This is a genomic window from Marinomonas transparens, from assembly GCF_016463975.1.
Taxonomy (GTDB): domain Bacteria; phylum Pseudomonadota; class Gammaproteobacteria; order Pseudomonadales; family Marinomonadaceae; genus Marinomonas; species Marinomonas transparens.
This window is the reverse complement of record NZ_JAEMNX010000003.1, coordinates 281756-337647: the sequence shown is the minus strand read 5'-3', so window position 1 is coordinate 337647 and position 55892 is coordinate 281756. Positions and strand designations below refer to the sequence as shown.

At 43.4% G+C, this 55892-nt stretch carries 58 protein-coding genes and 1 pseudogene (1 of these 59 cut by a window edge); 38 read left to right on the top strand and 21 right to left on the bottom strand.

The annotated features are described in order from the left end of the window. From I8J31_RS06345 to I8J31_RS06330, 4 genes are all read left to right on the top strand, one after another. On the top strand, nucleotides 1–324 hold a 324-nt coding region (locus I8J31_RS06345; protein WP_233402610.1), incomplete at its 5' end, for a hypothetical protein. Nucleotides 325–1041: 717 nt separating this feature from the next. Further along, nucleotides 1042–1416, top strand: coding sequence for a hypothetical protein (locus I8J31_RS06340; RefSeq protein ID WP_199467429.1), 375 nt, complete (start codon nucleotides 1042–1044; stop codon nucleotides 1414–1416). Between the two features lie 34 nt (nucleotides 1417–1450). Then, complete coding sequence (locus I8J31_RS06335; RefSeq protein WP_199467428.1) at nucleotides 1451–1792, top strand: LysE family translocator; 342 nt, start codon at nucleotides 1451–1453, stop codon at nucleotides 1790–1792. Between the two features lie 392 nt (nucleotides 1793–2184). Further along, nucleotides 2185–2829: an OmpW family outer membrane protein gene (locus I8J31_RS06330; protein ID WP_199467427.1), complete on the top strand. Its 645-nt coding sequence runs from the start codon at nucleotides 2185–2187 to the stop codon at nucleotides 2827–2829. A 208-nt stretch (nucleotides 2830–3037) separates the two neighbouring features. On the opposite strand, the gene I8J31_RS06325 is transcribed toward I8J31_RS06330, so the two are convergent. Next, complete coding sequence (locus I8J31_RS06325; protein ID WP_199467426.1) at nucleotides 3038–4519, bottom strand: metallophosphoesterase family protein; 1482 nt, start codon at nucleotides 4517–4519, stop codon at nucleotides 3038–3040. A gap of 358 nt (nucleotides 4520–4877) precedes the next feature. On the opposite strand from I8J31_RS06325, the gene I8J31_RS06320 reads away from it, so the two are divergent. Beyond that, nucleotides 4878–5849, top strand: coding sequence for a sensor domain-containing diguanylate cyclase (locus I8J31_RS06320; protein ID WP_199467425.1), 972 nt, complete (start codon nucleotides 4878–4880; stop codon nucleotides 5847–5849). Between the two features lie 9 nt (nucleotides 5850–5858). Here the strand turns inward: I8J31_RS06320 and I8J31_RS06315 are convergent, their stop codons facing one another. Genes I8J31_RS06315 through I8J31_RS06300 form a run of 4 tightly spaced genes read right to left on the bottom strand, consistent with a single transcriptional unit; the run spans nucleotide 5859 to nucleotide 9547 of the window. Then, entirely contained in the window at nucleotides 5859–6989 is a 1131-nt protein-coding gene (locus I8J31_RS06315) for an ABC transporter permease (protein ID WP_199467424.1), read from the bottom strand. Further along, nucleotides 6979–7929 carry an ABC transporter ATP-binding protein gene (locus I8J31_RS06310; protein ID WP_199467423.1) on the bottom strand — a complete coding sequence of 317 codons (951 nt, stop codon included), beginning with the start codon at nucleotides 7927–7929 and terminating at the stop codon, nucleotides 6979–6981. Before I8J31_RS06310 ends, I8J31_RS06315 begins: the two co-directional genes overlap by 11 nt. Continuing rightward, on the bottom strand, nucleotides 7926–8873 hold the full coding sequence (locus I8J31_RS06305; RefSeq protein WP_199467422.1) for an HlyD family secretion protein: 948 nt from the start codon (nucleotides 8871–8873) through the stop codon (nucleotides 7926–7928). The genes I8J31_RS06310 and I8J31_RS06305 overlap by 4 nt, the downstream gene beginning before the upstream one ends. Then, nucleotides 8870–9547, bottom strand: coding sequence for a TetR/AcrR family transcriptional regulator (locus I8J31_RS06300; RefSeq protein WP_199467421.1), 678 nt, complete (start codon nucleotides 9545–9547; stop codon nucleotides 8870–8872). The genes I8J31_RS06305 and I8J31_RS06300 overlap by 4 nt, the downstream gene beginning before the upstream one ends. 248 nt (nucleotides 9548–9795) lie before the next feature. On the opposite strand from I8J31_RS06300, the gene I8J31_RS06295 reads away from it, so the two are divergent. Then, on the top strand, nucleotides 9796–10629 hold the full coding sequence (locus tag I8J31_RS06295; RefSeq protein ID WP_199467420.1) for an SDR family oxidoreductase: 834 nt from the start codon (nucleotides 9796–9798) through the stop codon (nucleotides 10627–10629). A 13-nt stretch (nucleotides 10630–10642) separates the two neighbouring features. On the opposite strand, the gene I8J31_RS06290 is transcribed toward I8J31_RS06295, so the two are convergent. Both I8J31_RS06290 and I8J31_RS06285 read right to left on the bottom strand, forming a co-directional pair. Further along, nucleotides 10643–11647: an alpha/beta hydrolase gene (locus I8J31_RS06290; protein ID WP_199467419.1), complete on the bottom strand. Its 1005-nt coding sequence runs from the start codon at nucleotides 11645–11647 to the stop codon at nucleotides 10643–10645. A 20-nt stretch (nucleotides 11648–11667) separates the two neighbouring features. Further along, nucleotides 11668–11955, bottom strand: coding sequence for an HlyU family transcriptional regulator (locus tag I8J31_RS06285; RefSeq protein ID WP_199467418.1), 288 nt, complete (start codon nucleotides 11953–11955; stop codon nucleotides 11668–11670). Nucleotides 11956–12167: 212 nt separating this feature from the next. Between I8J31_RS06285 and I8J31_RS06280 the strand changes: the two genes are divergently transcribed. Then, nucleotides 12168–13145 (top strand): LacI family DNA-binding transcriptional regulator, encoded by a 978-nt coding sequence (locus I8J31_RS06280; RefSeq protein WP_199467417.1) that lies wholly within the window; start codon nucleotides 12168–12170, stop codon nucleotides 13143–13145. A gap of 164 nt (nucleotides 13146–13309) precedes the next feature. Next, nucleotides 13310–13537 (top strand): VF530 family protein, encoded by a 228-nt coding sequence (locus I8J31_RS06275; RefSeq protein ID WP_199467416.1) that lies wholly within the window; start codon nucleotides 13310–13312, stop codon nucleotides 13535–13537. A 15-nt stretch (nucleotides 13538–13552) separates the two neighbouring features. On the opposite strand, the gene I8J31_RS06270 is transcribed toward I8J31_RS06275, so the two are convergent. The 3 genes and pseudogenes from I8J31_RS06270 to I8J31_RS06265 form a co-directional block, all read right to left on the bottom strand. Next, complete coding sequence (locus I8J31_RS06270) at nucleotides 13553–14053, bottom strand: GGDEF domain-containing protein (protein ID WP_199467415.1); 501 nt, start codon at nucleotides 14051–14053, stop codon at nucleotides 13553–13555. Beyond that, nucleotides 14054–14554, bottom strand: a pseudogene (locus I8J31_RS21200) (hypothetical protein); the annotation flags it as partial. A gap of 306 nt (nucleotides 14555–14860) precedes the next feature. Continuing rightward, nucleotides 14861–15337 carry a LabA-like NYN domain-containing protein gene (locus tag I8J31_RS06265; protein ID WP_199467414.1) on the bottom strand — a complete coding sequence of 159 codons (477 nt, stop codon included), beginning with the start codon at nucleotides 15335–15337 and terminating at the stop codon, nucleotides 14861–14863. A gap of 125 nt (nucleotides 15338–15462) precedes the next feature. Between I8J31_RS06265 and I8J31_RS06260 the strand changes: the two genes are divergently transcribed. Continuing rightward, entirely contained in the window at nucleotides 15463–15831 is a 369-nt protein-coding gene (locus tag I8J31_RS06260; RefSeq protein ID WP_199467413.1) for a DUF4870 family protein, read from the top strand. A 15-nt stretch (nucleotides 15832–15846) separates the two neighbouring features. On the opposite strand, the gene I8J31_RS06255 is transcribed toward I8J31_RS06260, so the two are convergent. Next, entirely contained in the window at nucleotides 15847–16761 is a 915-nt protein-coding gene (locus tag I8J31_RS06255; protein ID WP_199467412.1) for an aq_1923 C-terminal domain, read from the bottom strand. Between the two features lie 188 nt (nucleotides 16762–16949). Here I8J31_RS06255 and I8J31_RS06250 point away from each other — a divergent pair, with 188 nt between their 5' ends. Further along, entirely contained in the window at nucleotides 16950–18233 is a 1284-nt protein-coding gene (locus I8J31_RS06250; protein ID WP_233402609.1) for a ribonuclease J, read from the top strand. 162 nt (nucleotides 18234–18395) lie between these two features. Continuing rightward, nucleotides 18396–18848 (top strand): DUF1842 domain-containing protein, encoded by a 453-nt coding sequence (locus I8J31_RS06245; RefSeq protein ID WP_199467411.1) that lies wholly within the window; start codon nucleotides 18396–18398, stop codon nucleotides 18846–18848. Here the strand turns inward: I8J31_RS06245 and epmB are convergent. Further along, nucleotides 18845–19864, bottom strand: coding sequence for an EF-P beta-lysylation protein EpmB (gene epmB, locus I8J31_RS06240; RefSeq protein ID WP_199467410.1), 1020 nt, complete (start codon nucleotides 19862–19864; stop codon nucleotides 18845–18847). The genes I8J31_RS06245 and epmB overlap by 4 nt on opposite strands. 202 nt (nucleotides 19865–20066) lie before the next feature. On the opposite strand from epmB, the gene efp reads away from it, so the two are divergent. Both efp and I8J31_RS06230 read left to right on the top strand, forming a co-directional pair. Further along, nucleotides 20067–20642, top strand: a complete 576-nt coding sequence (gene efp, locus I8J31_RS06235) for an elongation factor P (RefSeq protein ID WP_199467409.1) — start codon at nucleotides 20067–20069, stop codon at nucleotides 20640–20642. A 126-nt stretch (nucleotides 20643–20768) separates the two neighbouring features. Next, nucleotides 20769–21110 carry a DUF4405 domain-containing protein gene (locus I8J31_RS06230; RefSeq protein WP_199467408.1) on the top strand — a complete coding sequence of 114 codons (342 nt, stop codon included), beginning with the start codon at nucleotides 20769–20771 and terminating at the stop codon, nucleotides 21108–21110. Between the two features lie 80 nt (nucleotides 21111–21190). Here the strand turns inward: I8J31_RS06230 and I8J31_RS06225 are convergent, their stop codons facing one another. After that, nucleotides 21191–22090 (bottom strand): LysR family transcriptional regulator, encoded by a 900-nt coding sequence (locus I8J31_RS06225; protein WP_199467407.1) that lies wholly within the window; start codon nucleotides 22088–22090, stop codon nucleotides 21191–21193. 126 nt (nucleotides 22091–22216) lie between these two features. On the opposite strand from I8J31_RS06225, the gene I8J31_RS06220 reads away from it, so the two are divergent. Next, nucleotides 22217–22783, top strand: coding sequence for a hypothetical protein (locus tag I8J31_RS06220; protein WP_199467406.1), 567 nt, complete (start codon nucleotides 22217–22219; stop codon nucleotides 22781–22783). Nucleotides 22784–22786: 3 nt separating this feature from the next. Further along, the gene (locus I8J31_RS06215) at nucleotides 22787–23044 is read left to right on the top strand and encodes an Atu4866 domain-containing protein (protein ID WP_325101173.1); all 258 of its coding nucleotides are present in this window, start codon (nucleotides 22787–22789) and stop codon (nucleotides 23042–23044) included. Nucleotides 23045–23153: 109 nt separating this feature from the next. Here the strand turns inward: I8J31_RS06215 and I8J31_RS06210 are convergent, their stop codons facing one another. Beyond that, the gene (locus I8J31_RS06210; RefSeq protein WP_199467405.1) at nucleotides 23154–23597 is read right to left on the bottom strand and encodes a DoxX family protein; all 444 of its coding nucleotides are present in this window, start codon (nucleotides 23595–23597) and stop codon (nucleotides 23154–23156) included. A gap of 400 nt (nucleotides 23598–23997) precedes the next feature. On the opposite strand from I8J31_RS06210, the gene cutA reads away from it, so the two are divergent. The 4 genes from cutA to I8J31_RS06190 all read left to right on the top strand — a co-directional run bounded on the left by cutA (nucleotide 23998) and on the right by I8J31_RS06190 (nucleotide 26027). After that, nucleotides 23998–24327, top strand: a complete 330-nt coding sequence (gene cutA / locus I8J31_RS06205; protein WP_199467404.1) for a divalent cation tolerance protein CutA — start codon at nucleotides 23998–24000, stop codon at nucleotides 24325–24327. 49 nt (nucleotides 24328–24376) lie between these two features. Continuing rightward, nucleotides 24377–24667: a chorismate mutase gene (locus tag I8J31_RS06200; RefSeq protein WP_199467403.1), complete on the top strand. Its 291-nt coding sequence runs from the start codon at nucleotides 24377–24379 to the stop codon at nucleotides 24665–24667. 300 nt (nucleotides 24668–24967) lie between these two features. Continuing rightward, the gene (locus tag I8J31_RS06195; protein WP_325101172.1) at nucleotides 24968–25381 is read left to right on the top strand and encodes an EamA family transporter; all 414 of its coding nucleotides are present in this window, start codon (nucleotides 24968–24970) and stop codon (nucleotides 25379–25381) included. A 19-nt stretch (nucleotides 25382–25400) separates the two neighbouring features. Further along, on the top strand, nucleotides 25401–26027 hold the full coding sequence (locus I8J31_RS06190; RefSeq protein ID WP_199467402.1) for a LysE family translocator: 627 nt from the start codon (nucleotides 25401–25403) through the stop codon (nucleotides 26025–26027). A 42-nt stretch (nucleotides 26028–26069) separates the two neighbouring features. Here the strand turns inward: I8J31_RS06190 and I8J31_RS06185 are convergent, their stop codons facing one another. Then, nucleotides 26070–26912 carry a LysR family transcriptional regulator gene (locus I8J31_RS06185; protein ID WP_199467401.1) on the bottom strand — a complete coding sequence of 281 codons (843 nt, stop codon included), beginning with the start codon at nucleotides 26910–26912 and terminating at the stop codon, nucleotides 26070–26072. Nucleotides 26913–27001: 89 nt separating this feature from the next. Here I8J31_RS06185 and I8J31_RS06180 point away from each other — a divergent pair, with 89 nt between their 5' ends. The 6 genes from I8J31_RS06180 to I8J31_RS06155 all read left to right on the top strand — a co-directional run bounded on the left by I8J31_RS06180 (nucleotide 27002) and on the right by I8J31_RS06155 (nucleotide 33756). After that, a complete protein-coding gene (locus tag I8J31_RS06180) occupies nucleotides 27002–27226 on the top strand; it encodes a hypothetical protein (RefSeq protein ID WP_199467400.1) in 225 nt (74 codons plus the stop codon). Nucleotides 27227–27296: 70 nt separating this feature from the next. Next, the gene (epmA, locus tag I8J31_RS06175) at nucleotides 27297–28274 is read left to right on the top strand and encodes an EF-P lysine aminoacylase EpmA (RefSeq protein WP_199467399.1); all 978 of its coding nucleotides are present in this window, start codon (nucleotides 27297–27299) and stop codon (nucleotides 28272–28274) included. A gap of 103 nt (nucleotides 28275–28377) precedes the next feature. Continuing rightward, nucleotides 28378–30642 (top strand): ATP-binding protein, encoded by a 2265-nt coding sequence (locus I8J31_RS06170; protein WP_233402607.1) that lies wholly within the window; start codon nucleotides 28378–28380, stop codon nucleotides 30640–30642. Nucleotides 30643–30694: 52 nt separating this feature from the next. Next, complete coding sequence (locus I8J31_RS06165; protein WP_199467398.1) at nucleotides 30695–32053, top strand: sigma-54-dependent transcriptional regulator; 1359 nt, start codon at nucleotides 30695–30697, stop codon at nucleotides 32051–32053. 143 nt (nucleotides 32054–32196) lie between these two features. After that, nucleotides 32197–32961, top strand: a complete 765-nt coding sequence (locus tag I8J31_RS06160; RefSeq protein WP_199467397.1) for a sulfite exporter TauE/SafE family protein — start codon at nucleotides 32197–32199, stop codon at nucleotides 32959–32961. A gap of 33 nt (nucleotides 32962–32994) precedes the next feature. Continuing rightward, nucleotides 32995–33756, top strand: a complete 762-nt coding sequence (locus I8J31_RS06155) for a GGDEF domain-containing protein (RefSeq protein WP_199467396.1) — start codon at nucleotides 32995–32997, stop codon at nucleotides 33754–33756. 28 nt (nucleotides 33757–33784) lie between these two features. Here I8J31_RS06155 and ggt read toward each other — a convergent pair whose 3' ends face one another. The 4 genes from ggt to I8J31_RS06135 all read right to left on the bottom strand — a co-directional run bounded on the left by ggt (nucleotide 33785) and on the right by I8J31_RS06135 (nucleotide 38605). Continuing rightward, nucleotides 33785–35545 carry a gamma-glutamyltransferase gene (gene ggt / locus I8J31_RS06150; RefSeq protein WP_199467395.1) on the bottom strand — a complete coding sequence of 587 codons (1761 nt, stop codon included), beginning with the start codon at nucleotides 35543–35545 and terminating at the stop codon, nucleotides 33785–33787. A gap of 242 nt (nucleotides 35546–35787) precedes the next feature. Continuing rightward, nucleotides 35788–36636 carry an amidohydrolase family protein gene (locus I8J31_RS06145; protein ID WP_199467394.1) on the bottom strand — a complete coding sequence of 283 codons (849 nt, stop codon included), beginning with the start codon at nucleotides 36634–36636 and terminating at the stop codon, nucleotides 35788–35790. 10 nt (nucleotides 36637–36646) lie between these two features. After that, nucleotides 36647–37780, bottom strand: coding sequence for a mandelate racemase/muconate lactonizing enzyme family protein (locus tag I8J31_RS06140; protein WP_199467393.1), 1134 nt, complete (start codon nucleotides 37778–37780; stop codon nucleotides 36647–36649). 99 nt (nucleotides 37781–37879) lie between these two features. Beyond that, nucleotides 37880–38605, bottom strand: a complete 726-nt coding sequence (locus I8J31_RS06135) for a FadR/GntR family transcriptional regulator (protein WP_199467392.1) — start codon at nucleotides 38603–38605, stop codon at nucleotides 37880–37882. 275 nt (nucleotides 38606–38880) lie between these two features. On the opposite strand from I8J31_RS06135, the gene I8J31_RS06130 reads away from it, so the two are divergent. From I8J31_RS06130 to I8J31_RS06105, 6 genes are all read left to right on the top strand, one after another. Beyond that, on the top strand, nucleotides 38881–39882 hold the full coding sequence (locus I8J31_RS06130; RefSeq protein ID WP_199467391.1) for a TRAP transporter substrate-binding protein: 1002 nt from the start codon (nucleotides 38881–38883) through the stop codon (nucleotides 39880–39882). Between the two features lie 87 nt (nucleotides 39883–39969). Continuing rightward, the gene (locus I8J31_RS06125) at nucleotides 39970–40521 is read left to right on the top strand and encodes a TRAP transporter small permease (RefSeq protein ID WP_199467390.1); all 552 of its coding nucleotides are present in this window, start codon (nucleotides 39970–39972) and stop codon (nucleotides 40519–40521) included. Between the two features lies 1 nt (nucleotide 40522). Continuing rightward, nucleotides 40523–41806 (top strand): TRAP transporter large permease, encoded by a 1284-nt coding sequence (locus I8J31_RS06120; RefSeq protein ID WP_199467389.1) that lies wholly within the window; start codon nucleotides 40523–40525, stop codon nucleotides 41804–41806. Nucleotides 41807–41851: 45 nt separating this feature from the next. Next, nucleotides 41852–42649, top strand: a complete 798-nt coding sequence (locus I8J31_RS06115) for an NAD-dependent epimerase/dehydratase family protein (protein WP_199467388.1) — start codon at nucleotides 41852–41854, stop codon at nucleotides 42647–42649. 153 nt (nucleotides 42650–42802) lie between these two features. Continuing rightward, complete coding sequence (locus tag I8J31_RS06110; RefSeq protein WP_199467387.1) at nucleotides 42803–43714, top strand: 5-dehydro-4-deoxyglucarate dehydratase; 912 nt, start codon at nucleotides 42803–42805, stop codon at nucleotides 43712–43714. 112 nt (nucleotides 43715–43826) lie between these two features. Next, entirely contained in the window at nucleotides 43827–45401 is a 1575-nt protein-coding gene (locus I8J31_RS06105) for an aldehyde dehydrogenase (NADP(+)) (protein ID WP_199467386.1), read from the top strand. Between the two features lie 178 nt (nucleotides 45402–45579). Here the strand turns inward: I8J31_RS06105 and I8J31_RS06100 are convergent, their stop codons facing one another. Beyond that, a complete protein-coding gene (locus tag I8J31_RS06100) occupies nucleotides 45580–46728 on the bottom strand; it encodes an oligogalacturonate lyase family protein (protein WP_199467385.1) in 1149 nt (382 codons plus the stop codon). 249 nt (nucleotides 46729–46977) lie between these two features. On the opposite strand from I8J31_RS06100, the gene I8J31_RS06095 reads away from it, so the two are divergent. The 7 genes from I8J31_RS06095 to kdgR all read left to right on the top strand — a co-directional run bounded on the left by I8J31_RS06095 (nucleotide 46978) and on the right by kdgR (nucleotide 54200). Further along, nucleotides 46978–47859 carry a carbohydrate ABC transporter permease gene (locus I8J31_RS06095; protein ID WP_199467384.1) on the top strand — a complete coding sequence of 294 codons (882 nt, stop codon included), beginning with the start codon at nucleotides 46978–46980 and terminating at the stop codon, nucleotides 47857–47859. Between the two features lie 2 nt (nucleotides 47860–47861). Next, nucleotides 47862–48761 carry a carbohydrate ABC transporter permease gene (locus I8J31_RS06090; RefSeq protein WP_199467383.1) on the top strand — a complete coding sequence of 300 codons (900 nt, stop codon included), beginning with the start codon at nucleotides 47862–47864 and terminating at the stop codon, nucleotides 48759–48761. Between the two features lie 11 nt (nucleotides 48762–48772). Continuing rightward, nucleotides 48773–49906: an ABC transporter ATP-binding protein gene (locus tag I8J31_RS06085; RefSeq protein WP_199467382.1), complete on the top strand. Its 1134-nt coding sequence runs from the start codon at nucleotides 48773–48775 to the stop codon at nucleotides 49904–49906. A 36-nt stretch (nucleotides 49907–49942) separates the two neighbouring features. Beyond that, complete coding sequence (locus I8J31_RS06080) at nucleotides 49943–51229, top strand: ABC transporter substrate-binding protein (RefSeq protein WP_199467381.1); 1287 nt, start codon at nucleotides 49943–49945, stop codon at nucleotides 51227–51229. Nucleotides 51230–51539: 310 nt separating this feature from the next. Then, nucleotides 51540–52298, top strand: a complete 759-nt coding sequence (kduD, locus tag I8J31_RS06075; protein ID WP_199467380.1) for a 2-dehydro-3-deoxy-D-gluconate 5-dehydrogenase KduD — start codon at nucleotides 51540–51542, stop codon at nucleotides 52296–52298. Between the two features lie 62 nt (nucleotides 52299–52360). Next, nucleotides 52361–53293 carry a sugar kinase gene (locus tag I8J31_RS06070; RefSeq protein ID WP_199467379.1) on the top strand — a complete coding sequence of 311 codons (933 nt, stop codon included), beginning with the start codon at nucleotides 52361–52363 and terminating at the stop codon, nucleotides 53291–53293. Between the two features lie 118 nt (nucleotides 53294–53411). Beyond that, nucleotides 53412–54200 (top strand): DNA-binding transcriptional regulator KdgR, encoded by a 789-nt coding sequence (gene kdgR / locus I8J31_RS06065; RefSeq protein ID WP_199467378.1) that lies wholly within the window; start codon nucleotides 53412–53414, stop codon nucleotides 54198–54200. 209 nt (nucleotides 54201–54409) lie between these two features. Here kdgR and I8J31_RS06060 read toward each other — a convergent pair whose 3' ends face one another. Further along, on the bottom strand, nucleotides 54410–55892 hold the 3' portion of the coding sequence (locus I8J31_RS06060; RefSeq protein WP_199467377.1) for a TRAP transporter large permease. Its footprint extends 131 nt past the window's final position; 1483 of the gene's 1614 nt are visible here — the last part of the coding sequence; its start codon lies beyond the right edge, outside the window; its stop codon occupies nucleotides 54410–54412.

Genomic DNA, 55892 nt, shown 5'->3' with positions numbered 1-55892 from the left:
GCTTACATTACGATTCAAGACAGACCTTTTGTTCGGCGGGCGATGGGCCAAGTTATGAAAGCAACGACCACCACGCCTTTACCAATGGGTGCTCAGGTCAAGCAAGCCGACCTAGACCAGTATCAAGCATTGGGTAAGGCCACCCAGCCCATGGCGCCCGACGAAGACTTGCTGGTCTTGCCCATTCATGAAGTCAGCAAAACCATTGAAACCTTAGCCCTTTACCGAGACAAGGTGATCGAATTACATGGCTTGTCAGTCTGGATGGAGCAGCACATTAGCAACCTTCATGCTTACATCAACCACCAGTTTATGGATGGTTAAGTACTATTATTGATAGCAAGCAGTGCAAAAAAATAGCCTTCTGAATCAGAAGGCCATTTTGTTTTCTGGTAGGAGAAAAGGTACATTTAAAGCGAGTATTCCTTACCGCAATGGCTTACCTTGCTGTTACTTGAAACTCTCCGAGCAAGGCGTTCAGCTTGAGCGTGGACGTATTGTAAAGTGGGTGTCAGGGTTAATTTTTAGGGAGATTTTAGTTTTCTTATTAATTGACCTTGGTCTTTTCTAGTTAATTTTTATGAATACAAGAGTCACGATCTAATAGGCTGCCCACCTCTCAAAGTTAATCATATCAGGCAATCTGGTTAAGGATAATCTTCACCAGAGTGTCTAGGCATGCTCTGATCGTCGCTTTGTTATACCGTGACATGCGGATTGGCGAACGCTTTTGATAGCGTACAATTTATTCATAAATTAACTATTTTTGAGTCATGTGATGGTTGGGATTACGGCAACCGAGATGCTTGATAGTTTATAGCGGCTTATTGATAAAACGGCAGCCTTGCATCAAGCAGTCATGCTTACAGGTAAACGTAATTATGTTGTTTTAGTATCTGAATAAGGTGGGTCTGCTATTCAGGAAACACGGTTTTTGCTGTCAGTACCTACCATACGAAAGTCTATACTTGAAGGAATGGACACTTCTGTTGGTGAATGTGATGATGGTGCTAATCTATTTAAAGACAATGAGAGAGAATAATGGGAATCACGAATCAACAACCAGAAAAAGCACGAGGTTTTTTAATCGTTGCTTTTGCCATTTTAATATTTGTTACCATGCCTATCATGGCAATGACTTATTTCACGATACCGGAAGCCATTATTAAGATTTATCCTAAAGCATCGGTGGGTCTGCTCTATTTTCTCGGTGTGTTGAATGTGTTTAGTATGGTATTTACCTCTTTAGTTTGGGCATGGAAAAAGATAGGGGTTTATGGTTTTTTTGTCGTACTCGCTGTATCGCTCTTGATTAACTTATATATCGGTGTTGCTGCATCTGAGTTTTTAGTCAGTTTAACTGGTGGGGCAATTTTACTTTTTATTGTTCAAAATCGATGGGAACAGTTTGAATAGCAGGCGTTGCTTAACGTTTTGCTAAGGAGTATATATGGATAATTACTTATTGTATGTCGGTGTGGTTGTTGCCACCGTTCTCTTATCTGGTCAAGCGCTTCTGTTAACCATTAATAATGTCATCCAACATGGCTTGCTTAAAACGCTTTCAGGCATGTTTGGCATTGCCTTGGTGATTTCACTGGTTGCGGCTATTTCAGCAACCAGTTTAGGCATTATTTTATCCAGTTTGGCCATGGCATTTAATGCCATAAAAATTGCTGGCGCTGTTTATCTAATTAATCTAGGTATTAAAATGTGGTGTTGTAAGGCGTCCCATTATGTGAGTTCTAACAAGACCTTTGCACGACTGCTGTGCGCACCAATAGAGTGTTAAAATAGACTCAAACAGCTCATTTACAACCAATAAACTCCGCTTTTTCATCTATTTTTGCCTCGAAAACAAAATCTAAGCTCGCCCGTTCTTAGGGTAGTCAACCCAGCGGTTTGGTCGCGTCCAGTAAATAGGTTCTTCGTCGACGTAAAAGAGTGCAGTTTCTAAAAGTGTATTGTGTTAATAAATTGTGTTTTCTTGTCCCTGATGCTGCTTGTTTTTTTATATTTACTTTTTTCAGTTTATTGATTTGATGCGTTGCGCATACCAAGTTTTATTTGTTTTACATTGCTTACTTCTTTAAAATATAAAGATTATAAAGCATCGAAATATTGTAAATTTTTCTTTTCTTAAGGTTCAGCTATATTTATTTTTTAAAAAATAAGGACATTAATATGCTATCTAGATCTTCTTCTCTCTTAACTGTCGGTTTGCTAAGTTCAGCCATGTTTATGTCTGCTAATGCTATTGCACACAATGCTGATGACTTTTTCGTTCGTGGCGGTTTAGCTTATGTTGCTCCGAATGAAAGTAGCGATGTGGTTTTGGGAGATAGTGAATTAGAAATTAATAATGTATTAAAAATAGGCGCTACATTAACTTATATGAAGTCTGATAATGTGGGGTTTGAAGTGTTACTTGGTTTGCCTTTTACCCATGAGGTTAGCTTGAAAACGTCTGGGCATGTGGCTAACGTTTCTCACTTACCTCTTTCTGTTGTAGCTCAGTATTATTTTGCAGACAGTGACAGCGACATTAGACCCTATGTGGGTGGCGGCTTTAACTACACCACCTTCTTAGATGAAGAAGGGGTTGGTGCGTTAGCAAGCGCAGACGTGTCTGTTGATAATTCTTTTGGTTATGCGATACAGGCTGGTATCGATATTGACCTAAACGATAAATGGTTTGCTAATACTTCTATTTGGTATCTTGATATCGATACAGACGTTCATGTTAATAATTTCCCTGTGAATGTTCCGCCAATTAAAACAACCATCAACCCATTAGCATTTCTTGTGAGCGTTGGTTACACGTTTTAAAACGTAGCTTAGAAGCGCGTTATTCAATAATGTTTAAGGCTATAGAGTTTTATCGTCGCGGCTTATCAGGTCTTCTGATAAGTGACTGGCGATATTTATTCATCCCTCATTTCCCTAAGCTTTCGACTAAAACGCATTGTACTCAAGAGCACAATGCGTTTTTTTATGGAAAATAGCAGATCTTAAAATGCCGTTGTTCAGATCTGATCTATTTTGTTAGCAGGACTTGATAGGCTTGCTCGAAATCGCTCAAGGGCAAATAGCTGGCAGGATCTCGCTCTCTGATACGCCAAGCATTGACTGTCATTTGTAATTTCTGATCGACCTTTTTAAAGCCAATAGTCATAAAGTGCTCTCGGGTACGTTCCTTTGGATAAGCTGAAAATAGAAAGCCTTTTTTGGTGCTTATCGCAAAATTTTTGTCATAGGTTACTGCTTGTTGCTGCCAGCCTGTTGGTAAAAAATCGACAGCGGGGAATTGCTCAGGGCTGAATTCAGGGCCTGTTGTGGCTATGCCGTTTAAATAGGTCAAGTTCGACATCGGAGAGGAAATAATTTCAGTGAGAGTTGCCCCTTTTTCACCTATTGGGCAGGAAGCGATCCGCCCAAAGTGGACATCGCCAGACAAAACAACAATGTTTTGTCCACTACTGCCTAACGCCTCTAGCAAGCGTTTGTATTGCGCCTTATAACTGAGTAGGTTCCTTTCCGTTTTGTTGATGTTAACAATAAGCGGTTGGGGAATAACCAATACACCTGGGCTGGTTAGTGATTCCGCCCAATTAGTCAGTTGTTTAAAGGTCGCATGGGGCAAGAAGGTATTTTTAGAACGGTATGAGCGCAAGTCAGCAAGGCAAAAGGACAGATCATTTCCAATTGTAAAGGTTTCAACTCTTGGTGAGCGCTGTATGTTTTTAACCGCGTCTTTTGCCGCTTTCGTCCAAGTTTCTCGTACCCCTTTTAATTTTAGAGCGAGCAGTTGTGGAATGAGAGAATCATGAAATGGGTAGTCATTCCAGAATTCATGGTCATCTGGCAACATCCAGGTTGCCCCTCGATTTAGTATGCCACCCAATAATTGCCAGTTGGTTGCGTAGTCATCACCAATGCGTTGCCTGATTTCATCAGGGTCTCTTGAAAGGGAGTCGAAACCTATGTCCAAATACACCTGATCGCCTGTTAAGAAGGTGATGTCAGGTTTGACTTCATCATCACCTCTTTCATAGAGGGCTTGATAGGCTTCTGCTGCGCGTCCGCCGTCTCGGTGAGGGTAAAAGCAACTGGCTAAACCGATAGTAAAAGAGGATTCACTCGAAATGCTTTCAGGTAAGGTGTTGAAATAGGCATTTCTAAGATGGACCCAGCCAACGGGTAAGGTTTCTTCTTCGGGGGAGATATAGCGTTCAAAGCGAACTGTATAGGCGGTGTTTGGTTGTATGTCATCGAATGTTTGTAGTGAGACAAAGCGCTGTGTTGTATTGCGAAAAGGTCGTTTCCAATCGGATGTTGTAATGTCTTTTGTTTGTATTACTTCACCATTTACAAGCAAACAAACGCGAGCCATTTTGGGTTTGATAAGGGTAGTGTAGAGTGATCCGACCCATATTTCGACGCTTGTAGAGGTGACTCTGTGTACCGCAATCGCCCATTTACTGGTGTCTGTTTGGTACTCTTGGGTAGTATCTGCCATGGTGAAATCCTTGTCGTATTGAAAGTTGTAATAGGCTAAGCAAAATAATGGAAGCCAACTCTAATGACCAGACTATATTTTGTAAAGCTTGTAGAGGGTTAAATCTAGGAAGGAGTAAGCGGTCTTCTGTTAGTCCCCAAGCCAAGTAACTTGGTTTGCTGTCATTGAGTCGTCGCCATCGTAAATAGCTCTCATGATTCGTCCTTCCGTGGCGCCACAATGGGGTGTGATTTCGGCAGCCATGACCAGAATGGAAAATTGAAAGGGAGGGATAGTTTAGTATTCTTGTACATTTTTTAATCGTTGCTATAGTTAATTAATCTTCTCATTAGCTGATAGGTAGTCATAAGGAATTGATATGCTGACGCCCAAAATACCCAAGAATGAAGCCGAACGCTTACACGCTTTAAGAACACTTCAAATTCTTGATACCTCCCATGAGGAGCGGTTTGACCGTGTTACTCGCATGGCCAAGCGTATGTTTGGTGTTCCTATTTCTTTAGTGAGTATTGTGGATGAAAATCGACAGTGGTTTAAATCCAGTCAAGGCCTAGACGCGACAGAGACACCGCGGGAGGTGTCTTTTTGTGGTCATGCGATTAATCAAGATGGGTTGTTTATCGTGCCCAATGCACTGGAAGATGAACGTTTTTTTGATAATCCACTGGTCACTGGTAGTCCCAATGTTTGCTTCTATGCGGGCTACCCTCTAAAACTTCGACCCGGTATCAACCTAGGTACCCTGTGTCTGATTGATTCTAAACCCAAGATATTAGAAGAAGAGGATAAGCTTTTATTAGAAGACTTGGGCGCGATGATTGAGCAGGAAATTAAGGCGATACAATTGGCCACTTTGGATGAATTGACGATGATCTCTAACCGACGTGGTTTTTTTTCGTTGGCAGAGCATGCTCAACAGGTGTGTATTCGTAAAAACATGTCGATGACTTTTATTTTATTTGACCTAAATGACTTTAAACCAATTAACGATTTGCATGGCCACCATGAAGGCGATTTTGCATTAATTCAGTTTGCCGAGGTGATGCAAAATACATTTCGAGAAAGTGATGTGATTGGTCGCTTGGGTGGTGATGAATTTGTGGTGATGTTGTCGGATACTGATGCTGAAGAGGTGAAGGCGATTTTAAAACAGTTTGATGATGCCATTATTGAAATGAATCAGCGCATTGATAAACCCTATAAAGTTTTATGCAGTGCAGGTGTGGCGACTTTTTCAAGCGATATAAGCAAATCATTAGATGACATGATAGAAGCCGCTGATGTGGCCATGTACGAGCATAAGAGTGCGAACAAACTAAAAATAAGCTGAGTCTAGCCGCTATTCCAGTTTCTTTTTAAAGCGTAATGACGCAATGATTATTCCACCTACCGTAAACAAGCCTAACCATAACGCATCTTCACCTAGTAATAGAATACTGGCGTCTCTTAAGACAATCGCGCGAATCATACGCATAAAATGAGTGACGGGCAGTGCTTCCGCTATCCATTGGGCGGCGACTGGCATGGCGTCATAAGGGAACATAAAACCTGAAAGCAAAATAGACGGTAGCAGAATGAAGATGGTCATCTGCATTGCCTGTAGTTGGTTTTTGGCAATGGTGGAGAGCACCAGACCAAGGGTTAAGCTGGCAAAGATAAATAAAATGGAGCCACCTAGTAGTGATAGCAGATGGCCTCTAATAGGCACGGAAAAGACCCAGTGACCAACGCTTAAAATAATACTGACCTGTATAAGGCCGATTAAAACATAAGGCGTAATTTTGCCAATCATCAATTCTATCGAACGTACTGGTGTGGTGATTAAAAATTCCATATTGCCGTGTTCGTGCTCCCGAACGATAGCGGCAGAGGTGAAGAGAATCATTGTCATGGTAAGAATGACAGCGACTAATCCCGGTACGATGTTGACCACGGTTCTTTGCTCAGGGTTGAAGTATTGCACTACTTCAAAGCTAGGGGCGGTTCGTATTACCGCATGATTAGCCACTTCGTCTAAGGGCATATTTCGCAATGCTCGAATACTTGAGGCAATCACCGTATCGGAGCCATCGACTATCCATTGCCCCACCGGTCGAGTGAGCGGTGAGTTAGGTTGTTGATGGTCGTATAATGGATGGCTGAATAATCGACGAGTCAGATCAGCTGGTAAATAAAGTACGGCTTTAATTTCGCCTCGAGTAATGGCTACTTCGGCTTCTTTTATGGACCGATAACGAGCAGTGAAGTTGACAGATTGGGTGGCGGTAATCGCGTGTGCAATGGCTCGGCTTTCAGAGGTCTGACTGAGGTCGATCAAGCCAACGGGTATGTGTCGCGCCGTGGTGTTGATCGCGTAACCAAACAACATAAGTTGTACCAGGGGGATCATGATGATCAAGCCGAAGGTCATTCTATCTCTGGACAGTTGTTTTAATTCTTTGGTGAAAATAGCATAGATTCTAATCCACATGACGACCTCCGGTGCAGGCGACAAAGACGTCTTCAAGGCTAGGGCGAGCCAATAGGGCTTCCCGACCCTGACTGAGTTGTGAGATGAAATTAAGAGGGTCAGCTACTTGTTGCTTTACTAATACCCTAAGGTGGGAGCCAATTTGTGCGGCGGATAGGATGTCAGGATGCTGTATTAGGGTCTGTTTGAACTGCCTTAACTGATTACCACTGACTTCCACCACGGTGGCAGGCATGGCGTCCATTAAGGCTTGAGGTGAGCCGTCCGCGCGTTTATTTCCTTCTTCCATAATAGCGAGAGCATGGCAGCGTTCGGCTTCGTCCATGTAATGGGTGGACACCAAAATGGTGGTGCCAGCGTCGCAAAGGTCGAACAATCTTTCCCAGAATTCCCGACGGTTTTCAGGGTCAACAGCCGACGTGGGTTCATCGAGAAACAACAGTTCTGGGGAATGCAATGTGGCACAAGCCAAAGCGAGGCGTTGTTTTTGGCCGCCGCTCATGGAGCCAGCGAACTGTTTTGTCTGCTTCTCTAAGTCGTATAGGGCGAGTAGTTCTTCGATGCGATTTTTTTTCTTCCGCCCAGCGAAACCATAGATGGCACCAACAAAGTTGAGATTCTCCTGTACGGTTAGGTTGTCGTATAAAGAAAACTTCTGCGTCATATAACCAATGCGTTTTTTGAGGGATTCCTCATGCCCTAGCAGTGGCTGGCCTAAAATATTGACCTCACCTTCACTGGCTTCTAATAAACCAGTGAGTAGACGAATGCTGGTGGATTTACCACAGCCATTTGGCCCAAGAAAGCCATAGATACTGCCTTTAGGGATTTTTAAATCGAGCTTGTTGACTGCAATATTGTCACCAAAGCATTTGCTCAGCCCTTTTGCCTCGATGACGTATTCTGTCGGCTCTAGTTCTTGGTGAGCTGAGGCATTCATGGTAAACGCACCTCAACCGCTAAGCCAGTAGGCAGTTGTTCAGCTTTAAGCAGGTCAATGTCAGTCAGGTGCATAAGGCGTGCTCTGTCCCGCTCATTGAGGGCATAAAATGGAGTATAAGCAGGTTGTGAGCGGATATTGCGTATTCGTCCTTGGATGGGCGTTGCTATGCCATCGGCAAAGACGTCTATCATATCGCCTGCTTTGATTTTTGTTAACGCGCTGGCGGGCAAATAGACCCTTGCGTAAGGCTGGCTAGCAGACAGTAAACTAATTAATTGTGTGCCAGCGGCCACGCGATCTCCTTGGTGCCATGGGAGGGTATCTATGGTGCCATCTATAGGGGCTTTAATGCTTAGGTCTTCGCGGGCTCTTTCTTGCCATAACAAGGCGGCCTGTGCGGCTTGAACTTTCGCGTTAGCCTGTGCAATGTCCTCTTCACGGGCACCATTTTTTAGTTCTAGCCATTGGTCGTGTGTCTGTTGTGCTTTGGCCTTAGTACTGTCTCTGGCAGCTCTTGCTGTATCGAGATCCGCTTTACCTACCACCTTGCTTTTGTAGAGTTTACTGACTCGTTGATATTTAAGCTCCGCTTCTTTACTGGCCGCTTGAGTCGCTTTCAGGGCCGCTAATGCGGCGCTTAATTGCTCCGGTCTGGTACCTGCGGTAAGGACACTAAGGGCGGCGTTCGCTTGGGCAAGTTCTGCTTCACGCTGGGCAATAAGGGCATCAGCGCTGCGTGAATCCAATTGCAGTAGAATATCACCTTGGTAAACCTGCTGTCCTTCGCTTACGTTGACTAAAATAATTGGCTCTGAAGCGGGGGCCGACAAGCTGATTCTGTCGCGCTCGATATTGCCCATTGCGTGAGAGCCATCATCTGTTTGGCAGGCGGTTAACGATAATAACAAAAGGGACGAAAGTAAAATAGGCAGGGGTTTCATGATAGTTTGCCTTTATTTTTGTTAGAGACTGGTATAACCGGAGAGGTGAAAAGACCCTGTTCTAACAAGGTCTGATTATGATTGGCTAAGTCTAATAACCAGTCTTCTTTAAGTTTGACCCCGAGTTGATCTTGCAAATATTGGGGGGCTAGGACAGGAAAGATCATTAGGCTTATGAAGCTGAGACGTACCCATTCTGAGTTGAGGTTGGGGTTGATCTTGTGTTGTTGTTCAAACGCGTCGATCCATTTTTCAGAACGTTTGAGTAGGTTATCGATAACGCCGGTTAGGATGGAAAATACCTGTGGGTTGTCTGGTTGGTTGAGGACCTGTTGGATGAGCTTAGGCAGCATAGGGCTGGTGGCAATCATCCGGTAATAGGTTTGCATAAGAAGCAATGGGTTGGGTGGTGTGTTTGGGCTTAGGTCCATTTGCAGTTGTTTGAGCACTGGCGCTAAAGTTTCTTGTATTGCGGCTGAGAATAAGCCCGTTTTTGAGCCAAAGTAATAGCGAATCATCGCCGCATCGACTCCCGCCGCGAGAGCAACTTTTCGGGTTGATACCTTGTCAAAGCCATACTCTGAAAAGCAAAGAATGGCGGCTTCGATAAGGCTGGCGCGTACTGGCTCCTGCTTTGTCCCCGATTGTTTTGGGCGGCCTATTTTAATTGTCATTATTGGCTCCATACATTAATTCATCTAGTGATGAATATAGGCTATTTATGAACAAATCGTTATCAAAGTAATTCCTCAAAACATTGCTTATTGGGGAATTCTCTTGAGAAGTCTTCGTTTCGAGAGACTGTGTAGGTTAAGAGGGAGACCAAGTGTTTGAGTAGGTTTACTATCCAGTCGTTATTACATGGCTGCAATGCTTTTTGTTAGTATGCAAAGATCGACTATTTTTTATTAAGGGATTTTTCATGCAGTATTCCATTCTTATTACTGGGTGTTCTTCAGGTATCGGTTTAGAGGCCGCGAAAATGCTTCAGCAACGAAACTTTTTGGTGGTGGCGAGTTGTCGTCATCAGAAAGATGTTGAAAAACTAAAAGCGCAGGGCATTAAGCATGTGGTGCAGTTGGATCTGGCTGACTCGGCGTCAATTGCCAAAGGACTAGAAGATACCTTGGCCATTACTGATGGTCATTTATATGCTTTATTCAATAATGGCGCGTACGGACAGCCGGGAGCCGTGGAAGATTTGCCGGTTGATGCGCTAAGAGCGCAGTTTGAGAGTAATTTTTTTGGCACCCATGATCTGACGACGCGAGTGTTGAAGCTCATGCTGGAGCAAGGTTATGGTCGTATTGTGACGAATAGCTCTGTGCTAGGTTTGGTTGCCGCGCCGTTTCGTGGTGCCTATAACGCCAGTAAGTTTGCTGTGGAAGGGCTAATGGATACCTTGCGTTTGGAATTAGCGGATACCCCAATTCATATTAGCTTGATTGAGCCGGGGCCGATTGAAAGCCGGTTTAGGGCCAATGCTTTGGTTGCGTTAAAAGACAATATAGATACTAGGAACAGCCGTCATAAATTGGGCTACGAAGAAGCCATTGCACGACTCAGTAAAGAAGGCCCTGCCTCATCCCACACTTTACCGGCGAGTGCTGTTGTCAATAAATTGATACATGCGTTGGAGTCAACAGTCCCTAAGCCTAGATATTACGTGACAACCCCGACTTACGTTGCCGGTGTGTTAAAGCGTTTGCTACCGACACGTTTACTGGATTGGGTGATGGTTCGTCAAGGCGCTTAATGTATTTTATTCATTAAGCGGTTTTCTCTAACCAATCTTTTATAGCGGCAAGGTAGTTTTCTCTTATTGGCTGAGGTGAAAGGTAAAGGTCATGATAGCCTTTGGGAATGCTGGCTGTTGTTAGTTGGCTAAACGTCGCTTCAGCGGCTTCTTGCATGCTGTGGATGTCTAGCACGCCATCTCCTTGTCGCATCTCTTCGACCTGTTCTTTTCCTATAGTGCTGTTGTCCGAATGGCATAACAAGGTTGGCAAGGTAATGGTTTGCTTAGCCAGATAACGTTGTGCTGTGATGATTTGCTTTAGCCAATGAAAAGATAGGGGGAACCCCTCACTTGGCTTCCAATCTAGTCGATAATCCCATTCACCAGCAAAGCTGGTATGCAGGGTTTTTGCATATACTGTTGGCTTATTGGCTGGTAGTGAGCAAAAAGGACACAGAGAAACTAGGGTATGAATGGGCCAGCTTAAGCAACGGATGGCGTTGGGTGACAGTGGCAAAGCCAGAAAAGGGCTGTTAAGGATTAAGCGGCTGATTGTTGGAAATGCTTTGCCGTAATGCTGTTCTTTTTCGGTGATATTCTGTGTTTGTGCTAAGTAGGTAGAGGCGATTAAGCCACCAGTAGAGTGGGCAAGTATCACCACATCGTCAATACCGTCTTTTTTCATTGTTGCTAAGGCGATGTTTAAGTCTTGTCCATATTGAGCAATGGATTCACACCAATTAGGGCGCACTGAAGGCCGGATGGATCGACCATAACCTTGCAAGTCTATGGCATAAAAACGATAGCCTTGCTTGATAAAGAATTCAGCAAGGCCAGCTTGGAAAAAGTAGTCTGTGTAACCATGGATATACAAGATAGCTTGCTTTTTATCCGGGTTACCTTGGTGGTGAATAAGAGTGGTATCGGTAGGGTATTTGGGGCCGGCAAAGGTGAAGGTTCGGGAGCGGAAATCCACGCCCAATAGGTCTTCACTTTCAGTTACCTGTTGCCAGTGTTGTCCTATTGGTTTTCTCATGCTCTTACCCTTTTCTAATGTTAGCCAAAGATACGGTCGCCAAGTTGATCAATTGTGAGCTTCGTTTTTCGCATGGTGATTTCGATACATTCGTCGCGATTTGGCATTAAATCAGAGCGAATAAATTTGTGAGTCTGTTGTTCTTCGCCTTCCCCCTTGGTAATGGTGGCGGCAACTCGATATTGGCCACCGTCTTTCATTGGCGCAGGGGTGATATTAAAACCTTTGTATTCAACGACTTCTTCACTTGCTTCTGGTGTACTTTCGCCACCAGCAAATAGGCTCTTAAGGCCTGATAATATACCCATTAATCTATTCTCCAATGTTTAAGGCTGAGTTTTTCTTATTGTTCGTGATGCTATGTAATGGCCTCACGCTATTTTCGGACATTTGCGCAATTAGTCAAATGGTCTTATTGTTTCGTGCTGGGAATAACGATCAACTTAACCATCGAATTAAAAAACAGGGTTATAATGCTTGACCGTCATAAATTGAACAAGGCCTGTGTGTGAGTAAAAAAATGAGTACCATTACGCATGTAGCGGAGAGTGCTGGAGTGTCTAAAGCGACAGTATCTCGTGTGCTGAGTGGTACGACACCTGTAAAAGAGGCAACTCGCGCTCGAGTGTTAGCAGCGGTTGAAGCGCTTTCATTCAGTCCTAATCAGGCGGCTCGCTCGTTGGCTAGTAAGAAAACTTACACCATAGGTTTGGTGACATCTCATATTGATACGGCTTATTACGGTCCTGCGACCAGTGGGATAGAAAGCGCTCTACGAGGTGATGATCGACATGTCATTCTCGCCTGTGGCAATGGCTCTTTAAAAGGTGAGCGTGATGCTGTGGATTTTTTGGTTAAACGTCAAGTGGATGCGTTGGTGTTGCTTACGGAGTATTTATCGACAGAAGAAATCGCAAAGATAAACAGCCGTTGCCCTGTGTTTGCATTAAATCAGCACTTTCCTGATGATGAGGGGCATGTGATTTCCTTTGATGATTTTGCTGGTGGTGAAATGGCGACTCAACACCTTATTGATAAGGGCCATGCAAAAATCGCGATAGTGACTGGCCCCCTATGGAAACGCGATGCCTACCAGCGCCTCTTAGGTTGTCAAAAGGCTCTCAAAAAGTCTAAAACTCCCCTTATTTATCAGGGAGAAGGGGATTTTAATGTTGAGTCAGGTATGGCTCATATGACCGCTATTTTAGCGCTAGAACAGCGTCCTTCTGCTGTTTTTTGTAGTAATGATTTGATGGCTATGGGCGCATTACATATTTGTGTTCAGCAGGGCATAAAAGTCCCTGAAGAAATGGCCATTATTGGCTTCGATGATTTGTCCATGAGCCAGTATTACACTCCCTCTTTAAGCAGTATAAAACTCCCTCTTTATCAAATGGCGGAAGCCACCGCTAGGCTATTATTGAATGCTATTTATGGCACTCATTATCCTATTCAAAGTCACTTCTCCCCTGAGCTGATTGTTCGCCAATCGACGTGATATGACCACTGGTATTAAGTTGGTTTCTGTTCGGTTGTATCATGTATTTTAGGAGGTGAATATTAATGTTTCTTGTCCATTTTGGTCCACAAGACGGTAAGGGCTTGCTGTATACTGCTGGCTTTAAAAACGAATCTTCACATAATAAGTAGGAATGTCCAGGTATGAGCGGCACACAAGCCAATAACCCTTTACATGGTTTGAAATTGGAAAAAATCGTCACAGATTTAGTTGATCATTATGGTTGGGAGGAGTTGTCTTTTCGCATCAATATCAATTGCTTTAAAAGTGACCCATCCGTGAAATCGAGTCTGAAATTTTTGCGTAAAACGCCTTGGGCAAGGGATAAGGTGGAAGCCTTGTTTTTACAAACCTTTAATAGTGGATGTTAAATCGGATATTCGCTTTTATCCACTGCATACTTGGTTACGGCCAGCGTTTTTAGCTCGATAAAGGTTCTTATCTGCTAATCGTAAAAATTCATTGAAAGCTTGTCCATATTGGAACTTAGAAACGCCGATACTGACGGTGATATTAATGTCTGTTTCTTCATGAGCAAAGGTAGACTGTTCAACCGTTCTGCGAAGACTTTCTGCAAGAGATAGAGCCTCGTTATCAGGAGCTTCTTCTAATATAACTAAAAACTCTTCTCCGCCTAAGCGGTAGATGTCTTTAGAGTCCACGCGGGACTTTAGTAGTTCAGTCATTTCAATTAGGATTTTATCTCCTGTCTCATGACCAAACTGATCATTGATGCTTTTGAAGTGATCAATATCTATGACTAGGGTGTGAAGGTTTTCTTGATTGTCTTTAATTGACTCAAAGAAAAGCTTTAAAGCATGGCGATTCTGAATACCAGTTAGCGCATCACCTAGGGCCATTTTTTGTAATGCTAAGTGAACTGTCATTCTGTGCCTTTCGTAAAGGTGGCAAATCGTCCAAACACTAAAATAAGCAAGTGTGAAGTTGAGTACAGAGCGGTAGGGTATATTATGGTCGAGATCGCTTCGCAAAAATAAAATTCCAGCAAGAGGAAAGAAAGCGATCAGGCTAAAGGTTAGGCCTTTTTGAGTCCCTAACAGCATGTAATAAATAAGTGGTAGGGCAAAAGACCAATAGATGGGACCAGCTCTTAAGTCTGCGACGGAGATGACGCTTATTATTCCAATTGTAGTAATAAGGCTGAGGACGTAATGGTGCCATTCTTTTACTTCTTTTTTTAGTGAATGAAAGAAAACATAAGCACAAAAGATAGAGGCTAGAAATTGGTAGGTTCCAATAGCAGGCTGATTTAAAATAAAGAAGTTTAAGCTCGCGAAGAAAAGTTGGACAAGGAAAAGTATCAGGCTGAGCGACTTTGATAGAGTGCTTTTTATTTCCGATATCAGAGGTGTTTTCTGGGACTTCATTTGCTTCATCGCTTTAAATTAAGGTGATATATAACCCCAGCTGTTCTAGAGCAATAATTAGAACCGTATTGATTTGGTAATGTTATATTACTTTTTGTGTTTAATGCTAGGGAAGGCGAGAATAAGTCTACTATGCCCCGATAATTTCTCCTGCATTGCCCTAATTACCTACATTCCTTTAGAGTCGCACCCGATGTTACTCCTCGTGATTTACTCAATCACAGGGAGGGTTTGGATAAACCTAGAATAGAGCTTTTGATCCCATTCTTTGTCTTTATTTATTTTATAGAAATAAAAGAGATGGGGCTATTTTAGTAACAAGGTTTGGTCAATAGGAATGAACCTTGTTGCTGACTTGATTAAAGAGAGTGCGGTTAACGGCTCTGCACCATACACCTCGATTTGTGTTTGGTATTTTTCTCTTAATGTTTTTGCCAAGAGATCAAAATCACCGTCGCCAGACGCTAATACTAATACGTCACTGTCTTTTCCGTATTCGATGCCATCGATGGCAATGCCTACGTCCCAGTCGCCTTTTGCTGAACCGTCTGAACGCTGAATATAAGGTTTGAGTTTGACCTCAAATCCTATCGCCCTAAGAATATTTTGGAATTGACGTTGCTTTTCATCTCCTCTGTCTATGGCATAGGCGATGGCTTTGATGACGTTACGTCCTGCGGTAGCTTGGCGCCAAAAAGCGTTGTAATCAAAAGGCCGGCCAAAGGATTGGCGAGTGGTGTAATAGATGTTTTGTACATCGACTAAAAGCGTTACGTCTGTCATCTTTATCCTAGGAGTGGGTAAGTATGCTTACGGTACAAAGATTCATCTTGAAAAGAAACTAAATGGACAAATATAAAGCAGGTCATGTGAGGCCTTTGCAAGATATTACGAGGAATAAAATGGATATGTCAGGATTCGAACCAGATCGTCCTCCAAGGCCGTTAACCCCAAAAGAAGATAATGCAAAAAGTAATGTGGTGATCGCTTATATTTTTATGTTGTTAGGGATTTTTACTGGGGTGTTTTGGTTGATCGGTGCGATTTGGGCCATGGTTAAAGTTAGCGATGCGCGTGGTACTTTTTTTGAAGATCATTATAGCAATATCATTAGTACTTTTTGGTGGGGGATATTTCTAAGTGTTACTGGTTTCATTCTCACCTTGTTCTTTGTTGGCTATATCCTGCTATTTTTAGTGTGGATTTGGTCTATCTTCCGCATGGTGAAAGGCATTGCTAGAGCAACGTCGAATCAACCGTTTCGAGTGTTTTATTAGGGTGTAAAGAACACGCTAGGGTTTGATGGCCACATGCATATTCGTTTTATCTGCCAGCTGTTTGTCTTTGCTGAGCAGATAGAGTTCGCCGAGTGACAGGGGCGAATCAGGGTGGATAGATATTTCTAGATGTTGAGTATTTGATCGGTCGGTTGAGGTGAGGTAATCCGTCAGTGTCTTTGCTATCTCTACATTGCGCTGTGATGTGGCTTCTGCCAGTCCCCATGTATGGGTATCACTTTTTAAACGTTCAAACATGATTTTTTTTATGTTGTTTTCATTGCCATAGGTCGGCCATAGGTGTTGGATTAATCCAGCGTCTTGAAAGCTGAGCTTGATGTCATAAAAAGTGATGTCATCACCGTAAATGAGAAAGATAGCTTCGGGTTGACCAAAGGCCATGGAGGCCAGCATGTCTGTACGTATTTCTTGAATCAGCGCGGCATTGAGTTGAGTTTTCATTTGATTCGCCAAGCTGAATTGGCCAAGCCCTTTAATGTCTAGCGCCATGTTTGAAGTGACATGCTGATCTTGCTGTAAAGAAGTAAATCGTCCATTTCCCGCTAACTCGGTTAATCCTGCCATTTTCATTAAGTGTTGAGTGTCATTAGATAACTTCTTGATGGCGGTTTGGTTTAGTTGGAATGTCACGTCGAGTACTTGGTTATTGAAGAGTCCCTTATTAAGGGTAATGGAATCAAAGATGAGCCAAGGGTATGTTGGGTTGCCAAAACTCACTTGGTGAAAGCTGAGTGATAAGGTGAAAGGGTCAATGGAAACATCATGAAACCGAACAAAAGAGGCTAACCCTGTTTGATCAAGTTGAGCTTGTATTTGTTTGTTTAAAAAAGTCACTCCTAGAGTTTGTATTCCCACAACGCCCAGAGCGACAATGAAAAGGCCAACTAGACTGATTTTGATAACTTTCATCTTTAACTTATCTGACGAGTGAGCTGAGATCTTAACGGAAAGTGCGTACCATAGACAAAATTCTAGCGGCCTATTTTAGTTTTTGTACAGGCTAAGTCGTGATTCTCAAGGAGTACTTCATTTCATCTTTAATACCCTCATCACAAGATTTATGGTTCTTGCCCCTTGGCGGCACAGGTGAAATCGGCATGAACATGAATTTGTATGGTCATGACGGCCAATGGTTAATGGTCGATTGTGGCGTTTCTTTTAATGAGCCGCTCAAGCCTGATGATCTGCTTACCTCTGAAATTGTATGTGCCGATCCTACTTTTATTAGCGAGCAGAAAGAGCGTCTAGCTGGCATTGTCATTACTCATGCCCATGAAGATCATGTGGGGGCTTTACCGTTTTTATGGCGGCGTTTCAAATGCCCTGTTTATACCACGGCGTTCACGGCCGAAGTGCTACGCCGTAAGCTGGTGCAAGTGGGGTTAACGGATCAGGTGCCTATCATTGTGGTTGAAGAAAATGAAACCAAGAAAATAGGTGTTTTTAATGTGAAATGGTTGGCCTTGACTCATTCTGTTCCAGAACCCTTTGCCATGATCATAGACACGTCAGCAGGGCGTATTTTTCATACTGGTGATTGGAAGATTGATAAAGCGCCTATTACTGGGGAAGGCTTTTCTCCCCAGCGTTTTAAAGCCTTAGCGAAAGAAAATATTCTCGCCATGGTGTGTGATTCGACCAATGCTTTAAAAGAAGGCTATTCGGCGTCAGAAAGCGATTGTTATCAAGGTTTGTTAAGTACCATTGCCGTAGAAAAGAATCGTGTGGTAGTGGGCTGCTTTAGTAGCAATGTGGCGCGTTTAATTGCTTTGGGTCGAGTTGCCAAAGAAAGCGGACGCTATCTTGCACTGATTGGCCGGTCTCTTATTAATATGGTCAGCGCAGCGAGAGCGACAGGGCATTGGCCAGATGATTTGCCTCTTATCGATGCGGCGCATCTTGGTTATTTACCTAGGGAGGAGGTATTAGCCGTAGTGACAGGAAGCCAAGGAGAGCCACGGGCAACATTGAACCGATTGGCCGCAGATAATTGTTTTGACTTGAGTCTTGAGGCCGATGACTTAGTGATTTTCAGCGCTATGCGAATTCCGGGTAATGAATTAGCAATAGATAGATTGGTGACACAGTTTCGTGGTCGTAAAATACGCACCTTACAGTCCCATGAGTCCGACGTATCTATTCATGTCAGTGGACACCCTTGTCGAGGGGAGCTTGGTGATTTGTATCAATGGACGCAACCCGAAATTGCCGTGCCGGTTCATGGTGAGCCCAAGCATTTAGATGGCAATGCGAATGTCGCTGAGCAAAATCATGTGCCTTGTCAGCTGGTGGGCAGAAATGGTGACCTGTATCAGTTTTCCCCACAAATTCGAATATTACGACAGCAAGTGAAGGCGGGTCGTATTGCATTGTTGCGTTAGTGATAAGGTCTGATGTCTTTCAGGCATATGTCTGTAACGACATGTAATTCTATGTAGGGTTGTTATTCTTCTTGTAAATAATCTATGCTCTATGAGAACGGTTCCATTAAATGCCATTTGTGACTTGTAAGTGTTCGCCTAGATTGGCAAAAGGGAGGGGTTATGGATGTCGAAAGCCAGCGCACTGATATTTTTCATATTACTTATGAGAGTCAACGAGAAATTGCTGGTAAGCCAACACTGAAACTAAACCTATGGGTTGATACTGTGGATAAACAGGTTATGGGCGTTGGGCAGGTTTTTGAATCAGCAAGCTCTCCCGTTACTGTGCTTTCTGATGTGTCTGGCGGTTGGTTTCGCAGAGTTAATATGGCTTTTCCTCATATCTTGTTAGTGGCAGAAGGCCATGAGTCTTCCGCTTTACTTCCTAATGATGAGTCAGCCTCAGGGCTGAATTTGAGAATGAGAGTGTCCTTGGGTACTGATTGGCGATCAGGTGTAGTGCATTTTGAATATATGTCCAATCGTTATTGGCATACGGTTATCGGTGAAAGAATTACGGTTAATCTCGGTGCCCTGCATAAGCAGTTACAGGGGGCTACTCAGGCTCATTAGTTCTTTTCCATTATTGGTGCAAACAATGTTTTCGCCGCCTTGCCCGGGATTTCTTTCGCCAGTTTAGGCACCAAGTAGCCGGGCAATTGTGCGGCCACTTTACCCATTAAACGTTGAGCCTCTTCTACCGTAATGTCAAAGTGTGCCGCACCTTCTACTGGGTCTAAGGTAAACAGGTAGTAGGGTAAAATACCGGCTGAAAAAACCGCCTCACTGAGATTCACTTGTGCTTCAACCGAATCATTTACCCCTTTTAGTAACACCCCTTGATTTAGTAAGGTGGCACCAGCGTGTTTCAACTTAAGCGCAGCTTGGGTTAGCTCCATGTCTACTTCGTTGGCGTGATTGATATGCCACACCATGATGATGTCGAGACGACTTTGTGTGATCCAATCCAACATATCTGCACAAACTCGTTGGGGAATCACTACTGGCAGGCGGGAATGAATGCGTAGCCGCTTGATCTGCGGTAGGGCTTCTAGCTTACGAACCTTGTCGGCGAGTAGGGCGTCTTTCATCATTAAAGGGTCGCCACCGCTGAGAATCACCTCATTTACTTCCGGATGCTGTGCTAGGTAATCGATGACCGATTGCCATTCAGCTTGGGCTAATTGATTGTCCCCATAAGGGAAGTGACGGCGAAAACAATAACGGCAGTTAACGGCACAGCTGCCTGTTGTGATGACTAACAAGCGTCGTTTGTATTTATGGACGATGGCTTTTTGTGGATTATGATCCGCTTCTTCCAGAGGGTCTTTGTTGTAGCCCGCGATCAGCAGCATCTCTTCTGCACTGGGTAAGACCTGCAACAGTAATGGGTCATTGGCGTTGCCATATTCAATACGTGATAGATAAGGGCGCGGCACCATGAGTTTAAAAGCGCGCTGTGCTTCACTTCCTTGTAATGCCAGCTCTTGGGGTAAACCCAGTTGCTCAATCAACTCTGGTAGGTCGGTAATTGCCCGTGCAAGATGCTCAGACCAGCTTAAATCGTTCTTTGTTTGAATTGGGATCACGTCAAATATCTGCAAAATTGAGTTGATTTAGGTTATGATTGCGCCAACTTATTTTTTGGCCAGTTAGGCCTGTGGCTCTTAGAGATCTTTGCAAACGGCCTTTTCCTCATCAAAAAAGAGGTTAAAAGATGTTTGCAGAGATCTTAATGCTGACATGATACGTCAGTCTGAGCCTTTTCTCTAAAATATACTGTGAGGATGTATGGCTAATATTTCTACCAGCGATATGCGTACCGGCGCGAAAGTAATGGTCGATGGCGACCCATGTTCTGTTTTAGACAATGAACACGTAAGGCCGGGTAAAGGCCAAGCCTTTAATCGCCTAAAACTGCGTAACCTAAAAACAGGCCGTGTATGGGAGCGTACCTTTAAATCGGGTGAGTCTCTTGAAGGTGCCGATGTTATGGAAACCGACATGGAGTATTTGTATACCGACGGTGAATTTTGGCACTTCATGGCGGTTGATGGCTCCTTCGAGCAACATGCCGCCGACGAAAATGCGGTAGGCGAAACCAAGAAATGGCTGAAAGAGCAGGAAAAATACGTAGTGACACTTTATAACGGTGCGCCATTGCTCATCACGCCACCAAACTTCATTGAACTGGAAGTGACAGAGACAGATCCTGGTCTAAAAGGCGACACAGCGAATGGCGGCTCTAAACCCGCTTTCTTGACCACTGGTGCTATGGTTCGTGTGCCATTGTTCATCAATATTGGGGAAGTACTGCGAGTGGATACACGTAGTGGTGAATACGTATCCCGTGCAACAGGTAAGTAATCTGTTAACAAGCATTTAGCGAATCAAAGGCCCTCCCTATGAAAATAGGGAGGGCCTTTTTTTGATCGGACTTTAGCTATGGATTGCGTTAAGATGAGAAAAGCAACGAAACCTAGGAGAGATCATATGTTTAGAAAGTTCGTCTCAGTGGCTCTATTCGTTTCCTTTCTCGCTATGTCGACATCAGGCTTGATGATGTTTGTTATCGAGAAACCGTCCTTCACTATTCAAATGCACCCGGTTCATAAGCTCTTCGGTATTATTATGATACTCGCGGTGATTTGCCACTTAACCTATAACTACAAACCTATTCTAAAGTACGTACAAAACCGATCCGTTGCTCTGTTTGGTGGTGTACTGGTTTGTGTATTGGTTCTTCTTTATGGTGTCGTCATAAACAACGAAGTACCTGCTGAAATTGCTATCCCAATGGATAACCTTGCAGCGGAAGCGGAAGGGCACGAGTAAAGTTGTAATTGTTATATAGTTGACGGTGGAATAGTAGGTATTTATTAATTTTTAGGTGAATACGTACCGCATCAACTTGTTTATGTTTGTTCCCATGTTTTAACAAAATTCACCATAGCTCTTAGTTTAGGTGCCATATTCTCTCTGTTGGGGTAAAAGAAGTAAAAGCCTGAAAAGGTTGGTAGAAATTCTTCGAGCAAGGGTATGAGCGTTCCTACTTTTATGTAGGGCTGAAATACTTCTTCGGTCGCAAAAGTGATTCCACCACCTGCCAGTGCGACACGTAACATCAATCGAATGTCGTTGGTGGTGATCTGAGGCTCTACAGAGACATCAAAACCTTTTCCATTTTCATTAAATTCCCAATAATAGGGGCTACTATTTAGCTTTGGACGCCAGCCAATGCAGCGGTGGGAGAGTAAATCTTTGGGGTGATTCGGCTTACCGTGTTGTATCAGGTAGTCTGGTGAGGCAACCACCATGTCTCGTTGTAAACCACTGATAGGTAGGGCGACCATATCTTGTTCTAGACTGTCGCCAAGACGCACGCCAGCATCAAATCCTGCTTTCACAATATCAAACTCATCATCGGTGACCGTGATATCAAGCTCGATTTCTGGGTGTTTTTTGGAAAATTCGACAATAAATTGCCCGGATAAAAAAGGCTCAGCAATGGACGTAGCGGCTATTTTTAGCAATCCCCGTGGGGTTTTATGGCTAGCGACATTTTCTAAAGAAGAATGCACATTATCCAACTGAGTGTGTACTTGGCTGAAAAGATGTTCGCCTGCTTCCGTTAATTTTACGCTTCTTGTGGTTCGGGTGAATAATGCGATGCCGAGTTGATCTTCAAGTTTTCTTATCATCTGACTGACTGCAGATCGTGTTATGCCAAGTCTATCGGCGGCCGCTCGGAAGTTATGTTCTTCGACGACGGCAATAAATACCGGCAAGATGTTTAAGTCTATTTTTATTGTCATTATTTACTTACCAATATGTAAATGAGTGACTATCTACTTTAATCAATATCGCTTTTTTATAATGACAAAGCAAGTTGAGACATACCAGTGTATGGATCATATTTTGACGAATATAAGAGGCGAATCATGACATATCTAGCATCTGCACTTTCTGTAATAGTTCTATCAAGCTTGGGCTCTGGGCTGCTTCATGCAGCGGAAAATACGTGTGAGCAAACTGGCGTAAATTCACCTTTAGTACTCCACAAGGATTGGATAATGATGGGGTGGGAAAAGAAAAAAAATGCCCCTGAGTTTATTTTTGCTAATAAAATGGCCCGTTACTACAACTTGAAAGAACCTGAGGGGATTTATTGGGATAATTTCGCACCTGGGGAGAAACAGTTGTTTGACAATGCCGTGATCTATGGCGCTAACTGGGAAGGGTTACAAGCGAAAGCCGAATCTGTTACACACGCTTTAACGGAAGGGCACAGTGAGCTGATTGGCGATAAAGTGGCCTCAACTACCATAGGTTTTGTTGGCACAATAACACAAAAGACGGGTGCCATTATTCCATTTAATGGACGTTCGCAATTAGGTTGGCAATGTGACGAGGGTGAATGGAAAATTCATCAAGAATTAAATTATGCATGGGTTGTTAAGGTTCAAGATATTGCACACTACTATGAAGCGATGAAGGCGGGTTCTTGAAAAGTGGTGGCTAAAAATGGGCAGGAATCCCTGCATCCTTATGTGGGAGGGTGGAATACAGAGGGTAACTATATACGGCATCAACTTTTACCGAATAATCGATATATTGAAGCAAGAGGAGATAAAGAAGCTGCTTATCAAGGTCGCTATCGAGTCACTGGTGATTATATTGAATATTGGGATGATACCGGCTTCACTGCTGATGGAAAATTTATTAATGGTGTATTGCATCATGCAGGGATGATCTTGTATCGCCAGTAGTGCAGATTTCTTTGTCAATAAATGGTGTGAGAATGACGAAAAAATTGTGACATTAAAAAGCCCTCGGCACTTTCATACCGAGGGCTTTTTTGACCGCTAAACTTAAGCGTTATTTAAGTTTAGTCGCAATGATTTTATCAACAGAGATTGAACCTGCACCGCTGAAAGCAAGCGACACGGTTGCAGCCAATAGAGCCAATGCAAATTCGTAGCCATTGTTTGACATGAACAAGCCATTTACAAAGTGAACGGAGAAAATGGCGATAACCATAGTGAATGCTGACACAATCGCTGCAGGGCGAACTAATAAACCAATGATAAGCGCGATACCACCAAAAAACTCGGCACTACCGGCCAATAATGCCATTAGGTAGCCGGGCTCAAGACCGATCGATGCCATCCATTGACCTGTTCCTTCAAGCCCGTAACCACCAAATGCGCCGAATAACTTTTGTGCGCCGTGGGCCATTAAAATAATGCCGACAGGGATGCGCAATAGGGTGCTTGCGATGCCAGAGGTGGTGTTGGTGATGTTTGCGATGAGTGCTTTCATGTAACGATTCCTGTTATTGATTAGTAAGTATGCTGCGCATTATAGGCAAAAGACAAAAAGTAAAAAGAGGAGAATCTTCAAGCTAATGTTCAAATAAATTGAAGGTAGTTCTCTTGTTAATATTGACGCGGCTTGGAACGCATTTTATTGATAAAGTTCACGGCTTAAGAAAAAAATCGGCTGAGTTTCATGTTGATTGAACAATGTATTGGTACGCACAGCAGTCGTGTAAAGGCCTCATCCTGTTTAATATTTCAATTGGGCCCATTTTAGTATTCCTCTGGTTTAGTGATGGCATATTTGTATACCTATTGACAAAAAATGTGCGTGAAATCAGTATCATAGGCTAATGTTTTAGCTATCAGGCCTTGTTGTGGATTTTGGGAGAATAAGAATAGTGGTGGAATTTAAATTGGAAATTTATGCACCAGAGGAAGAGGTCATGGCTATTCGTGATGTCTTAATTGATGCTGGTGTAGGGGTGGTGGGGGATTACGATAGTGTTATTTCTATTGTAAAAATTTCAGGTTTTTGGCGGCCCAATGAACGAGCGAACCCTATCACTGGAGTAAAAGGGCAGATTAACTTTGGTGAAGAGGTGAGAATAGAAGCAAGGTGTGAACAGAGCAAGGTTAAGCAAGCGATTGCAGCCATCAAAGCAGTTCATCCTTATGAAGAGCCTGTTATTAACATTATCCCATTGGCTAATCATGAATTTCTAAAGGCTTAGGTTATCGTTCGGTTTAAAGCGAAATAACATTGCATTACAGGAGAGAAGAATGACTGTAACCCTAGAAGAACTGCGTAGCAGTATTGATAATATCGACAACGCCATTGTCGCCATGTTGGCGGAGCGTTTTAAAGTGACCAACAAAGTGGGTCATTATAAGGCAGAAAATAACCTTCCCGCCCAAGATGTCGGTCGTGAGCAACAGCAATACGAACGTATGCAAGCACTTGCCTTTCAATACGGTCTGGATCCTGAATTTGCTCAGCATTTCTTATCTGTCATTGTGACGCAAGTGGTTGAAAACCATAAAGAGATTGCTCAAGAGGTTGCCCGCTCATAGTGTATTAGTACATCCGTTTCTTTTGCTTATGAGCTTACATAAGGTTTTTAGTTGTTGATAACCACTGTACTTATCAACAGTGTTTTCCAGCGGCCAACCACAATTTATACGCAAGCAGTCATGGTAAAAGTTGTGAGTGCTAAAGCAAGCGCCGCTGCGAATGTCGATGTTTAGCTGGTTGGCCTTTTGCTCAAGTTGCACTGCGTCTAAGTTAGGGATTTGCACCCAAAGAACGATCCCGCCTTGTGGCGAACTGATGTTAGCCGTATTGGGCAGATGCTCTTTTAGAAACTGCCGATTGTGAAACGAGCCAATACCCAGTCTATTTTTGCTTTTAACGTATTGGGTATGTTGTTTGCTCCCTTGCCTTTGTTATTACTAGCAGTAGTTTTTCACGGAGTAGAGGTTGTTACGAGCGCACCTGATTTGTTTAATCAAGGTGTCCTGTTCTCCGTTCTATTCCAAGCTTACCCAACGACACTTTTAGGTTACTGGTTCTGGAATAAAATGATCATGAAATACACGGTATCTGGCGTGGCTCCCATGACATTGCTGGTACCTGTTTTCGGTATATTAGGTGGTTATTGGTTTTATGATGAAGTCATCGGTATTTATCAAGTGATAGCCGCTGTGTTAATTCTAGCTGGTTTGTTTGTTGGGCAAATGTCATCATCTCAGTTTTTATCCAGTAAGAAAAAACTGAAAACGACCTAAACGACAAGGAGTTTGTTTTATGCAAGATATTCATTATGGTTTGATTTTAATTGCGGCGTTACTTGGGGTCGCTAGTCCTGGGCCGTCCACATTGGCGATTGCTGGAACATCGATGAATTCTGGCCGCCGTCACGGGGTTGCTATGGCGCTTGGAATACTAACCGGTTCTTTTATGTGGTCGTTTGCGGCGGCATTTGGTATGGCGGCCGTGATGTATGCGAATGCATGGCTATTCGATATGTTGCGTTATTTTGGCGCGGCGTATTTGCTGTTTTTAGCCTATAAGTCTTTTAAATCGACCTTGTCTCCTAAAGCGTTCATATTAGACAAAACAGTAACGCCTTCTGTGAAGGGAGACTACTTACGGGGTTTAGCAATTCATTTGACCAACCCTAAGGTGATCTTGTTTTTTGGGGCTCTATACACAATGGGGGTGCCGAGTACGGCTGGAATAGAGGGCCTGTTGTCTATTATTTTAGTGGTAGGATTACAGAGTGCTTGTGTGTTTTTAGGTTACGCAGTGTTGTTTTCCCATGCTCAGGTCAGAAATTTTTATTTCAAAATGAGTCGTGCTTTTGATTTTATCTTTGCGATCTTCTTTAGTGTGGCGGGTATTAAAATACTGATGAGCAAATTAAACACTTGATGAAAACTTGGTGAAAATATCTCGTTTCTAAAGCAAAGCCAGTTATTTATTTACTGGCTTTGCTTTTTCAGTTTCATCAAAAATAAGGTTGAGCCGTTGGATTAACCTTCGTACCTCGGGTAAATAACGATCTTCATGATGAGTAACCAGCCATTGGTCGTGACTTAATTCATCAATGGTATTGCCAACTTTCTGCAATAGAGGTTGAGCATCGCCAATGAAAGTGGGTAATAGGGCGATGCCTTTATTTTCAAGCGCGAGATCGAGACTGTTCCTTGGGCTACTCACCTCGCAAACGGCATTTTTACCTACCTTACTGTTTACCCACCTCGCAGACGGTGTGTCTGCCACCACTTTTATCCATACATCTGGGGCGCTTTCTGTGGCATAGGGAGCAAATTCAATACGAGCCAATTTACGGCAAACTAAAGCGTCTTCTTTTGGCCTTTGGTTGCGAAACCCGATGACTATTTCTCGGTGTGAAATAGCCAGTATTTTTTCTTCTGAGACGAAGCGCAGCAGTATGTCGGGTGGTGATCCTACGAGTTTATCTAGGTTTTTTAGTAAGGCGAGTGTTGTCCAAGTGCCAGCCGAAATCTTCACCAAAGGTCGAGAGGTTTTTTCAGGCGTTGCGGTTTGGTACAGAATTTGAGATTCAACTTGAGTCAGTTCTTCCAATAAAGACTTACCATCAAGGGTTAATTCGTAGCCTCGGTCGTGCCTGAAAAAGAGTTCCCGTTCCATGCTTCGTTCGAGTTCATGCATTCTTCTGCCTAATGTGGCGGGGCTACGCTGCGTCGATTTTGCGGCGGCGGAAAGCCCGCCTTCTCGTGCGACTGCTAGGAAAAGCTTCAAATCGTTCCAATCTATATCCTTTTCATTCATGAAAAGATCCTTTCGATATGTTTCATTGATGATCTGAAAATACCTCGTACTATGGCAATGAGTCAATCGTGGTAATGAAAGGGGTTAGCATGAAACAAGAGGTCGATTTGGAAGAAAAATACCATCGTTTTATGAAGGATGGTGGCGAGCCATTTCCTTATGCTTCTCCAACGCCTCAACAAATTGAAGAGCAGGCATTTTATGACGCCCATGGTGAGATGGGATGTCGTGTGTTTTTTTGTATTTTAGAGGCGCTTTGGAACGGCCTAGCTGCCATTAAAAAGCGTTTTGTCGGCCGCGCCAAGATAGAGTGACTGGTAATAGGAAAGGGGCGAAATGGATTCTTGTCTGCTACTATAGCCTTTATTTTTCAGAGCCTTTTCTATGTACCATGCTTCCCTTTGGCAGCCCAATGCCGATATTTTAACCTTGCAAAAACGTGCTCAATTATTAAAAACAATTCGAGCATTTTTTGATGATCTAGAAGTAATGGAAGTAGATACACAATGTTTGTCCTTAGGCAGTATTTCTGACCCTCATATCGAGGTGCTAACCTGCGAGACTCGTTCTCTAGGTGAAGACCTTACTTACTATCTGCAAACCTCACCTGAATATGCCATGAAGCGTTTGTTATGTGCAGGCTCGGATTCTATTTATCAATTAGGTAAGGTGTTTCGTGCAGAAGATGTTGGTCGTCGTCACAGTATCGAATTCACCATGTTGGAATGGTATCGGGTAGGATTTGATCACTGGCAACTTATGGCGGAAATAGAGACACTATTGTCTGTACTGCTTAATGAGTCTGCACTTAAGTGTGAGCGATTGAGTTATCAGAATGCGTTTCTCCAACATACACAATTAGACCCTTTCACAGCCGCTCTTTCTCAATTACAAGAATATGCCCACCAGCACACCGAATATGGTTTGCAAGAAGACGATAGAGATACCCTATTAGAATTGATTTTTTCAAGTGTTATTGAGCCGGCTATTGGGCAAGTTTCCCCCTGTTTTATTCATAGTTACCCTGCCTCTCAAGCGGCTTTGGCAAAAACTCATGTAGACGATACGGGTAATCAGGTCGCGGCGCGTTTTGAGTTGTATTGGCAAGGCATGGAGTTGGCGAATGGGTATCACGAATTAACGGATGCTGAGGAACAGTCCCGTCGCTTTGTTCAAGATAAAGCGGCTCGTTATTCATTAAAGCGTGCGGAGCGTCAATTTGATGAACGTCTTATCAGTGCCTTACAAAGCGGTATGCCGGAATGCGCTGGTGTGGCGCTTGGGGTGGATAGGTTGTTAATGCTTATGTGTTGTAAAACACATATTTCAGACGTGCTGCCTTTTGCCCATGATCGAGCGTGAATTGACAACAATGATAGTATTACTTTTGCATCCTATTAAAAAATGAAAAGAGTGAGTTAAAACCCTTTTGATGAATGTATGGAAAGCCAATGTTGGTTTTAAAATGAAATGGTCGGTTGCTTCCAAGTACTTGGTTTGGCTGTGGATTGTTGCACTTGCTCTTGTTGCTCTAGTGAGCTGGAAAGGTGGTGAAGCGGTAAAAACAGGACAAATCAAAAAGCTCAGAATTGAATCGTCACTGCAGCTTAATCAACTAGCCAGTGTGTTGGAAAGTGCCATTGCTAAATACCAACATATGCCTACATTATTGGCGGCTAACGATAGGGTGAAAAAGGCGTTACAAGATGGTTTTGAAGCTGATATTAGTCATCTGAATCGTGAGTTGGAGCAGATTAATCGCATAACAGAAGCGTCAGACAGTTACATACTCAATGCGGATGGTTTGACCATCGCCGCCTCAAATTATCAAAAAGACACCAGTTTCGTTGGTCGTAATTTTTCCTTTCGACCTTATTTTCAGGACGCAATGCAGGGCAAAGCGGGGCGTTATTATGCCCTGGGAACTACCTCTAATCGTCGTGGCTATTATTTCTCCTATCCCGTCTATGTTGACGAATCTATTGTTGGTGTCGCCGTGGTTAAAGTGGATCTCACTCAGTTTGAAAAACGCTTTGCCAATCAAAGTTATGAATTTTTGTTACTGGATCCTGATGGTGTTGTGTTTAGTGGGTCTCGTTCTGCTTGGTTGTATCGTGTATTGGGCGAGCTATCCTATGAAGAGTTACAGCGCATTGCCGATTCACAACGCTATCGGGATCAGCCGATTGAAAAACTGGCCATTGTTTATCAAAAACCGTTCGATGAAGTCTCTCAAATTGTCGATTTTTTAGAAACCAATACGGTGAATGGTGAATTAGAGCGTCGCTCATTTCTTAAGATGAGCCGACCCATTCGATTACTGGGTTTTACCATTTCTATTCTGGCGCCATTAAAAAACATCAATGAAGAAATTGCCCTGTGGCGCGCTATTTTTGCGGGTGGTGTGACCATCACTGGGTTATTGTTTGGTCTTGCTATGTTGCGTACACGCATGTTGCGAGAAAGGTCAGATGCCAATGAAATGACCCGTCATAATCAAGCTTATATCCGTGAAGTGATTCAAAATACTCAGGCGGGTTTGGTAACCTTAGACGAATTCTACAAAATTGAGTCTTTTAACCCTGCGGTCGAAAAGCTTGTGGGCCAGCCATTAGCGCCTTTAGTAGGGCAGCCTTTGAATGTGTTGTTTCAATCTGTCGAGCAAAAGCTTCGGCCTTCTGTAGAGCAAGATGCTTCTTACCGAATTGACCCTGAGAATGTATTGGATTCAGCCGGTGATTTAGGCGTTAAAGTACTGACGAGAGAAGGACGTTTATGTTATTCCAATCAGTCTTCTGTGCCGGTGGAAATGACCCTATGTGAAATGCAACTCCCTAATCGTCGCAGTTACTTGGTGACCTTTCATGATATGACGGAGCGTAAACGTTATGAGCAAGAAATTACCCAAGCAAGAAAAGAGTTAGAAGAGCGGGTGCGAGAGCGAACCTTTGAACTGGAGGGGGCTAATACGCGTTTACGTCAAGAGATTACAGAGCATAAAGGCACTCAGCGGGAGTTGATACAAACCGCAAAACTGGCAGTGTTAGGGCAATTAAGTGCAGGCTTGAATCATGAATTGAACCAGCCTTTGACGGCGATTCGTGCTTTTGCCGGTAATGGTTTGAAGTTTTTAGATCGCAAGCAGTATGAACAGGCCCATGCCAACCTACAGCATATTAGTCAGCTGGGTCATCATATGGGTGACATCATTGCGCGTTTTAAGGTATTTGCTCGTAAGGGTGATGTGCATCAAGGTCCAATAGCGGTACAGACGGCCATTATGGGCGCTTTAAAAATCATGGAAACACGCTACAAAGAAGTGGGGATTGAACTGCTTGTGACGGAAGATCAAGACCTGATAGTAAATGGTGATATGGTCTTTCTGGAGCAGGTTTTAGTCAATTTATTAGCGAACGCCGCTGATGCCATTGTTGAATCAAACATGGACTCTAAGCGAGTGGTGGTTGAACAAACGGGGACTGAGACACAGGTGATGATTCGCATTCAAGATTCGGGGAATGGTTTAGGTGAAGAAGCGATTAAACACCTTTTCGAACCCTTTTTTACTTCAAAACCTTCTGGTTTAGGCTTGGGGCTAGGCCTTTCTATTAGTCAACGAATTATCGATGCCATGGGAGGACAAATCAGAGCCCATAACCTAACCAACGGTGGGGCTGAATTTTGTGTTACGCTACCGCGCTTTCAATCGTCTTTATTGACTATCACTTAAATGACCAACGTCCTAAATAACTATTGTTCTAAAATGCTAAGAGGAAATCTAAATGCCTGATGCTAAGCAAGTGATCTTGATCGATGATGAGCAGGCGGTGCGCATGGCGATTTCGCAAACCTTGCAATTAGAAGAGTTTAGAGTCAATGAATTCTCTAGTGCTCAGGGGGTTATGGAGCGTCTATCGTTAGATTGGTCTGGGGTGATTGTTAGCGATATTAATTTACCCGGTAAAAGCGGTTTAGAGTTGTTTGAAGATGTGAAGAAAATCGATGCTGAGATCCCTTTTATCCTAATTACAGGCCATGGTGATATCAGTATGGCGGTGAATGCCATCCGTGATGGGGCTTATGATTTTATTGAAAAACCTTTTTCCAATGAAGACTTCATTGAAGTGGTTCGTCGAGCGGCTGAAAAGCGTCGATTAACCTTAGAAAACCGGAATTTGCGTTTAGAGCTGGCTGCACAAAATGCCCCCGGTCCACGTATTATTGGTAATACGCAAGGCATTCATCGTCTGCGCCAGGCTTTGTTACATGTTGCTGATACTGCTGCCGATATCTTGATCCAAGGGGAAACGGGAACGGGTAAAGAGCTAGTTGCTCGCTATATTCATGAACACAGCTCCCGAAGGGGCCATTCCTTTGTTGCGATCAACTGTGGCGCTGTGCCAGATTCCATCATGGAGTCGGAACTGTTTGGTCATGAAAAGGGTGCCTTTACCGATGCCAAAAGCCAACGTATAGGCAAGCTTGAACATGCCAATGGTGGTACCTTATTTTTAGACGAAATCGAAAGCATGCCCATGTCCATGCAGATTCGTTTATTACGAGTGCTAGAAGAGCGTCGTTTAGAGCGGCTTGGTTCGAACACAGGTATCGACTTGGATTTACGTATTTTGGCGGCGACTAAGGTGGATCTTAAGCAACTTAGTGAAGGGGATACTTTTCGAGAAGATCTGTATTACCGGCTGAATGTTGTGCGTGTCGACATTCCACCATTGCGGGAGCGTAAGGAGGATATCTCTCTGCTCTGGCAGCATTTTTGTCTGGTTGCGACAGCACAATATAAGCGTGAGTCCGAGCCTTTATCTGCCGCTCGGATGCACAGTTTGTTAGGTTATGATTGGCCCGGTAATGTTCGTGAACTGCGTAATCTTGCCGAACGTTATGTGCTAATGGGCGAGGCGGGTTCTTTTGAGTTTGATCAAATCATCATCAATGAAAATAATCCGGGGGTGATGACCTTGCCAGAGCAAATGGAACGTTTTGAGAAAACCTTACTGGAACAAGAACTTATGCGCCAAAAAGGTTCTATCAAAAGTACCATGGATGCGCTTGGCCTACCGCGTAAAACCCTTTACGATAAAATGCGTAAGTACGATCTAGATAAAGACATTTATAAGCAATAGGTGCTACCAGTAATAATTTAGGCGACTGAATATGTTTCTATTTTCTACATCACGTAGAACAATAACAATGGGCGTGGAGAGATTTCTATCGTTCATTTTGTTATTCTGTTTGTCTTATTTTTCTGCGATTTCTCTGCTGCCATATGACCTTATCTGCTTTATTTTTTGACCAAGTTTCTCCTCATATTTTTATTTTATTAGTGCTGGTGTCTGGGGTTACCTCTTTCTTTACCGCTAGCTTTGGTGCTGGTGGTGGCGTAATGCTACTTGGGGTAATGGCGCAGGTTCTACCGCCTCAGTTCATTATTCCGCTGCATGGTGTCGCACAGTTAGGTTCTAACGCCGGCCGTGCAGCGATGAGCTGGCGACACATAGATTGGAAGTTGATAGGGGCTTTTTTGCCCGGTGCGATTGTCGGAGCCTTAATCGGTAGTTTCGTTTTGGTTGCTTTGCCGCCAGCGATTATGTATTTGACGATAGCATTTTTTATTCTTTATCTATGCTGGGGACCAAAGCTGCCCAAGATGGTGTTAGGTAAATGGGGGACGGCATTGGCGGGCGCGATAACGACCTTTATGACACTATTTGCTGGTGCGACAGGTCCGTTAGTGGCGTCTTTTGTAAAACAAGTTCATGCAGATCGTTTTCGTACTGTCGCGACGTTTGCTGCCGCAATGTCACTACAGCATGTGCTTAAGATTGGTGTGTTTGAAGTGGCTGGGTTCCCTTTATCTGCTTGGGTGCCATTATTGGCTTGCATGGTGATTAGTGGTGCCATCGGGACATGGATAGGTCTTAAATTGTTGAAGCGTATGCCGGATAAGCATTTTCATCGCATTTTTAATGGGGTATTAACTTTCATGGCATTAAGGCTAATATGGCAGTCGCTAGTTTTGTTGAACGGTTGATTGTGATGTGCCTAATGTAAGAGGGTGAGTAGTATGAGAAAACAAGTTCAAAAATTAGGACGGCTGAAACTGGTGGTGGTGATCACGCTTGTCGCATCTTGCTTGGCTGTTATCGGTAACGTGTCTCTTTCTTTTATTTTCGATTTTAATACTTCCCTATGGGAAGATATTTTTCGTGCGGCTTTAATTCCTGTTTTTGTTGTGCCTTTTGTTTCTTGGCACCTAGCTGGCTTGTTTTATAAAATTGATCGTCTAGAACGCGATGTAAGCATGATGGCGAGAATAGACGAGCTTACTTTAGTCTCTAATTGGCGTTTTTTTTATCAGCAGAGTGATGACTGGCATCGTGCAGAGTCTAACCGTGATGCTGAATACGCCTTTTTTGTACTCGATATGGACTTCTTCAAATGCATCAATGATAGGTATGGACATGCTTGTGGGGATGCTGTGTTAGAGAAATTTGGACGAATTTTGCGAGAGTTTGCCCCTAGGCCTAATATTATTGGTCGTATTGGCGGTGAAGAGTTTGCCGTGTTTTTACCTAATATGAGTCAAGCGACAGCGGAGGCGGTGGCAAATAAAATTTGTCAGGGAGCCAAAAAAATGTTGATTGAACATGAGGGAGAGCAAGTTGCTTGTAGTGTGAGTATCGGTGTTTCAATGAATATCAATCATCATCAGGATAGCATTGAAAATGCCTTTAAATACGCAGATCTCGCCCTGTCTTACGCTAAGGAATCAGGACGAAACTGCTATCGTGTTTATAACTCAGATCAAAAACGTTTAGTTGTCTAATGTAGTGCTGAATTTGTTTGGCAGCAAATTAGTCTCCTAATACCAAACCTTCTCGTCTGGTATCAGCTCCACCTAATAATTCTCCTGTGTTGACAACAATCCCCTGAATGCCTGAATTTAAGTCTCTTATTGATACCTTGAAGCCCATGTCTGTTAAGGGCTTTTCAAAAGACTCTGCTGAAGTGCCTTTTTCCAGATCATAAGTGCCAAAACGATTAACCATGTTGGGTAAAGAGATGGCCTGTTGAATGTCCATGCCCCATTCGATATGAGCGATCAAGGTTTTTGCTACATAACCTATAATACGAGAGCCACCCGGAGATCCAACCACTAAATAGGGTTGTGAGTCTTTCATGACAATGGTGGGAGACATGGATGAGCGAGGGCGTTTACCTGGCTCCAAACGGTTGGCAATAGGATAACCATCTTGATGAGATTTAAAGGAAAAATCGGTTAGCTCATTGTTGAGTAGGAAGCCATGACTCATTACATTAGAGCCAAAACCACTTTCGATGGTGGTGGTGATGGATACGGCGTTGCCTTCTTTATCCACAATAGAAATATGGCTGGTTGATGGGAACTCGATGGCAATGTCGTCGGCTAGAGCAATGGGGTGATTCCATGCGGGTTCTCCTGGTGCGACCTTTTCTAGTGCTTTTCCTTGAGTAATCAGTTGCGCACGAGCTTTCAAATACGCTTTATCAAGTAGACCTTGGGGCATGGGGACGTAGTCAGTATCGGCCATGTAACGTCCACGATCGGCAAAAGCAAGACGAGATGCATCGCCGATAATTTGCCAAGCTTGTGCTGAGTGAGCGCCCATGTTTGCTAGATCAAACTCTTGAGTGATACCAAGAATTTGGCCAACGGTTAGGGCGCCAGAGCTTGGTGGTCCCATACCGCAAATGTCGTATTGCTTATAGGGTAAGCAAACCGGTGCGCGTTCTTTGACCTGATAAGTGGCGAAGTCATCAATAGAAAGCACCCCCGGATTGTCTTCAATGTTACGTACTTTATCGGCAATGTCTTTGGCAATTTGTCCATAATAAAAAACGTCACTGCCTTCTTTGGCTAATAGGTTTAGTGTTTTCGCGTATTCAGGGTTTTTTAATACGCTGCCGGCGGCACGAGGGCTGCCGTCGCCATTAAAAAAGTAGGCTTTTGTATCAGGGTAACGTGCTAGGCGTTCTTGGCTTTTTTCTATCGAGCTAGATAAACGAGGGGAAACCATAAAGCCATTTTTTGCGAGTGCTTCGGCAGGGGCTAATAAGTCTTTCCAAGGGAGTTTGCCATACCTATTATGCAGCTCTCCCATCAGTTTAACCGTGCCCGGAGTACCCACTGAGCGACCACCCACTACCGCCGTATAAAAAGACAGTGGCTTGCCGTTTTTATCTTGGAACAGTTCTGGTGTGGCTTCTAATGGTGCGGTTTCTCGGCCGTCGAAGGTGGTTAGCTTTTTTGCGCTGGCATTGTAATAAACGGCAAAGGCGCCGCCACCGAGGCCAGAAGATTGGGGTTCAACTAGGCCTAAGGTCATCTGCACCGCGACGAGTGCATCAATAGCAGAGCCACCGGCTTTTAATATGTCGTAGCCCGCTTTAGTGGCGACTGGATTGGCTGTCGCCACCATGAATTCTTGGGCATGGGCTAAGGTTTTTTTTTGTGTACCGCTGGCGGCTTCTGGTGCCACAGAGTCAGCCGCTTGTCCGGTGGCCAAACTGAGACTACTGACTAACCACAATGGGCTTAGGGTGGCTATTTTTAACCAATTATTTCGTTTCATCATGATTAATATCCTTATGGGTGAAGTCGCTGTCTCTTCTATAAGAGCAAAAAAATTATTTTTAGAAAAGCCGCTTTTGTATCATTTTTTCATAGCGCAAAGTCTCTGCGGAATAGTAAGTTGCCGCATTTTGCATTATTGAGGTGATTTCACGCTTGATAGGATTGAGTCAAAGGGACAAAAAAAACAGCCACATAATGAAATAGTGACTGCTTTCCATCGTCATTGCTAAGTTGAATGATGATTTAGTGGTTCCAGTAAAGTCTATTTGGATTGTCGACAAAAATGGCTTGGCGGGCGCTTTCATCGGGTATCCAGCTCATTATTGTATCGAGTAGTTCAACATCGTTAGGGGCTTGTTCTGGTGTGCCAGAAACATGAGGCCAGTTACTGCCCCAGATAACGCGTTCTGGGGCGTGTTTTATGATGCGGCGTGAATGTTCTGCAAGGTCTTCGTACTGTGGGCCGCCTGTTGCTGAGCTTTCATAACAAGCGCCTATTTTGTAGTAGCAATTGCCTTTATCAATCAATCTGAGCAATTGACTGAATTCCTTTGAATCAGGTGATACTGGAGGCAAAAATTTCGCGTGATGGTCAATCACGTAATCCCCTTGAATTTTTTCTAGTAAGGGGGCGCGTTCAAGCATTTCACAACCATTAAATTGAACGATACAGGACCAATCAAAGAGTCTAATTTTTGCATTTACTTCGAGTAAATCCTTTAGGCGCACGGCACCGTTTAGTTCCATAATGCGAGCGCCACGAGCCCCGCGTTCATGCCAGTTTTGAATAGTTGCATCGTTAGTTTCAGTTGTCACGACAACAATGCCACGGGCTTTATCGCCAAGAACATCTAAAGCTTTTAAAAGAACCGTATTGTCTGTTTGGTAGGCGTTAGACTGGGTGATAACGACCTTTTCTAAACCAAGCCACGCTTGCACCTTGAGGTAATCGGCTACATTTGCTGCATCCACAGGGATGTTTGGGCCACCAGGTAATGAAGGGTACTGAGCGTCATAAACGTGTATGTGGGTGTCGACGCTGCCTTTTGGTAGGGCAATGCGTGGTGCATTGCCAGTGAGTGTGCGAGCCATGACAATTCCTTTAGTGTTGAGGCGTGTATTTAGCGATTTCTTCACGGATAACATCAATGCCTAAACCGTATCCGCTTGGGACGTTCAAGTGGCCATTATCCAGTTCGAATGGTGTTGTCACTATGCTTGAACGGAATGGATTATGGGTTTGATCATACTCAAAGCGAGGAGAGTTACTGCCCGGAGAAGGTGGGTTAGGTGGAATGACCGCATGAAAGTGCAGTCCTGCAGCTAAGGCGATACTGGTTCCCCAAACATGAGGTATGCAACGTACACCATAAATATCACATAGGGTGAGAATCTTCCTCGCTTCGCTTAGTCCTCCTACACCACAAACATCAGGTTGCAGTATATCAACGGTATTTTGTTTGAGGGCTTCGTTAATTCCCCAGCGAGAATGCCAAGTTTCGCCACCAGCGAGTGGAATAGGCTGAGTGCTGCGTAATTTTTCATAACTAGAAAGTGCTTCTGGGACGACGGGCTCTTCAAACCAAAGAATATCGCAGCTAGCCACTTGGTTCGCCACGCGAGCAGCATCAATATGATCGTAGCCGTGATTGGCATCTATCATCAGCTCAATGTCATTACCTAGGCATTTTCTAACGGCTTTGATGGAGGCAACATCTAAGTCGACACCAAAGCCAATTTTTATTTTTACTGCTTCAAAGCCTTGTTGTTTATAACCTGATACTTCTTTAATCAGGCTTTCGATACGATCTTCTCCTATGATGTGGAAGCCGCCTGTTGCATACACAGGAATACGCGTTCTAAATGCGCCGCCCATGAGTTGGTATGTAGGGCATTGGTGATATTTACCGGCGAGATCCCATAGGGCAATATCGATACCACTGATGGCGTTGATCGTGGCACCGCGTTGTCCTTGATCGCGAAAAGTGTTGTAAAGCATCAGCCAGATAGGCTCAATATCTAGGGCATTTTTACCGATTAGTAGTGGTGTCATTGCTGTTATGAAGGCGTCATTGGTGATGCGATTCCCCAAGCATTCTCCCCAGCCGACGAGACCGTTATCACAATGTATTTCAAGCAATAAATGATCGCGAGAAGTAAAGTGCATGGACGCAGATTGAAAGGGCTTTTCGAGTTTGTGAGTCAAATGATGGGTGATTATTTGCGTTATCTTCATAATGTTAAGTGCCTTATGCTTGCTTGTGCTATTTTTATTATCAATGAACGAATGACTCAACCATAGCATAGGTCATCTTATAAAAACCACAAACTCATACTATGACTTGCTGCGTTCGATTTCTCTCATGAGTTTGCGATAGCGTTCGCAACCATTTAAAAGGTGGTCGCGCATAGCTTGCTGAGCGGCTTCAATTTCTCTTGCTCCGATCGCTTCAAGAATCGCTTTGTGCTCACTATTTAGATATTTATCTATCTCTAAGTCCCGCGGTAACCCTGCCTCTTCCCGAAGTCGTGCGCGAGGAATAGTGCGCCGTCCTAATACTTCTAAAAAGTCGACAAAATGTTGGTTGTTGGTGGCTTTGGCAATAGAGAGGTGGAACTCAAAATCTTCTTGTTCTGCGCTTTCTCCACTTTGACTTTTTCTTTCATAGATATCGAAGCACCGGTAGATCTCTGCTTCTTGAGCAATGGAGCAGCGCGCAATCGCTAAAGCAACGGCTTCAACCTCTACTGCAGCTCTTAATTCTAGTGCTTCTATGGTGTCTGTTAGTGTTTGAGTGCTCTTGCTCAATAAAGAGGGAAGGGCTTTCTTGGGGGTGGCAATAAATACCCCAACTCCTTGCTTTGCTTCGACCAGACCTTCTGCTTTTAAAGTGGCAATGGCTTCTCTCAATACGGTACGACTGACACCCAGTTCCGTCATTAGGTTCGGTTCTGTAGGCAGCTTATCACCAGGTAGCATACCTTTATGCTTGATTCTATCGCGTAGCTTGATGGCCGTTTTTTGCGGCAGACTGGTCTTTGTCTTTTTATTTAGTGGCATGCTGTGTATAGGCCTGTTCTTTAATTTGTTTACTATGTCGGTTGCGTAATGGTTTTTTGCTTACTATACCACATAGGATGATTAGTTATTATTTGTAGTCTTTCTGGTTAGAAAAGGCAAAATAATAATTAAATTCATACTATGAATATTGTGAAGTCATCTTATCATGTGTTACAAATGTCACTGTCAGCATGCATAACGTGATTATGAATCATGATTTGGCGTTTGAAGTGTGCTTGATATGAAAGCAAAACAAAAAAATTGGAGGCATAACAATGAAAATAAAATTCCCCACTAAAAAATTTAGTACTGCTTTGGTGTTAGCGACAGCGGTTTCTGCAGCAACGGTTTCTTCGATGACGCAAGCGGCTGATTGGAAAGGCTGGAATATTCATAACACAGGATATCCTGTCACTGTGGCAATGGAGTCTTTTATAAAAGAAGCGGACAAAGCAACGGATGGTCGTGTTACTGGCCGTGTATACAATGGTGCTGTATTGGGTAACCAATCGGACGCTATTCAAATGCTTCAAGTTGGCGGGATTCAATTTGCTGGTTTTAACTTAGGGCCAATGGGTGATGCGGTTCCTGAAGTGAATGTGGTTTCTTTGCCTTTTATTTTTAAAGGCTTGGATCATATGCATCGTGTTATGGATGGCCCTGTTGGCGATGAACTGAGCGCGGCTATGGAGAAAAAAGGCATTAAAGCTTTGGCTTGGTATGACGGTGGTGCTCGTTCTTTCTATAACACTTCAAAGGCCATTAAAACGCCAGCGGATATGAAGGGTGAGAAGTTTCGTGTGATGAATAACGAACTTTATGTCGGCATGGTAGAAGCCTTGGGCGGTAATGCAACACCCATGGCTTACTCTGAAGTATACCAATCATTAAAAACTGGCGTGGTTGATGGGGCTGAAAACAACTGGCCATCTTATGATTCAAGCAATCACTTTGAAGTAGCGACTTATTACTCTTTAACAGAACATTTGATTTTACCTGAGTGTATCTGTGTCAGTGTTGCAGCTTGGGATAAGTTGTCTACTAAAGATCAAGTGGCCGTGAAAAAAGCAGCTCGTAACAGTTCAGCATTACAGCGTGACCTATGGGCGAAACGTGATACTGAAAGCCGTAAAAAAGTGTTAGCGTCCGGTGTTAAATTTAATGAAATCAAGGATAAGTCTGCATTCCAAAATGCAATGACGCCTGTTTATAAAAAAGCAGTGAAGGATAATCCATCATTGCAGTATTTCATTGATGCAATTCAAAGTACTCCATAAATCTAAATACTTGGTTTGGTGCGTTTATCTGGTTAATTGGTAACTGGATAAACGTAATTTGATGAATTCTATATAACGAGTAGTACGATGGATTCTTCCTCTTCTAAGCAGCCTATTGTGGAACGTTTTCTCGATATGCTTGCCTATGTCGCTACCGCTTTATCTGGCGTTTTTATGGTTGTTCTGGTGGCAACTTTTGGTTGGTTGGTGTTTGGTCGTTATGTGTTGAACGATACGCCAACTTGGGTTGAGCAAATGGCTTTGCTGTTAGTGACGAACATCACTTTTTTGGCCGCAGCAGTGGGTATTCATGAACGAACCCATTTAAGTGTCGATATTTTGTCTCTTGTTGTACCAAAGCGTGCTAGTCAGGTGATCGATATTGTTATTGATATGACTATTCTTGTTTTTGGTCTCGCGATGGCAATCTATGGTAAAGAGTTGGTCGATTTTGCTTGGTTTAGAACGGTTCCTCTTTTAGGGATTTCTGATGGAATTCGATATTTTCCTGTTGTTGCTTCCGGTGTTTTGATGTCTCTGTTTTCAGGTTATCGAATCGTTACGGGTGTAATGAGGTTATTTATGCATGAATCTGTGTCTGCTGATTCGCTTTCTTCTGATGTAAAAGGGGACCAGTAACATGGGCTTAGCTGTATTACTTGGGTTATTTGCACTGCTGACAGTGCTGGGTGTGCCTGTCGCTTTTGCACTAGGGATGGCGGCTATTTCGGCATTTTGGTATGAAGGTTTACCTTTAATGATAGGTTTCCAGCGTATTGTTGCTGGTACTTCGACCTTTTCATTATTGGCGATTCCTTTCTTTATTTTTGCCGGTGAGCTGATGCTACACGGTGGTATTGCTGCTCGCTTGATTCGTCTCGCTTCTTCCGCTGTGGGTTGGGTGCGCGGTGGTTTAGGTCAGGTTAACGTTTTTTCTAGCATGTTATTTGGCGGTATTTCGGGTTCTGCTGTCGCCGATGTCTCAGCGTTGGGTTCGCTATTGATCCCAGTGATGAAAGAGAAAGGATATGATGCGGATTACGCGGTAAATGTGACGGTTACCTCTTCTATCGCTGGGATTATGATTCCACCTAGTCACAATATGATTTTGTATGTGGTGGCCGCTGGCGGTGGTATGTCGGTTGCTAGCCTATTTATGGCGGGTGTTGTTCCTGGCATTTTAATGTGTCTTTTGTTGGGGGTCGTGGCCCGTTGGGTTGCGGTACGTAGAAATTATCCTACGGAAGAGTTTGCCGGCTACAAGGTGGTCTTTTTCGCTTTTTTAGCTTCCTTTCCAGGGTTGATTACCGCTGTTATTGTTGTAGGTGGTGCCTTATCTGGTGTGTTTACGGTCACCGAATCCGGTGCCATTGGGGCGATTTATGCCGTTTTCATTACAGCACTGGTCTATCGTTCTCTGAGTCTCAAGGATTTTTGGGTCGCGGTAATACGTGCGGTTCGAACCACTGGTTTGGTGATGATCTTAGTGGGCTGTGCCTCAGCATTTGGTTACATGTTGGCCTTGTATGAAGTGCCAAAGGTCTTGGCTGAAACTCTGACGTCTATTTCAGATAACCCCATTGTTATCTTGTTGATGATGAACTTAATCCTGTTGTTACTTGGCATGATTATGGACATGGCAGCATTGATTTTGATTTGTACGCCTATCTTCTTACCTGTGGCGGTTGGTTTGGGAATGGACCCGATTCAATTTGGTGTCATGCTGATGATGAACTTGGGCCTTGGCTTGTGTACGCCGCCGGTTGGTGGTTGCTTATTTGTCGGTTGTGCCATTGGTGGTGTGCCCATTCAAAAAGCCGTTAAAACCATTTGGCCTTTCTACTTGGCAATTCTAACAGCCTTGATGCTAGTGACTTTTGTGCCTTCTATGTCTTTGGCATTGCCTAACTGGATAACCAGTTAATTGGATCACAAGCTAGTCTATTAGGCTGTTGTAAAGGGGAGAATAATGAAAAGAGTATTACTAACAGGTGCAGCAGGAACCTTAGGGAAGGCGATGCGAAAAGCATTGGCTGGTTGGGCTGATGAGCTGCTTCTGTCAGATATAGTGCCGATTGAGAATCTCGCTCAAGGTGAGTTGTTTAAGGCTTGTGACTTGGGGGATCTGGATTCTGTGTTGGGTCTAGTGGAAGGTTGTGATGGTATTATTCATCTTGGTGGGCAGTCCATCGAAGGCACCTTTGATAGCATTATGAATGGCAATCTCAAAGGGGCTTATCATATTTACGAAGCCGCCCGTCAGTTAGGGGTGAAACGTATCTTTTTTGCCAGTTCTAATCATGTGGTGGGCTTTCATTCACGAGAGGAGCGATTAGACGCTAAAAGCCCGATGCGCCCAGACAGTTTATATGGCGTATCTAAAGGGTTTGGTGAGCTAATGGCGCAATATTACTTTGATAAATTTGGTATTGAATCCGCTTTGGTTCGTATTGGCAGTTGTTTACCTAAGCCAGTTGATCGCCGCATGTTATCAACTTGGTTAAGCGAAGGAGATTTAGCCTCTCTGATCAAGAAAATTTATGCAGTTAATCGTTTGGGATGCACTGTGATATATGGTGCCTCTAATAACCCTTGTTCATGGTGGGATAATCGCTATGCCAACTTTGTTGGCTGGCAGCCACAGGACTCATCGGCAGAGTTCGAAGACGAGGTTTTTAAAAATGATCCACCTATGGCGGATGACAATCCCGTTCTTTTGTTTCAAGGGGGCTTTTTTGCTACTGCTGGACACTTTGAAGACGGGTGATTTTATAGGCGGTATTACTTTGTAAAGCTTAAGTCAGAATCCAACTTCAACTAAACACTATTACTTACTAACTAATGTGAAATTTTTGCCCAAATTTGGGTAGGTATTTCTGTTACCCAAATTTGGGTAAATTGAGAAAATGAGGACCTTATTATGGCACTTTCTACTGATCGAATTAGAGCATCTTTAAGCGACGGTTTACTGTCTTTCCCTATTACCGATTTTGATGCAAATGGCAAGTTTCAAGCAGATACCTACAAGCAACGTATTGAGTGGTTTGTTGAGCATGATGTCTCGTCGGTTTTTGTGGCCGGAGGAACTGGGGAGTTTTTTTCTTTAGGTTTAGATGAGTACAAAGAAATTTGTCAGATTGCAGTCGAGACTGTGGCGGGGCGTGTACCTGTTATCGCCAGCGCTGGGCGTAGTGTTGTGGAAGCCAAAGCGTTTGTAAAAGCCGCAGAAGAAGCTGGCTGTGATGGCATTTTGCTGATGCCTCCTTTTCTAACCGAATGTCCAGAAGATGGCATTATTGAATACGCTTCGCAAATTATGCAAAGCAGTCCAATTCAGTTTATTTATTATAATCGTGGTAATGGCATTTTGAGTGCTGAAAACGTGAAATTACTTGCCGCAAAAAATCCCAACATGATTGCCCTAAAAGATGGTGTCGGCAATATCGCAGCATTGAATGATACGGTGAAAACCGTGGGCGATCGTTTGGTTTATATTGGGGGGGTTCCAACCGCTGAGATTTTTGCTGAAGCTTACCTATCTATTGGTGTTAACACCTATTCTTCAGCGGTATTTAACTTTATGCCAGAAATGGCCAATCGTTTCTATAAGGCTTTGCGTGCTGGTGAAAGCGATACGGTGACGGCGATCATCAAAGACTTTTTCATTCCATTTTGTCGTCTTCGTGATGAGAAAAAAGGCTATGCGGTGAGTTTGATTAAAACTGGGGCCTCGTTAATAGGTCGTTCAGCGGGTGATGTACGTGCTCCATTGACTATGCCAACGGCAGAACAAGAGAGCCGCTTGAAAGCCCTTATTACTAAAAATAAATAGTGCTGTGAATAAATAGTACTGAGAATGAATAGTCGTTAATCCTAATTATCTATAGAGCATCACAATGATGTGCTGCTTTATTTTACTGTCTGCTTTTATGACGGAGGAATGTATGCAAATTTCGGGACATATGTTGATTGGTCAACAATCAATTAAAGGTCATAAAAAAGCCATTCGAGCTCTTAATCCTGCAACCAATGAATTTCTTGAGCCTGAGTACTTGGGGGGCGATCAACAACATGTCGATCAAGCGATGGCTTTGGCTTGGCAAGCATTTGATATTTATCGAGCGATTTCTACAGAGCGACGTGCCGCATTTTTGGAATGCATTGCGGATGAAATTTTAGCCCTTGGTGATGTGTTAGTGACTCGGGCCATGGCGGAAACCGGTTTGCCTCAAGCTCGTATTGAAGGGGAACGGGGCCGTACTATGGGACAATTACGCATGTTTGCTTCTGTGGTTCGTATGGGCAAATTTATTGATGCTCGTATTGATTCTGCGATGCCTGGACGTACTCCTTTGCCTCGTTCTGATCTGCGTTTTCAAAAAATCCCTTTGGGCCCGGTTGCTGTGTTTGGTGCAAGTAATTTCCCATTGGCTTTTTCCGTTGCTGGAGGTGATACGGCTTCGGCTTTGGCTGCTGGCTGTCCTGTTGTGGTGAAGGCACATTCAGCCCATCCGGGAACGTCAGAGCTGGTTGGCCGTGCCATACAATCTGCCGTGAAAAAATGTGATTTACCAGAAGGCGTTTTCTCTCTTTTGTTTGGTGCTGGCGCAGATGTTGGTGGTGCATTAGTGGCACACCCTCATGTAAAAGCGGTGGGCTTTACTGGCTCTCGTTCCGGTGGTATCGCGTTAATGAATATTGCCGCGAATCGTCCTGAGCCGATTCCTGTGTACGCAGAAATGAGCAGTATTAATCCGGTTTTCATTATGCCAAGTAAGTTGGCTCAGCAAGCTAAGGCTGTCGCATCTGGCTTTGTTGGTTCATTGACTATGGGGGCGGGGCAGTTTTGCACGAACCCTGGTCTAGTGGTCTTTCTGGATGGTGAAGGCTCAGAGGACTTCCTTGCCCAAGTGGCCGAAGATATCAGCGCGCTTACGACACAAACTATGTTAACGGCAGGAATTTATCAGGCCTATTGTGATGGCGTGAATGCCCTAGCCAATAATGACAAGGTGACCTTATTAGCCAAAGCGAATACATCAGAAGCACCTAACCAATGTCAGGCCCATGTTTTTGTTACTGATGCAGCGACTTTTTTATCTGATAAGCGTTTAGAAGGTGAGGTATTTGGTTCGGCTTCATTGGTGATTAAATGTCGTAATTTGGGTGAGTATCGATTGATTGCAGAGCATTTGGAAGGGCAGTTAACGGCCACGATTCAAATGGACGATGCAGATGTGACGGCTGTAGCGGATTTATTGCCAACGCTTGAGCGTAAAGCAGGTCGTTTGTTGTGTAATGGTTACCCTACAGGTGTCGAGGTTTGTCAGGCTATGGTTCATGGCGGTCCTTTCCCTGCAACGTCAGACAGTCGTTCTACTTCGGTGGGCGCTGCTGCGATTGACCGTTTTGTACGTCCTGTCTGTTATCAAGACTTTCCTGCCACACTGTTGCCTTTAAGTGTGCAAAATCAGAATCCACTGACGATTCCTCAGTTGGTGGATGGGGAAATGAAATAGTACTTTAACGGGCGATGGTTATTGGGTATTGCTCTTTTTTGAGGTTGCGGGGGATAGGGGTCCGCAACCTTTTTTTTGTGTTTAGAAAAAGACAAAAAAATCCCCCGTAAGCAGAGCTTTCGAGGGCAAAGGGCATTGCCCAGAGAGTAACCCTAGGCAACAGACGTTCGGTTAATGCTTAGATGGTTGCCATATAGATGGCGGGTGTGCCGTTCTTATCTGAGCCGTAAAGTACAGCACTGTTGTCGGGGGTGAAAGAGGGATGTGGATGGTTAATCTGACGATTCCCAGCTAATACGTCCCAGCTAGTATCATGGGTGCAGATGATTTTTGAGGTGCCTGCTTTCAGATCAAATAAATACAGATTTGGGTCATTTTCAAGTTGATGGCCAGAGGTGTCAGCAACATCGACAGGGGTGTCTGATCCATCACCCACGACCATGGTGCCATCAAAATTACTCATTAAATGGCTACAGGCTGGCATTTTCATTTCTTTTTTGAAAGCCAGTGTTGTTGGGTCAATAGAGCACATCCAGCGATCTGTCTCACCGTGCATATAAGAGACGAAAATCATTTTAGAGCCATCTGGTACCCAAAATTCATGGGTGCAGGCTTCACCTTCTTCTTGGTCGCGTACTTTACGTACGTTGTCACCGTTCTCATCCACGAACCACATGCGGTTTCTGACGAGGTCATGAGGTCCCTCGTGGCAGAAAGCCACCATGCTGTCATCAAATGGGCGGTAAATCGGGTGTCCCATCCAAACTTTTTGCTCTAGTACTGTCGTGCGTTCGCCAGTGGATAGGTCAACAGAAAAAAGGCGACAAACTGGGTTGCGATGATATTGCTCTGCGAACTTCTTCCAGTCGGTTAATGGTAGGTAATCGCTCTCTTTGATTTCAATGCCAACGATCTTAGTACATTCACTATTTGGTACCCAGGTACCATAACCAACCCAGCCGCTTTCTACTTCATAAAGTACATCATGGGCCTGTGTCTCTAGATTGACTTTTATTAAAGCATGGTCACTTTTAACAAAAATCAGTGATTTATTGTCAGTGGTTAAAAAACCTCCAAAGGTATTGTCACCAGCTCCTTCGGTCAGTTGCGTGGCGGTTTGAGCCTTTAAATCCATGAGATGATAGTTCCAGTGACCATCAAAGTCGGCAGCAAAAAGTAGCTTGCTGCCGTCATTGGTAAAACATTTCTGATAGAAGTAGTTGCGATGGCAGACCGCATTGTCTGGCGTCAATTGAGTTATGCTTGATCCGGTTTTAGGATCAATCGATGTTTTGAATTCTAATTGAGTTACTTTACCTAGAGCCATGCTCTTCCTCTCTTATTTTTATCGTCTGACGCGCTATAAAGTGAGTTGGGCCATCACTTTGTTTATAGCTCGTCATCTTTTGTTTTGGTTGGTGTTAGGTGTCTCACCGAATGCTATAAGAATACCTTCGCACAAATAAAAATGAAATACTATTTCAAAAAAAATGAAGTTAGTTATTGAAAAAATAAAATTGCTCATCTAGTATCGAGCCACAACACTAAATAAAAACAATTGTAGAGTTGATAAAGTATGTATGAAAATAGACGTTTAGGCCTAGCCTATATAAGTCCGTATATTATTGGATTGCTGGTTTTTACAGCGTTTCCTTTTTTGGCGTCATTAGTCATAAGCTTCACGGACTACGACCTAATCAATGCTCCTGAATATATCGGTTTGGATAACTACCGAAATATGATCAGTGATGACACATTTTATAAGTCGATGAGTGTTACCTTCGCATATGTTTTCCTCACTATCCCTCTTAAACTGGCGTTCGCTCTTTTTATTGCTTTTGTTTTGAATTTTAAGCTTCGCGGCATTAAGTTCTTTCGTACGGCTTATTACATCCCTTCTATATTAGGCAGTAGTGTTGCTATTGCGGTACTTTGGCGGGCAATCTTTTCATTGGATGGGCTGCTTAATAACTTTTTGGGGGTCTTTGGTGTAGAAGCCATCTCTTGGTTAGGCGAACCCGTATTTGCTATGTTCTCAGTTACTCTGTTGCGTGTTTGGCAGTTTGGTTCGGCCATGGTTATCTTTTTGGCGGCATTGCAGAGCGTTCCTCAATCCCAATACGAAGCCGCCATGATTGACGGGGCTTCAAAATGGCAAATGTTCACTAAGATTACTGTGCCTTTAATTACGCCAGTGATTTTCTTTAATTTTATTATGCAAACCACTCAAGCGTTTCAGGAGTTTACTGCTCCTTTCGTTATCACAGGTGGCGGTCCAGCAGAATCTACCTATTTGTTCTCTCTTTATATCTACGATACAGCGTTTAAGTATTTCGATCTTGGGTACGGTAGTGCACTTGCTTGGGTATTGTTCCTTGCGGTTGCAGTGTTTACCGCAATTTCATTCAAATCATCTAAGTACTGGGTGTTCTACTCAGGTGATAAGGGCGGTAAATAATCATGAATAAAACATTTGTAAATCGATCCGTTGCTGAAAGTAATTCCTATGTGAAAGCCGAGTTACGTAAAGAAAAAATCGGTGCGGCAGTTCGTTACTTTATTTTATTGCTGTGTGGTTTAGTGATGCTTTACCCACTGTTTTGGATGTTTTCTGCCGCCTTTAAGCCTAACCATGAGATCTTTAGTTCGTTAAGCCTTTGGCCTAGTGAGTTTTCTTTAGATGGCTTTATCAATGGTTGGAATACCGGGACGGAATATACCTTTGGACGTTTTTTCCTGAATACGCTTTGGTACGTACTGCCTAAAGTCATTTTAACGGTTATCTCTTCGGTGATCGTCGCTTATGGCTTTGCTCGCTTTGATATTCCTTTTAAGAAATTTTGGTTTGTTACCTTAGTCGCCACTATTTTGCTGCCAACATCCGTTTTGCTTATCCCTCAGTATTTGATGTTCCGTGAAATGGGGATGCTAGATAGCTATATGCCTTTGTATCTTCCTATGGCGTTTGCGACTCAAGGCTTCTTCGTTTTTATGTTGATTCAGTTCTTACGTGGCTTACCAACGGATATGGAAGAAGCCGCTCAGATTGATGGTTGTAATTCTTATCAATTACTTTGGTACATCGTAGTGCCAATGCTGAAACCCGCCATTATTTCTGTCGCATTATTCCAATTCATGTGGTCAGTGAATGATTTCTTGGGCCCACTTATTTATATATCGAGTGTTGAAAAATACCCAATCGCATTGGCTCTAAAACTATCCATTGATGTTACCGAAGGTACCCAGTGGAATGAAATTCTTGCAATGGCATCCATTGCCATCGTTCCGTCAATTGTCGTCTTCCTTATTGCACAAAACTATTTTGTTGAGGGAATTACGTCCGGTGGTGTTAAAGGGTAAGGTAAAAAATTATGTCTAAAGTTGTACTTGAAAATCTAACAAAAATTTATTCGAACGGTTTTGAAGCTGTTCACGGTATTAACCTAGAGATTGAAGATGGTGAATTCCTTGTCATTATCGGGCCGTCAGGCTGCGCTAAATCTACAACGCTTAGAATGTTGGCGGGTTTAGAATCTATTTCTGGTGGGTCTATTACGATTGGAAATATGGTCGTGAACAGTTTGCCACCCAAAGATCGCGGTATTGCGATGGTATTCCAAAACTATGCGCTTTATCCGCATATGAGTGTTCGTGAAAACTTAGGTTTTGGCTTGAAGCTAGCAAAAGTGAGTAAAGCCGACATCGAGAAGCAAGTAAATGAAGCGGCAGAGCTGCTTGAGTTAACGCCTTTGCTGGATCGTTTGCCTCGCCAATTATCCGGTGGTCAAGCTCAGCGTGTTGCAGTTGGTCGTGCCATTGTAAAACGTCCACAAGTTTTCTTGTTTGATGAACCTCTATCTAACCTAGATGCCAAGCTACGTGCATCAATGCGTGTGCGTATTTCTGATCTGCATAAAACGCTTAAAAAGACCAATCGTTCGGCTACCAGTGTTTATGTTACCCATGATCAGACGGAAGCCATGACCATGGGGGATCGTATTTGCGTGATGAAAGACGGTCATATCATGCAGGTGGATACGCCAGCGAATCTTTATAAATACCCAAATAACTTGTTTGTAGCTGGTTTTATTGGCGCGCCAGAAATGAACATGGTCGAGACTCGATTAGATCGCACGGGGGAAGGTAAATGTCACTTGGCAATGTCAGGACAAATTTTGGGCTTGCCTGATGCGAAATTGCAAAAAGTATTAGCCAATTACACCGAAGATGTTGTGTTTGGTATTCGTCCCGAGTTTATCAAACTCGCCGACGAGAATTCACCAAAAGATGAGGTGATAAAAGGAACAATCGGTCGCATGGAAAATATGGGAGCGGAATTCTATATCCACTTTACCGTGGAAGATAGAGAAATGTGTACGCGAATCCCTGCGCATATAGTAGAAGAAAAGTTGTTGGATTCAGTAGGAAAAGAGCAACTTTTCCATTTTGAAATGCAAAACGGTCATATTTTTGACAAGCAAACTGAGAAGAATATTTCTCTATAAAATCAACTAAGTAACTCACTAACGAGGAAATAAAGCATGAAAATAAAAACAATAGCTCTATTGGTCGGAATGGCTTCCATAGGTTCAATGATCAGTGTGAATGCAAGTGCTGACGAATTGCGTATGTCATGGTGGGGCGGTAATTCTCGTCATAAAGCGACTAATGCGGCAGTTGATGAATTTGAAAAAGCGAACCCAAGTATTGAAGTGAAAACGGAATATACGGGCTGGGGTGGTCATTTACAACGTTTGACAACTCAGATTGCAGGTAATACAGAGCCTGATGTGATGCAAACAAATTGGAATTGGATGCCTATTTTCTCAGCAAAAGGTAATGGTTTTAAAGACCTTAGAGAATATGCTGATGTTTTGGATCTGACTCAGTTTGATGAGTCAGCATTAGCGGCTGGTACGAACAATGGTAAGTTGAATGCTATTCCAATTTCTATGGCGGCTCGTGTCTTCTATTTTAATAAAGATACTTGGGCAAAAGTCGGCCTACGATTCCCGACTAATTGGGATGAAATCATGGCCGCTGGGCCAATATTTAAAGAAAAGTTGGGCGATAATTATTTTCCACTGATTTTGGAAACGAATGACCTGCTTGGTATGGCCCGTTCTTATATGGTTCAAAAATACGGCATTGGAATGATTGATGAAGCAGGGGAAAAACTTGCTTACTCTGATGCGCAGATTTTAGAGTTTTTCAAACTCTATACCAATATGGTTGATAACCATGTTATTCCAAGCACCAAATACATTGCGAGCTTTGGGGCAGCCAACATGTACGAACACAAACCTTGGATAGATGGGGAGTGGGGTGGTATCTACATGTGGAACTCTGCTGTCAATAAATACAATAACAACCTTAAGCCGCCTATGTCTCTAGGGCTTGGCTTTTATCCTCAATTACCAGGAGCAACAGATGCGGGTTTATTTTATAAACCTGCTCAAATGTTCTCTATCGGTAAAAACAGTGACAAACCACGTGAGGCCGCTATGTTGATTAATTTCATTCTTAATGAGCCTGCTGGTTACAAAGCGATGGGGCTTGCACGAGGTGTTCCTTTAAGTTTGGCTGCTCGCAGAGCGCTTGCTTTAGACGGAACCATTAGTGATACAGACTTATCTGTTGCTGGTTTAGCTCAAATTAATGATTTACCTAAAAATATAAAGGTATCTCCTTATTTTGAAAACCCTAAGTTGGTGAGTCTTTTCAAAGGTCTAATTGAAAAAATGGACCAAGGTCAGATGACCGTTGAAGAAGTCGCTAAAGATTACAAAAAACAAGCTAATCGTATCTTACGAAAAGCTATTAAGTAATAAATGCAAAACGCTAAGCCCTTTTAGGCTTAGCGTTTTAATTTTTCTTATTGCGACAGAGTTTTTTGTTTTTTAAATGGGCTTTCTGAGAACTGGGTTATTCAATAAAACAACATGAGCGACATGATTTTAAATTCTTATTTCTAAAAAAATCATATTGGTGATGCCGTAAATTTTAAATTGTATTTCAAAAACTTAGACCACGTTTTCTTATCGTTTTGAATATGTGGATATGCTTTGTAATGCCTGTGAGTAACACATTTACGGATAACGAAAGAAGTAAAGCTATTAAATTTAATAAGGTGATGCAATGAAAAATATGTTTGATTTAAGTGGAAAAGTAGCTGTCGTTACTGGTTGTAATACAGGTTTGGGTCAAGGTATGGCTTTAGCACTTGCCAATGCTGGTGCGGATATCGTTGGTGTGAACAGAGATGTCCCAGAGGATACAATTGAGCTGATGGCTAAAACAGGTCAAAAATTCCACAGTGTTATTGCCGATATGAGCAAACTTGAAAGTGTTGATCTTGTTGTTAAAGAAGCCGTAGCTGCATTCGGTAAAGTAGATATTTTGGTGAATAATGCCGGTATTATTCGTCGTAATGATTCTATAGATTTTACTGAAAAAGATTGGGATGACGTGATGGATCTCAATGTTAAGGCAGTATTTTTTATGGCTCAGGCTTTTGCTAAGCAAGTTATTACTCAGGGCACGCCAGGCAATATTATTAATATCGCTTCCATGTTGTCTTTTCAAGGGGGCATTCGTGTACCTTCTTATACAGCATCAAAAAGTGGTGTGATGGGAGTAACTCGTTTACTGGCGAATGAATGGGCTCAGCATGGTATTAACGTTAATGCGATTGCGCCAGGCTATATGGCGACAGACAATACATCTGCTTTGCGCGCAGATGAAGATCGCTCTAGTGAAATATTGGGTCGTATTCCTGCTGGTCGCTGGGGAACCCCTGGAGATATGGCTGGGCCAATTGTCTTTCTTGCATCGGATGCTTCTCGTTATGTTAATGGTTATACTGTTGCGGTTGATGGCGGTTGGCTGGCTCGTTAAGGTAACGGCTTCACCTATTTTTCATTTGTCATTTTACTTTTCATGTTCAGGAATATTGCATTATGAGTCAATTAGCTATGCCTACCAAGATCGCATTAATAGGCGAGTGTATGATTCAACTGCAAGGTTCCTTGTTTGGTATCCTGACCCAGAGTTGGGGGGGCGATACCTATAATACAGCGGTGTATTTAAGGCGCTTATTACCTGAGCAATTTGAAGTACATTACATCACTGGATTAGGTGACGATGCCCTTAGTCATGCTTTGCAGAAAGCATGGCAGTCACAGGGATTAAAACTAGATTCGATACGTATCATAGAAGATAAACGTCCGGGACTGTATCAAATTACTACGGACTCTTCTGGGGAACGTTCATTTCATTATTGGCGTAATGATGCCGCTGCAAAATACGTTTTTGATCAAATGACTGCTGAGGCATTAGCCGATGAGCTAGGCGCTTTTGGTATGGTGTATTTGTCTGGTATTAGTTTGGCGATTTTGACTGAAAAAGGTCGTGCCACTTTACTTGATGCATTAGATATTTATGCTGAAGGGAATGGCAAAGTGGTGTTTGATAACAATTATCGCCCTGCACTTTGGCCGAATAAAGAAACGTGTCAGGCAGCCTATCGACGCATTCTTGCTATTAGTCATATTGCCCTTATTACCGAAGATGATGATGAGTTACTGTGGGGGAGAGGTTCGTCTGAGGCTATTTTCGCAGATTATGATTGTCCTGAAGTGGTGATTAAGCGTGGTTCTGAAGATTGCTTGTTGTGTGTTGAAAATAGTTATTCTCGGGTGCCAACGGAACCAGTGAAAAATGTAGTAGATACCACGGCAGCAGGAGACTCTTTCGGTGCGGGTTATCTTTTTGGTCGTTTAATGTCGATGGATCCAGCTACCTCTGCGGGCTATGGTCATGAGTTGGCAGGGCGTGTGATTCAACATTCTGGTGCCATTATTGATGAAGTTCATATGCCGAATCTTAGCTAAATTTAGTGTTTTTTTGTTTTATTTGCATAACTAAAGCTCGGCTGAAGACTATTTCTGTATATTCGTTAAATTTTTTTCTATAATAGTGAAACATCTTTTTTAAAATAATGAAATTTCTATGGCGAATGAAGACAACACTCAACAATTAGAACCTGTATCTTCAGTAATGAAGGTATTTGCAATCCTAAGTGCTCTTTCTGAGCATAAGTCCATCGGCGTGACTGAACTTTCTCAAATCGTGATGACGTCTAAAAGCACGGTTTATCGATTCCTACAGACGATGAAAATGCTTGGCTATGTTAGCCAAGAAGGCGATAACGACCGCTACTCTCTAACACTTAAACTATTTGAAGTCAGTGCTAAATCACTTGAGCATGTTGATCTGGTTTCTATTGCAGAACCCTGTATCAACCGTATTGGAGAAGTGACCAAAGAGGCATTGCATTTATGCGTGCGCGATGCTGACAGCATTGTCTATGTGTATAAGGTTGATGCTCAATATAACCTTCGTATGCAGTCTCGTATTGGTGGTCGTAACCCTTTGTACTCGACTGCAATTGGTAAAGTGTTATTGGCGGAAAAAAGCGTCGAAGCAGTACGTGAGATTTTAGCTGATACTGTATTTAAAGCGTCTACATCGAAAACCCATAAAAATATTGACTCTCTTTTGGAAGAACTCAAGCTGGTTAAAGAACAGGGCTTTGGTGAAGATAATGAAGAGCAGGAAGAAGGTTTACGCTGTATTGGTGCTCCAATTTATGATCGCTTTGGTAATGTTATTGCCGGTATGAGTATTTCTTATCCTACTTTGCGTCATGACGAGGGTAAGAAAGAGGAATATATCAAGATGCTCAAAGAAGCCTGCCAAGAGATTTCCCACAAGCTAGGTCATAACCCTTCAAGTTAGTTGATTACTTTTTAGAAAGTGCTTGAAAATAGTTAATTAGAAAAGAGCCTCTTTGCAGGCTCTTTTTTTGTTCTGTCTTTTTGCCTCTATTTAAAATTACCATCAGTCCACTGTTTCCAGTGGCAGGATAGCGAATGCTTAGCCCAAAAAAACGCCCCGAAGGGCGCTAAAACTTAATGTTTTGAATTGACTTGCTAAGGTTGGAGCCGTTATTGAACGATTTCTGGCCCCATGATGCTGTAAGGCAGTGCCGTTGATAGGGCTGGGATATAGGTTACCAGTACTAGGAAGACCATCAGTACCAATACAAATGGCATCGCCGCTTTCACAACTTTCGCCAAGCTCATACCTGTGATACCTGAGGTAACAAAGAGGTTGAGGCCAATCGGTGGCGTGATCATACCAATCTCCATGTTCACTACCATGATGATACCTAGGTGAATTGGGTCAACCCCCAGTTCCATGGCAATGGGGAAGACAACAGGCGCTACGATAACCAGTAGGCCGGAAGGTTCCATAAACTGCCCGCCAATCAACAGCAATATGTTCACGGCGATGAGGAAGGTAAACCAGTTAAAGCCAACCCCAAGCATCCATTCCGTGATCATCTGCGGTATGCGTTCTGCTGACAGAGTGTGCGCAAACAAGAAGGCGTTGGCGATGATGAACATCAACATCATGGTTGTTTTAGTGCCTTCCAGCATGACTTTACGGGATTCATCACCGAACAGCGCAGGGAAGAAACCGCGTACCATCATGGATAGGTTACGACCCCAGATAGGCAAGCCAGCGGCAAGACAAGATTGGATGGAAGCCTCAATATTTGCCCCACGTTTATAGACGTAGAAAATAGCCAGCAGGATAGAAAGTACCGCACCCCATAGGGCACGATCACCGCCAGTAACGGTTTCACTATCGGCAAAGATAAAGAAGGACATGATCTCCCAAACGAGGAAGAAGGACACGCCATAAACTGTGCCATTAAAGCCCACACGAGCATGGGGAGCATCGTCATCATTGGTCCAGGTTTGACCTTTTAGCGGCCCCATATCACGGTAAACAAATAGGGCAATGAAAATGGAATACACCGCTGCAACAACCGCCGCTTCGGTTGGCGTAAAGACACCGCCGTAAATACCACCCATGATGATTACGATAAGGAATAATCCCCAACCGGCATCTTTACCACCACGAACAAGATGACCAAACCCTTTCCATTCTTCAGCAGGTAGATTCTTGATACGTGCTACCACGTAGATTGCCAGCATCAACATACCGCCGGCCATCAAGCCTGGGATAACCCCAGCTAAGAACATACGGCCAACAGACACGTCAACGGAGGCGGCATAAACCACCATCACGATGGACGGTGGAATCAAGATACCCAAGGTACCTGCGTTGGCGATAATACCAGCCGCGAACTCTTTCGAATAACCCACCTGGCGCATACCGGCAATGGCAATAGTACCAATGGCGACGACGGTGGCAGGAGAAGAGCCAGATAGCGCAGCAAACATCATACATGCCAATACTGACGCCATGGCCAAGCCACCGCGGAAATGCCCGACACTGGCGATAGCGAAGTTAATAAGACGCTTAGCCACACCACCTGTCGACATATAAGAGGAGGCCAGAATGAAAAACGGGATAGCCAGCAAAGTATAATGCTGCCCCGCCCCAAACAGAGAAATT

Bases quoted from the DNA above. Each gene is read 5' to 3' on its own strand.
- I8J31_RS06340 (WP_199467429.1), top strand. From the start codon at position 1,042: ATGGGAATCACGAATCAACAACCAGAAAAAGCACGAGGTTTTTTAATC.
- I8J31_RS06335 (WP_199467428.1), top strand. From the start codon at position 1,451: ATGGATAATTACTTATTGTATGTCGGTGTGGTTGTTGCCACCGTTCTC.
- I8J31_RS06330 (WP_199467427.1), top strand. From the start codon at position 2,185: ATGCTATCTAGATCTTCTTCTCTCTTAACTGTCGGTTTGCTAAGTTCA.
- I8J31_RS06325 (WP_199467426.1), bottom strand. From the start codon at position 4,519: ATGGCAGATACTACCCAAGAGTACCAAACAGACACCAGTAAATGGGCG.
- I8J31_RS06320 (WP_199467425.1), top strand. From the start codon at position 4,878: ATGCTGACGCCCAAAATACCCAAGAATGAAGCCGAACGCTTACACGCT.
- I8J31_RS06315 (WP_199467424.1), bottom strand. From the start codon at position 6,989: ATGTGGATTAGAATCTATGCTATTTTCACCAAAGAATTAAAACAACTG.
- I8J31_RS06310 (WP_199467423.1), bottom strand. From the start codon at position 7,929: ATGAATGCCTCAGCTCACCAAGAACTAGAGCCGACAGAATACGTCATC.
- I8J31_RS06305 (WP_199467422.1), bottom strand. From the start codon at position 8,873: ATGAAACCCCTGCCTATTTTACTTTCGTCCCTTTTGTTATTATCGTTA.
- I8J31_RS06300 (WP_199467421.1), bottom strand. From the start codon at position 9,547: ATGACAATTAAAATAGGCCGCCCAAAACAATCGGGGACAAAGCAGGAG.
- I8J31_RS06295 (WP_199467420.1), top strand. From the start codon at position 9,796: ATGCAGTATTCCATTCTTATTACTGGGTGTTCTTCAGGTATCGGTTTA.
- I8J31_RS06290 (WP_199467419.1), bottom strand. From the start codon at position 11,647: ATGAGAAAACCAATAGGACAACACTGGCAACAGGTAACTGAAAGTGAA.
- I8J31_RS06285 (WP_199467418.1), bottom strand. From the start codon at position 11,955: ATGGGTATATTATCAGGCCTTAAGAGCCTATTTGCTGGTGGCGAAAGT.
- I8J31_RS06280 (WP_199467417.1), top strand. From the start codon at position 12,168: ATGAGTACCATTACGCATGTAGCGGAGAGTGCTGGAGTGTCTAAAGCG.
- I8J31_RS06275 (WP_199467416.1), top strand. From the start codon at position 13,310: ATGAGCGGCACACAAGCCAATAACCCTTTACATGGTTTGAAATTGGAA.
- I8J31_RS06270 (WP_199467415.1), bottom strand. From the start codon at position 14,053: ATGACAGTTCACTTAGCATTACAAAAAATGGCCCTAGGTGATGCGCTA.
- I8J31_RS06265 (WP_199467414.1), bottom strand. From the start codon at position 15,337: ATGACAGACGTAACGCTTTTAGTCGATGTACAAAACATCTATTACACC.
- I8J31_RS06260 (WP_199467413.1), top strand. From the start codon at position 15,463: ATGTCAGGATTCGAACCAGATCGTCCTCCAAGGCCGTTAACCCCAAAA.
- I8J31_RS06255 (WP_199467412.1), bottom strand. From the start codon at position 16,761: ATGAAAGTTATCAAAATCAGTCTAGTTGGCCTTTTCATTGTCGCTCTG.
- I8J31_RS06250 (WP_233402609.1), top strand. From the start codon at position 16,950: ATGAACATGAATTTGTATGGTCATGACGGCCAATGGTTAATGGTCGAT.
- I8J31_RS06245 (WP_199467411.1), top strand. From the start codon at position 18,396: ATGGATGTCGAAAGCCAGCGCACTGATATTTTTCATATTACTTATGAG.
- efp (WP_199467409.1), top strand. From the start codon at position 20,067: ATGGCTAATATTTCTACCAGCGATATGCGTACCGGCGCGAAAGTAATG.
- I8J31_RS06230 (WP_199467408.1), top strand. From the start codon at position 20,769: ATGTTTAGAAAGTTCGTCTCAGTGGCTCTATTCGTTTCCTTTCTCGCT.
- I8J31_RS06225 (WP_199467407.1), bottom strand. From the start codon at position 22,090: ATGACAATAAAAATAGACTTAAACATCTTGCCGGTATTTATTGCCGTC.
- I8J31_RS06220 (WP_199467406.1), top strand. From the start codon at position 22,217: ATGACATATCTAGCATCTGCACTTTCTGTAATAGTTCTATCAAGCTTG.
- I8J31_RS06210 (WP_199467405.1), bottom strand. From the start codon at position 23,597: ATGAAAGCACTCATCGCAAACATCACCAACACCACCTCTGGCATCGCA.
- I8J31_RS06200 (WP_199467403.1), top strand. From the start codon at position 24,377: ATGACTGTAACCCTAGAAGAACTGCGTAGCAGTATTGATAATATCGAC.
- I8J31_RS06190 (WP_199467402.1), top strand. From the start codon at position 25,401: ATGCAAGATATTCATTATGGTTTGATTTTAATTGCGGCGTTACTTGGG.
- I8J31_RS06185 (WP_199467401.1), bottom strand. From the start codon at position 26,912: ATGAATGAAAAGGATATAGATTGGAACGATTTGAAGCTTTTCCTAGCA.
- I8J31_RS06180 (WP_199467400.1), top strand. From the start codon at position 27,002: ATGAAACAAGAGGTCGATTTGGAAGAAAAATACCATCGTTTTATGAAG.
- epmA (WP_199467399.1), top strand. From the start codon at position 27,297: ATGTACCATGCTTCCCTTTGGCAGCCCAATGCCGATATTTTAACCTTG.
- I8J31_RS06170 (WP_233402607.1), top strand. From the start codon at position 28,378: ATGAAATGGTCGGTTGCTTCCAAGTACTTGGTTTGGCTGTGGATTGTT.
- I8J31_RS06165 (WP_199467398.1), top strand. From the start codon at position 30,695: ATGCCTGATGCTAAGCAAGTGATCTTGATCGATGATGAGCAGGCGGTG.
- I8J31_RS06160 (WP_199467397.1), top strand. From the start codon at position 32,197: ATGACCTTATCTGCTTTATTTTTTGACCAAGTTTCTCCTCATATTTTT.
- I8J31_RS06155 (WP_199467396.1), top strand. From the start codon at position 32,995: ATGAGAAAACAAGTTCAAAAATTAGGACGGCTGAAACTGGTGGTGGTG.
- ggt (WP_199467395.1), bottom strand. From the start codon at position 35,545: ATGATGAAACGAAATAATTGGTTAAAAATAGCCACCCTAAGCCCATTG.
- I8J31_RS06145 (WP_199467394.1), bottom strand. From the start codon at position 36,636: ATGGCTCGCACACTCACTGGCAATGCACCACGCATTGCCCTACCAAAA.
- I8J31_RS06140 (WP_199467393.1), bottom strand. From the start codon at position 37,780: ATGAAGATAACGCAAATAATCACCCATCATTTGACTCACAAACTCGAA.
- I8J31_RS06135 (WP_199467392.1), bottom strand. From the start codon at position 38,605: ATGCCACTAAATAAAAAGACAAAGACCAGTCTGCCGCAAAAAACGGCC.
- I8J31_RS06130 (WP_199467391.1), top strand. From the start codon at position 38,881: ATGAAAATAAAATTCCCCACTAAAAAATTTAGTACTGCTTTGGTGTTA.
- I8J31_RS06125 (WP_199467390.1), top strand. From the start codon at position 39,970: ATGGATTCTTCCTCTTCTAAGCAGCCTATTGTGGAACGTTTTCTCGAT.
- I8J31_RS06120 (WP_199467389.1), top strand. From the start codon at position 40,523: ATGGGCTTAGCTGTATTACTTGGGTTATTTGCACTGCTGACAGTGCTG.
- I8J31_RS06115 (WP_199467388.1), top strand. From the start codon at position 41,852: ATGAAAAGAGTATTACTAACAGGTGCAGCAGGAACCTTAGGGAAGGCG.
- I8J31_RS06110 (WP_199467387.1), top strand. From the start codon at position 42,803: ATGGCACTTTCTACTGATCGAATTAGAGCATCTTTAAGCGACGGTTTA.
- I8J31_RS06105 (WP_199467386.1), top strand. From the start codon at position 43,827: ATGCAAATTTCGGGACATATGTTGATTGGTCAACAATCAATTAAAGGT.
- I8J31_RS06100 (WP_199467385.1), bottom strand. From the start codon at position 46,728: ATGGCTCTAGGTAAAGTAACTCAATTAGAATTCAAAACATCGATTGAT.
- I8J31_RS06095 (WP_199467384.1), top strand. From the start codon at position 46,978: ATGTATGAAAATAGACGTTTAGGCCTAGCCTATATAAGTCCGTATATT.
- I8J31_RS06090 (WP_199467383.1), top strand. From the start codon at position 47,862: ATGAATAAAACATTTGTAAATCGATCCGTTGCTGAAAGTAATTCCTAT.
- I8J31_RS06085 (WP_199467382.1), top strand. From the start codon at position 48,773: ATGTCTAAAGTTGTACTTGAAAATCTAACAAAAATTTATTCGAACGGT.
- I8J31_RS06080 (WP_199467381.1), top strand. From the start codon at position 49,943: ATGAAAATAAAAACAATAGCTCTATTGGTCGGAATGGCTTCCATAGGT.
- kduD (WP_199467380.1), top strand. From the start codon at position 51,540: ATGAAAAATATGTTTGATTTAAGTGGAAAAGTAGCTGTCGTTACTGGT.
- I8J31_RS06070 (WP_199467379.1), top strand. From the start codon at position 52,361: ATGAGTCAATTAGCTATGCCTACCAAGATCGCATTAATAGGCGAGTGT.
- kdgR (WP_199467378.1), top strand. From the start codon at position 53,412: ATGGCGAATGAAGACAACACTCAACAATTAGAACCTGTATCTTCAGTA.